The organism is Euzebyales bacterium (assembly GCA_036374135.1).
Classification (GTDB): domain Bacteria; phylum Actinomycetota; class Nitriliruptoria; order Euzebyales; family JAHELV01; genus JAHELV01.
In genome coordinates this window covers 1-40,959 of sequence record DASUUK010000102.1, presented here as the reverse complement: position 1 = coordinate 40,959, position 40,959 = coordinate 1, and the positions used below count along the sequence as shown (strand labels likewise).

At 70.4% G+C, this 40,959-nt stretch carries 45 protein-coding genes; 30 read left to right on the top strand and 15 right to left on the bottom strand.

The window, feature by feature from the left end; genetic code table 11:
* Positions 1–193 precede the first annotated feature (193 nt).
* Positions 194–5,149 (bottom strand): BTAD domain-containing putative transcriptional regulator, encoded by a 4,956-nt coding sequence (locus VFZ70_16720; protein HEX6257455.1) that lies wholly within the window; start codon positions 5,147–5,149, stop codon positions 194–196.
* Between the two features lie 666 nt (positions 5,150–5,815).
* Here VFZ70_16720 and VFZ70_16715 point away from each other — a divergent pair.
* The 3 genes from VFZ70_16715 (at position 5,816) to VFZ70_16705 (ending at position 9,125) form a co-directional block, all read left to right on the top strand.
* Positions 5,816–5,986 (top strand): hypothetical protein, encoded by a 171-nt coding sequence (locus tag VFZ70_16715; protein HEX6257454.1) that lies wholly within the window; start codon positions 5,816–5,818, stop codon positions 5,984–5,986.
* 235 nt (positions 5,987–6,221) lie between these two features.
* Positions 6,222–7,022 (top strand): SDR family NAD(P)-dependent oxidoreductase, encoded by an 801-nt coding sequence (locus VFZ70_16710; GenBank protein HEX6257453.1) that lies wholly within the window; start codon positions 6,222–6,224, stop codon positions 7,020–7,022.
* Positions 7,023–7,859: 837 nt separating this feature from the next.
* A complete protein-coding gene (locus VFZ70_16705) occupies positions 7,860–9,125 on the top strand; it encodes a CapA family protein (protein HEX6257452.1) in 1,266 nt (421 codons plus the stop codon).
* A gap of 25 nt (positions 9,126–9,150) precedes the next feature.
* Here VFZ70_16705 and VFZ70_16700 read toward each other — a convergent pair whose 3' ends face one another.
* Both VFZ70_16700 and VFZ70_16695 read right to left on the bottom strand, forming a co-directional pair.
* Complete coding sequence (locus VFZ70_16700) at positions 9,151–9,672, bottom strand: ATP-binding protein (GenBank protein ID HEX6257451.1); 522 nt, start codon at positions 9,670–9,672, stop codon at positions 9,151–9,153.
* 114 nt (positions 9,673–9,786) lie between these two features.
* Positions 9,787–10,611 (bottom strand): AraC family transcriptional regulator, encoded by an 825-nt coding sequence (locus VFZ70_16695; GenBank protein ID HEX6257450.1) that lies wholly within the window; start codon positions 10,609–10,611, stop codon positions 9,787–9,789.
* A gap of 112 nt (positions 10,612–10,723) precedes the next feature.
* Here VFZ70_16695 and VFZ70_16690 point away from each other — a divergent pair, with 112 nt between their 5' ends.
* The 10 genes from VFZ70_16690 (at position 10,724) to VFZ70_16645 (ending at position 18,562) form a co-directional block, all read left to right on the top strand.
* Positions 10,724–11,623, top strand: coding sequence for a phytanoyl-CoA dioxygenase family protein (locus VFZ70_16690; GenBank protein HEX6257449.1), 900 nt, complete (start codon positions 10,724–10,726; stop codon positions 11,621–11,623).
* A 259-nt stretch (positions 11,624–11,882) separates the two neighbouring features.
* Positions 11,883–12,317, top strand: coding sequence for a DUF6069 family protein (locus tag VFZ70_16685; GenBank protein ID HEX6257448.1), 435 nt, complete (start codon positions 11,883–11,885; stop codon positions 12,315–12,317).
* Between the two features lie 6 nt (positions 12,318–12,323).
* Complete coding sequence (locus VFZ70_16680) at positions 12,324–12,950, top strand: PhzF family phenazine biosynthesis protein (protein ID HEX6257447.1); 627 nt, start codon at positions 12,324–12,326, stop codon at positions 12,948–12,950.
* A complete protein-coding gene (locus tag VFZ70_16675; GenBank protein ID HEX6257446.1) occupies positions 12,920–13,156 on the top strand; it encodes a PhzF family phenazine biosynthesis protein in 237 nt (78 codons plus the stop codon). Before VFZ70_16680 ends, VFZ70_16675 begins: the two co-directional genes overlap by 31 nt.
* A 122-nt stretch (positions 13,157–13,278) precedes the next feature.
* Complete coding sequence (locus VFZ70_16670) at positions 13,279–13,650, top strand: hypothetical protein (protein HEX6257445.1); 372 nt, start codon at positions 13,279–13,281, stop codon at positions 13,648–13,650.
* A gap of 130 nt (positions 13,651–13,780) precedes the next feature.
* Complete coding sequence (locus VFZ70_16665; protein ID HEX6257444.1) at positions 13,781–14,524, top strand: beta-phosphoglucomutase family hydrolase; 744 nt, start codon at positions 13,781–13,783, stop codon at positions 14,522–14,524.
* Between the two features lie 22 nt (positions 14,525–14,546).
* On the top strand, positions 14,547–16,937 hold the full coding sequence (locus tag VFZ70_16660) for a glycosyl hydrolase family 65 protein (protein ID HEX6257443.1): 2,391 nt from the start codon (positions 14,547–14,549) through the stop codon (positions 16,935–16,937).
* Between the two features lie 13 nt (positions 16,938–16,950).
* A complete protein-coding gene (locus tag VFZ70_16655; GenBank protein ID HEX6257442.1) occupies positions 16,951–17,106 on the top strand; it encodes a hypothetical protein in 156 nt (51 codons plus the stop codon).
* Positions 17,107–17,250: 144 nt separating this feature from the next.
* A complete protein-coding gene (locus VFZ70_16650; protein HEX6257441.1) occupies positions 17,251–17,724 on the top strand; it encodes a hypothetical protein in 474 nt (157 codons plus the stop codon).
* Between the two features lie 523 nt (positions 17,725–18,247).
* Positions 18,248–18,562 (top strand): hypothetical protein, encoded by a 315-nt coding sequence (locus tag VFZ70_16645; GenBank protein ID HEX6257440.1) that lies wholly within the window; start codon positions 18,248–18,250, stop codon positions 18,560–18,562.
* A 119-nt stretch (positions 18,563–18,681) separates the two neighbouring features.
* Here the strand turns inward: VFZ70_16645 and VFZ70_16640 are convergent, their stop codons facing one another.
* Positions 18,682–19,005, bottom strand: a complete 324-nt coding sequence (locus VFZ70_16640) for a hypothetical protein (protein HEX6257439.1) — start codon at positions 19,003–19,005, stop codon at positions 18,682–18,684.
* A gap of 8 nt (positions 19,006–19,013) precedes the next feature.
* On the bottom strand, positions 19,014–20,399 hold the full coding sequence (locus tag VFZ70_16635; GenBank protein HEX6257438.1) for a M20/M25/M40 family metallo-hydrolase: 1,386 nt from the start codon (positions 20,397–20,399) through the stop codon (positions 19,014–19,016).
* Between the two features lie 201 nt (positions 20,400–20,600).
* Here VFZ70_16635 and VFZ70_16630 point away from each other — a divergent pair, with 201 nt between their 5' ends.
* From VFZ70_16630 to aat, 7 genes are all read left to right on the top strand, one after another.
* Positions 20,601–20,906 carry a hypothetical protein gene (locus VFZ70_16630; GenBank protein ID HEX6257437.1) on the top strand — a complete coding sequence of 102 codons (306 nt, stop codon included), beginning with the start codon at positions 20,601–20,603 and terminating at the stop codon, positions 20,904–20,906.
* A 41-nt stretch (positions 20,907–20,947) separates the two neighbouring features.
* A complete protein-coding gene (locus VFZ70_16625; GenBank protein HEX6257436.1) occupies positions 20,948–21,943 on the top strand; it encodes a beta-ketoacyl-ACP synthase III in 996 nt (331 codons plus the stop codon).
* 76 nt (positions 21,944–22,019) lie between these two features.
* Positions 22,020–22,271: an acyl carrier protein gene (locus VFZ70_16620; GenBank protein HEX6257435.1), complete on the top strand. Its 252-nt coding sequence runs from the start codon at positions 22,020–22,022 to the stop codon at positions 22,269–22,271.
* 58 nt (positions 22,272–22,329) lie between these two features.
* Positions 22,330–23,553: a beta-ketoacyl-ACP synthase II gene (gene fabF / locus VFZ70_16615; protein HEX6257434.1), complete on the top strand. Its 1,224-nt coding sequence runs from the start codon at positions 22,330–22,332 to the stop codon at positions 23,551–23,553.
* Positions 23,554–23,565: 12 nt separating this feature from the next.
* On the top strand, positions 23,566–25,005 hold the full coding sequence (locus tag VFZ70_16610; protein HEX6257433.1) for an acyl-CoA carboxylase subunit beta: 1,440 nt from the start codon (positions 23,566–23,568) through the stop codon (positions 25,003–25,005).
* A 25-nt stretch (positions 25,006–25,030) separates the two neighbouring features.
* Entirely contained in the window at positions 25,031–25,810 is a 780-nt protein-coding gene (gene fabI, locus VFZ70_16605; GenBank protein ID HEX6257432.1) for an enoyl-ACP reductase FabI, read from the top strand.
* An 8-nt stretch (positions 25,811–25,818) separates the two neighbouring features.
* The gene (gene aat / locus VFZ70_16600; protein HEX6257431.1) at positions 25,819–26,490 is read left to right on the top strand and encodes a leucyl/phenylalanyl-tRNA--protein transferase; all 672 of its coding nucleotides are present in this window, start codon (positions 25,819–25,821) and stop codon (positions 26,488–26,490) included.
* On the opposite strand, the gene VFZ70_16595 is transcribed toward aat, so the two are convergent.
* Positions 26,456–26,677: a hypothetical protein gene (locus tag VFZ70_16595; protein HEX6257430.1), complete on the bottom strand. Its 222-nt coding sequence runs from the start codon at positions 26,675–26,677 to the stop codon at positions 26,456–26,458. The genes aat and VFZ70_16595 overlap by 35 nt on opposite strands.
* 175 nt (positions 26,678–26,852) lie before the next feature.
* Here VFZ70_16595 and VFZ70_16590 point away from each other — a divergent pair, with 175 nt between their 5' ends.
* Complete coding sequence (locus tag VFZ70_16590; GenBank protein HEX6257429.1) at positions 26,853–27,602, top strand: DUF2071 domain-containing protein; 750 nt, start codon at positions 26,853–26,855, stop codon at positions 27,600–27,602.
* 206 nt (positions 27,603–27,808) lie between these two features.
* On the opposite strand, the gene lon is transcribed toward VFZ70_16590, so the two are convergent.
* Positions 27,809–30,145: an endopeptidase La gene (gene lon / locus VFZ70_16585; protein HEX6257428.1), complete on the bottom strand. Its 2,337-nt coding sequence runs from the start codon at positions 30,143–30,145 to the stop codon at positions 27,809–27,811.
* Positions 30,146–30,233: 88 nt separating this feature from the next.
* Positions 30,234–30,653 carry a helix-turn-helix domain-containing protein gene (locus VFZ70_16580; GenBank protein HEX6257427.1) on the bottom strand — a complete coding sequence of 140 codons (420 nt, stop codon included), beginning with the start codon at positions 30,651–30,653 and terminating at the stop codon, positions 30,234–30,236.
* 107 nt (positions 30,654–30,760) lie between these two features.
* Between VFZ70_16580 and VFZ70_16575 the strand changes: the two genes are divergently transcribed.
* Positions 30,761–31,645, top strand: a complete 885-nt coding sequence (locus tag VFZ70_16575; GenBank protein HEX6257426.1) for a S1C family serine protease — start codon at positions 30,761–30,763, stop codon at positions 31,643–31,645.
* Between the two features lie 83 nt (positions 31,646–31,728).
* Here VFZ70_16575 and VFZ70_16570 read toward each other — a convergent pair whose 3' ends face one another.
* The 3 genes from VFZ70_16570 to VFZ70_16560 are packed head-to-tail and all read right to left on the bottom strand — an operon-like array spanning position 31,729 to position 33,448.
* Positions 31,729–32,379: an ATP-dependent Clp protease proteolytic subunit gene (locus VFZ70_16570; protein ID HEX6257425.1), complete on the bottom strand. Its 651-nt coding sequence runs from the start codon at positions 32,377–32,379 to the stop codon at positions 31,729–31,731.
* Positions 32,376–32,657 (bottom strand): helix-turn-helix transcriptional regulator, encoded by a 282-nt coding sequence (locus VFZ70_16565; GenBank protein ID HEX6257424.1) that lies wholly within the window; start codon positions 32,655–32,657, stop codon positions 32,376–32,378. Before VFZ70_16565 ends, VFZ70_16570 begins: the two co-directional genes overlap by 4 nt.
* Positions 32,658–32,662: 5 nt before the next feature.
* Positions 32,663–33,448, bottom strand: coding sequence for a metallophosphoesterase family protein (locus tag VFZ70_16560; GenBank protein ID HEX6257423.1), 786 nt, complete (start codon positions 33,446–33,448; stop codon positions 32,663–32,665).
* Positions 33,449–33,590: 142 nt separating this feature from the next.
* Between VFZ70_16560 and VFZ70_16555 the strand changes: the two genes are divergently transcribed.
* Complete coding sequence (locus VFZ70_16555) at positions 33,591–34,259, top strand: nitroreductase family protein (protein HEX6257422.1); 669 nt, start codon at positions 33,591–33,593, stop codon at positions 34,257–34,259.
* 82 nt (positions 34,260–34,341) lie between these two features.
* Here VFZ70_16555 and VFZ70_16550 read toward each other — a convergent pair whose 3' ends face one another.
* The 3 genes from VFZ70_16550 to VFZ70_16540 are packed head-to-tail and all read right to left on the bottom strand — an operon-like array spanning position 34,342 to position 36,463.
* Positions 34,342–35,520, bottom strand: a complete 1,179-nt coding sequence (locus VFZ70_16550; GenBank protein ID HEX6257421.1) for a hypothetical protein — start codon at positions 35,518–35,520, stop codon at positions 34,342–34,344.
* Between the two features lie 31 nt (positions 35,521–35,551).
* Positions 35,552–36,070, bottom strand: a complete 519-nt coding sequence (locus VFZ70_16545; protein HEX6257420.1) for a TIGR03618 family F420-dependent PPOX class oxidoreductase — start codon at positions 36,068–36,070, stop codon at positions 35,552–35,554.
* A gap of 18 nt (positions 36,071–36,088) precedes the next feature.
* Positions 36,089–36,463, bottom strand: coding sequence for a hypothetical protein (locus tag VFZ70_16540; protein HEX6257419.1), 375 nt, complete (start codon positions 36,461–36,463; stop codon positions 36,089–36,091).
* A gap of 131 nt (positions 36,464–36,594) precedes the next feature.
* Here VFZ70_16540 and VFZ70_16535 point away from each other — a divergent pair, with 131 nt between their 5' ends.
* The 4 genes from VFZ70_16535 (at position 36,595) to VFZ70_16520 (ending at position 38,495) form a co-directional block, all read left to right on the top strand.
* Positions 36,595–36,954: a metalloregulator ArsR/SmtB family transcription factor gene (locus tag VFZ70_16535; GenBank protein HEX6257418.1), complete on the top strand. Its 360-nt coding sequence runs from the start codon at positions 36,595–36,597 to the stop codon at positions 36,952–36,954.
* Positions 36,951–37,610, top strand: coding sequence for an SRPBCC family protein (locus tag VFZ70_16530; protein HEX6257417.1), 660 nt, complete (start codon positions 36,951–36,953; stop codon positions 37,608–37,610). Before VFZ70_16535 ends, VFZ70_16530 begins: the two co-directional genes overlap by 4 nt.
* 196 nt (positions 37,611–37,806) lie before the next feature.
* Entirely contained in the window at positions 37,807–37,989 is a 183-nt protein-coding gene (locus VFZ70_16525) for a hypothetical protein (GenBank protein ID HEX6257416.1), read from the top strand.
* A gap of 11 nt (positions 37,990–38,000) precedes the next feature.
* Positions 38,001–38,495 (top strand): NUDIX domain-containing protein, encoded by a 495-nt coding sequence (locus VFZ70_16520; GenBank protein HEX6257415.1) that lies wholly within the window; start codon positions 38,001–38,003, stop codon positions 38,493–38,495.
* A gap of 129 nt (positions 38,496–38,624) precedes the next feature.
* Here VFZ70_16520 and VFZ70_16515 read toward each other — a convergent pair whose 3' ends face one another.
* Positions 38,625–39,329 carry a VOC family protein gene (locus VFZ70_16515; protein ID HEX6257414.1) on the bottom strand — a complete coding sequence of 235 codons (705 nt, stop codon included), beginning with the start codon at positions 39,327–39,329 and terminating at the stop codon, positions 38,625–38,627.
* A 100-nt stretch (positions 39,330–39,429) separates the two neighbouring features.
* On the opposite strand from VFZ70_16515, the gene VFZ70_16510 reads away from it, so the two are divergent.
* From VFZ70_16510 to VFZ70_16500, 3 genes are all read left to right on the top strand, one after another.
* Positions 39,430–39,735, top strand: coding sequence for a CopG family transcriptional regulator (locus tag VFZ70_16510; protein HEX6257413.1), 306 nt, complete (start codon positions 39,430–39,432; stop codon positions 39,733–39,735).
* Positions 39,729–40,040 (top strand): type II toxin-antitoxin system PemK/MazF family toxin, encoded by a 312-nt coding sequence (locus tag VFZ70_16505; GenBank protein ID HEX6257412.1) that lies wholly within the window; start codon positions 39,729–39,731, stop codon positions 40,038–40,040. Before VFZ70_16510 ends, VFZ70_16505 begins: the two co-directional genes overlap by 7 nt.
* Positions 40,041–40,195: 155 nt before the next feature.
* Complete coding sequence (locus VFZ70_16500; protein HEX6257411.1) at positions 40,196–40,753, top strand: CDP-alcohol phosphatidyltransferase family protein; 558 nt, start codon at positions 40,196–40,198, stop codon at positions 40,751–40,753.
* Positions 40,754–40,959: the final 206 nt, after the last annotated feature.

Below are 40,959 nucleotides of genomic sequence, written 5' to 3'. Positions count from 1 at the left end.
CTAGCACGGCGTCGAGCCAGGGCAGCCCCCGCTCAGCCAGCCTCTGTTGTCAGGACACATGACTGGAGAGGTTTCGCTCGACGGTGACCTGCATCTCCGCTGGTGAGCACAGCGTTCGGGGTGGTCGCGCGTTCAAGCCGGCGGCGCGGGTTCGAATCCCGTTGGAAGCACCACACTCGCCGGTGCCTCCTGATCACGTTCCATCTGCCCATTGACTGCAGGTGCGTTCGTACGGCCGGTCGGGCAACACCTCGTTCCACTCGTCCTGCGTGAGATTGCGGCCGGCGACGGCACAGGCGTGCTCGAGCAGCCGGTCGGGGGCGATCCTCCACTCGCGCACCCCGGTGCCCTCAGTGAAGGTCACGACGGTATCGCCGTCATCCTTGGTGCCGACGAGGACGTTGGCGTCAGGCCGCTGGGCGTCGACGTCCAGCCGTACACCCGCACCGGCTGGGTCCCCGAGGCTCCAGATGGAGGCGGTACCTGCGCCGCCGGCTATCAGCAGCTCCGAGTCCGAGCTGAACACGAGTGAGGCGAGCGCGAAGCCGGCCGACGCGTCGAACGTGTTGTGACGCCGCCATGCCCGCGTGTCCCAGACGATGACCTGGCCGCTGTTGGTCGCGCCAGCGAGCCACCGGCCGTCGGGTGAGAAGGTGACTTGAGAGAAGGGCAGACGCTCCCGAAATCTGTCGCCGGGGTCCAGGGTGTGGATGCGCTCGCCGTTGGCCGAGTCGATGATCTCAATGGTGCCGCCCTCAACGCTCAACGCGGCAAGACGACCTCCAGGGTGTGCGCCAATTGCGGCCACGGCGTCGGACGCTTCGAACAGCGCGGCGGACTCGGGGGCACCCGTAGCCAGGTCGTACAGACCGACCTGCTGCTGTCCCACCGCGAGGATGGCCCTGTGATCCCATGTGGTGACCGCATCCCACGCCGTCAGAAAGTCGAGCTCTATCGCATACGGCAGCAGCTCGCCCCGCCGCACATCGAGCGTGTGCACAGTCACGGGAGGGCGCGTCACCGGATCAGGCCGGGGCGGCGGAACATGGATGAGCACGGACCGCCCGAGACGGTCGACGCGGAGGACATCGGGGACGGCGGCGACAGTCACCTGGACCTTTTCGTTCCTGGCGATGTCGACTACGTCGACGCGACCGTCCGCGTATGCCGCGGCCGCCACGGACCCGTCGGCCGCCAGTCCGATCGTGTGCACATCGGCACGGGGCTTCGCGCCGACAGAACTCACAATCCCTTTGGTACCGGTGAGATCCCACGCCACCACAGACCGATCGAACCCGGCTGCGTACATGGTCCCGCTATCGGGGGAGTAGGCCGCCTGCGACAGGTTCCCCCAGTGGCCGCGGAGGACGGACGTCACCTCAAGGGTGCGAGCATCCCAGACGACGACGGTCCGCTCCTGGGTGACTCCCGCGAACGTGGAGCCGTCGGGGGACCACCTGAGGTCGATCAGTCCCTCGGTGAGGACCGTACTCACCGGCGTGCGTGCTCCGTCGTGGGCGAGGTCGACCTGCTCGATCCGGCCGTCCCCGTAACCGATGACCAGTTGCGCGCCGTTTGGGCTGATCGTTGCAGCGGAGATGCCGGGCTCGTCCGTCGACCACATCCGCCGGCCGGACTCGAGCTCCCAGGCTCGTAACTGACCGATGTCGGGGTCAAACGCGACCATGTACCGACGGTCCGCGGTCCAGCGGAGGGTTCCGTACAGCGATCCCTCCATATCAAGGGTGAAGGCCCGCTCCACGGCACCGGTCTCCGCATCGACATGGCGGACGCGACCACCGTCGCCCAACGTCACGATCGTGCGTCCGTCGGCCGCGAACGCGGCTGCGTGGACCTCGCCGCTCCGCAGGTACCACACGGAGGGCGGTGTCTGCTCGAGGTCGACGATCACGACCTGGAAGGTGTAGTCCTTCTCGGCATGGAGCGGAAGCGGGACGCCCACCGCAGCGACGTAGCGGCCGTCGGGACTGAAATCAAGGTTCGTCGCCATGAGGCCGGTGACGTCGCGCACCGATTGGATGGTTTGCCCCGTCCTGGCGTCCCAGACGTACACCGTGCCGTTGATGCCGCTCGCAGCCAGCCTTGTGCCGTCCGGGCTCACCGCAAGCGAGTGCAGCGGTTTGTCCGCGCTGTAGACCGCCGTCGCCTCCGGGCCGCGCTGCACGGTCTGCAGCAGCGCCGCGCGCGACTCCTCCGACCCCTCGAACCGCTGCGCCTGCGCGGCGTACAGCAGCGCCCGGTCCCAGCGGGTCTCGTCCAGCGCCATGGCCTGCAGCGCGCGCACGTCCGCCTCGAACGAGGCTCGGGCAGCATCGTTGCGCTGGTCGACTGCGATCAGACTGGCGACCACGGCGAGCACCAGCACGCTGGCCAGGCCGATCGCCAGACCACGAAGCCGTCTGATCGACCGGCGGCGCCGCAGGGCCCCGGCCTCTGCCGCCCGGTGGCTCGCATGGAGGAAGTCGTGCTCGACCTGGGTCAGGTCGTCGGAGTGGTCCCGCTGCCACTCCAGTGCCGCGGTCAGCCGTGGTCCGCGAGACAGCTCACTCGGATCCCGGCCGCCGGCCAGCCAGTCGCGCGTTGCAGGGGCGAGGTGCCTGCGCAGCCGTCGGCCGGTCATGTCCTCGTTCAGCCATCCCCGCAGCCGCGGCCACTCGCGCAGCAGCGCCTCGTGCGCGACCTCAGCGTGCGTCTCCGAGACTGTCAGCAACCGTCGTGCTGCCAGCGTGTCGAGCACTGCGCGGCCGTTGGCATCGCCGTCCGGTGCGACTTCCGCGATCGGCACGCGACGTCGAACCGGTTCGCCGGCCTCGTCGGTTTCAGCCAGACGCAGCAGCGTCCGCCGCGCGACCGACCGCTGGTCGGGTGTGAGCTGTCCGTAGGCGGCCTCGGCCAGGCGTGCAACGGCAGTGCGCACGCCACCCATGGCGTGGTAGGCAGCGAGCGACATCCTGCGACCGTCACGCTGCTCCCACAGCGACAGCAGGGCGGTGGACATCAGCGGCAGTCCGCCTGGTTCGCCGGCCACGTCGCTCGCGATGGTCTCGGCCAGGCCTTCCTCGAGGTCCAGACCCGCCGCGCCGGCGGGTAGCAGGATCGCCTCCAGCAGTTCGTCGCGTGCCATGTGACCGACGAGCACCGTGTTGGCGGTCAGAAACTCGGAGACACCAGGAAGGGCGGCGACCTGCGGGTAGTAATCCGACCGCACCACGACGACGGCGGTCACGTCTGTCCGGGCCGCCGCGCTGGCGAGCCACGCTGCGTAGTTCTTCTGCTGGGAGGGCGATTGCGCGGTGAACAGCTCCTCGAACTGATCCGCGACAAGCAGCGTTCGCGTGTCGTCGCGGTCTGGCAGCGCAGGCGGCGGCTGCGTCGGCGAGGTCACGACCGTGCGCCAGCGGTCGCTCCCAGGCAGCGTGCCGGTGCGGATCGCGGCGACAAGCCCCGCGCGAACGACAGACGACTTGCCGCTGCCGGACGCACCGACCACCGCAAGGAGGTGGGCATCCACCAGGCGGGCAACGAGCTGAGCGACGAGACGTTCGCGGCCGAAGAAGTACGACGTGTCCTCGACGTCGAAGAACGCGAGCCCCTTGTACGGGCACACCACCCGCGGCGGCTGAGCGGGTGCGAGTGCATCCCGCAGTACACGGATGCGCTGCAGGTCGAGCACTCCCTCGGTGACGCGTGCGCGCGACTCCGAGAGGCGGCGTCGCGGTTCGGAGATGCCCGCAGCCGCCTCCTCGACCTGTGCGGTCGCCAGCCGCTCGCCGTACCGGCTGGCGGCCGCGTGCACCTGCAAGGGAATGCCCGACGTCTCGGCCACGGCCGCGACACCGTCCTCGACGGCATCGGTCGGGACATACAAAGCGACGATCTCAGCGACCGCTGGTGGCCGAAGTGGTGGAACCTCGAGACGATCGAGGAACACCCTCGACACCGCCGGCGGCGGCTGCGCGCCGGGGCGGTCCGTGACGCAGGCGCCAACGACCAGCAGCGGCGGCTGGGCAGCGACGACGAACGTTGCGAGTGCGGCCAGCTCCGCTGCCTGCGCCCGCTGCAGATCGTCGAGCAGGACGACGACCGGTCCACTGTCCGGACGCGGCGCTGCGCCGCTCGTGCCGTAGAGGACCAGCGCGCCCCGTGCCTGTGCTTCCCGCGCCAGCTCCGCCAGAAGGCGGGTCTTGCCGATGCCGTGCGGGCCGCTGAGCAGCACGCGTTGCACCGACCCTGTCGCCGCTCGGTCGTAGGCGTCCCTCAACCGGTCGAGCTCACGCTCGCGGCCGACGAGAAGCGGCCCGGCGATTGTGAGCGCTGGTGGGAGCGCAGCCAGTGCCGGGTCGCGGACCAGCAGCTGCTCGTCCTGTGCGAGCACCAACGCCTCGACCGCGCGAAGCTCCCTTCCCGGCTCGATGCCCAGCTCGTCGATCAGCGACGTCCGTGCTCGCTGGAAGGCGGCCAGCGCGTCCGCTTGACGCCCCGACCGGTAGAGCGCGGTCATCAGTTGCGCCCAGAGCCGTTCCCGCCAGGGATGGCGGCTGACGAGGGTTTCGAGCTCTCCGACGAGTTCCGGCCCGGCACCGAGCGCGAGGTCGGCCGCGATCCGGTCCTCGAGCGCAGCCAGCCGCAGCTCCTCCAGCGACGCTCGTTCGGCGACGGCGAACGGTGCATCGAACTCGGCGTACGCCTCGCCCCGCCACAACCCCAGCGCATCCCGCAACCCGGCCGCCGCAGCGCCGGGGCGTCCGGCCACGAGATCGCGTCGACCGTCGGCGGCCAGGATGCGGAACCGCTCCGCGTCCACCTGGTCGGAATCGACCGCGGCAACATACCCGGGACTACGGGTGAGGACGACCGACGCGTCGTCGCCCTTCCGAAGGGCGCGACGCAATCGGGAGACGTACGACTGCACTGTCTTCTCGGCGTGATCGGGCGCTTCATCACCCCAGATCCCCGACACGATCGCCGACACAGGGACCACCCGACCGGGCGCGGTCAGGAGCAGTGCCAGGAGCGCTCGTTCCCTCGGGCCGGGCAACTGGAGCACACCGGCGCCCCGCCGGATCTCGAGCGGCCCGAGCACGCAGAACGCGAGCGTGCCATCGACAGTCGCGCCCCGGGTCCTCATCGAACTGCTGCTATGGCCATCCGAGCCTCTCGCTGATCAGCGAAAGATGCGCCGAGACACCTCACAACCAGGCGGGACGGAGCGTACATCCAGCTGATCGCCCTGTCTCGTCCCACAGCGCTGCCGCTGCCATCGAATCGTCACCGAACTGCCAGCAGGTTGCCAGTGCTTCGACCCACGTTCAGTCCACCGCGGTTGCGGATCACGAACAGCGACCGCAGTCGGTGCAGCCACGCACGTGGCATCGACCAGAGACACGCCAAGGAGGCGCTCATGTCCCGCACCACGCCACTCGTACGTCTCTCGCGGACGGCCGCGGGAGCGGCACTGCTCGTCTGCCTGACCACGGCGCCGGCCGCGGCCCGACCCGACCCGGGCGAATCCGCGACCGTGCAATCACCTGTCACTGCGCAGAACTGCCCCCTCAGGCGCGTCGGAACCCAACTTGTGCGCTGCGACTACCTCACGGGTGGTGGGTTCACGGCGCCCCTTTCAGTCCCCGAGCTCTGACTGACCTGATCAGGGCCGCCCAGTCGGCGGTGAAGCGCGCGACCTTCAATCACACCGCCGACGGCGGCCGGTGCGGCGGCTGGCAGGTCGCCCCGGTCGTCGACCGGCGAGCGGGGCTGCCGGACGTACACTTCCAGCCCCACAGCGGAGGCACCTGTGCGAGGTTCACGAGAGACGCAGATCGCCGTCGTGCTCGTGCTGGTCGGCGTTGTGCTCGCCGGGGTTGCGCTCACCACCGATGTCGCCGACTGGGTGATCGTCGCCGTGTTCATCGTGGCCGCGGTCGTGACGACCGTCGCATGGCCCGGCAGGCGCTCGGACGACTGACGGAGGCGTCCGGGTCCGGAATGAGTGAACCCGCCGACCGATAGTCAGTCGCGCGGGCCCAGTGCCGGGAAGATACCCAATCCTGCGTCATGGGCGACCTGGCCGAATGGACACCGGACGTACCGATAGGCTCGCGCCCACCCGAATGGCTGGAGCGGTCAGGCCCATCGGCTCTGGCGTGTCCTCTGCGCGCTCCGCACGATCGGTTGGTGGGCCGATCGACGAGGAGGTTGGCATGGCTGACTGGGGACCGTTCAGTTTGACCGGCAAGGTTGCCGCGATCACGGGTGGCGCGATGGGGATCGGGCTCGGCTGCGCGACGTGGATGAGCCGAGCCGGGGCCAGCGTGCTCATCGCCGATCTCGACGGCGATGCCGCGATGCGCGCAGTCGATCGTCTCACGCAGGAGGGAGGGCAGGCCGGCGCCATCACCCTCGACGTCACGGACGCCGATGCGGGTGCCCAACTCGTCGATGCGTGCGTCGAACACTTCGGTGCCATCGACGCGCTGGTCAACAACGCCGGCATCTACCCGCAGGTGCCGATGCTCGACATGGAACCGGATCTGTTCGACCGCGTGTACGCGATCAACCTCAAGGCGCTCGCGTTCTGCTCGAAGGCGGCCGCAGCGTGGATGGCCGACAATGCGCGCCCCGGCGCGATCGTGAACATCGCCTCGGTCGACGGCCTGCACCCGTCGATGGTGGGCCTGGCCGCGTACGACGCGTCCAAGGGCGGTGTGATCATGTTCACCAGGAACTTCGCGCTGGAGATGGCGCCGAAGGGGGTCCGCGTGAACGCCATCGCTCCGGGTGGCATCGACACGCCGGGCACGAAGGGGCCATTGGAGGGCAGCGGGATGACGCCCGAGGAGATGGAGGCCATGCGGCAGGGCTTCCTTGACACCAAGGTGCCGATGAAGCGCTTCGGCCAGCCCGACGACATCGGCAAGGTCGCGGCGTTCCTGGCCTCGGACGCGGCTGGATACATGACCGGCGAGACGGTCGTCGTCGACGGGGGCATGCTGCTCGCCTGAACGACGTCCGCTCGGCATCCCGTCCCTGCGCGGTGGGTTGCCGTGCACGGCCGCGACGCCGCAGCCGCCCGCTCAGCAGGTCCTGCGGTACGGACGGTCGCCGAACGTGTCGCGCAACTCGGCCTGTGTGAGGTTGCGGGCGGCGACGTCGCAGGCGAAGTCGTCCAGCCCGCGACGCGGGTGCCGTCGGGGGCTGTAGACGACGTCCCGGGACGACCTCCTCTCCCGGAGGGAAGCCGCCGAGGCGTCACACGGCTCACCGGCCGAACCTGACCGGAGGCCGCGATCACCAGCCAGAGAGGAACGATCATCACCGCGACCACCATCGCCGGCCCCGCCCGCACTATCGCCCCGTCGCCGCGGGCCACTGCGGGCACGTGGGCCGGTGGGCCATGTCGGCCGGTGGTGGGTCTGCCACTCCTCGGGCGTGAGGTTGCGACCGGCCGTCGCACAGGCGGCGCGCTCCCACTCGCGCGGTCCCAGATGGGCACCTCGGTGCTGGTCGTGGTGACGATCCGCCCGCTGCGGTCGAAGCGGAAGTCGGCCACGCCGGGGTGGCCGACGAGCGGTACGTCAATGCGCTCGAGCGTCCAGGGATCGCGCGCGTCGCCCGACCGCTCTCGGCGGCGGTGTACAGCACGCCGCCGGGAAAGGGATCAGGCGGCGACCCAGCGGTCGGCGGCAGGGGCATCGTCGACGTCCGCGCTGCCGTGCGAGTTGCTGCGATGCCGCTAAGATGCCGACCTCGTACGTACGTGTCCGGATGACGGCGACCGACACCGCTCGGGTGGTGGTCGACGTCAGCGGGCCGGCACCGTCTGAGCGGAGCACCGCAGCATGAGCGCAGCAGTCCGGGGCAGGCGCGCCGGATGGCTCGTCGCGATCGGCGACGAGTCCGGGGCGTTGACGGTCCGGGGGCGCTGGGTGGTGCTGCTGGGCGCGGTGGCGCTGGCGATCCTGCTGGTGCCTCCCGCCTGGTCGGCTCTCGTGACGGCGATGGAGGAGGTCGCCGGCACCGCCGAGCCAGCCGACGGGCCTGTCGTCGACGTGGAGTCAGCGACCGACGGCGCGGACGAGCCGGCGCCCGACGACGCCGACGCGGCGCCGTCGCAGGGCGATGAGGCCGCGGCCAGCCCGACCTCCTCGCCAGAGCCGAGCGCGCTTGTGACCGTGGCGTTCGGCGGTGACGTCCACTTCGAGTCGTTTCTGCGGGACGCGGTGCAGTCCGACCCCGCGGGGGCGCTGGCGCCGGTCGGCGATCTGTTCGCCAACGCCGACATCGCCATGGTCAACCTGGAGACGGCCGTCACCGCGCGGGGAGCGCCGTCACCCAAGCAGTTCAACTTCCGCGCCCCACAGGCGGGGCTCACCGCCCTGCGCGAGGCCGGCGTCGACATCGTCTCGGTGGCCAACAACCACGGCATGGACTACGGCGATCGGGGGCTGCGCGACACGCTGGTGGCGGCCCGACGTGCCGATCTCGCGCTGGTCGGCGCGGGGCGGACGGCCAAACAGGCGTACCGCCCGCACTGGGTGACGGTCAATGGTCGGCGCATCGCGTTCCTCGGCGCGACACAGGTCCTCGACTCGTTCGCGATCGAGGCGTGGACGGCGCGCAATGACCGCGCAGGGCTCGCGTCGGCAAAGGAGGAGTACGAGGGACTGTCACGGTTGCTGGCGGCCGTCGAACGTGCCGACCGCGAAGGCGACACCGTGGTGGTCATGCTCCACTGGGGCGAGGAGGGCGCCTCGTGTCCGCTCCCGCGTCAGCAGGAACTCGCGGCCCAGCTGACCGACGCCGGTGCCGACATCGTCGTCGGCGGCCACGCCCACCGTCTGCAGGCCGGTGGGTTCCTGGGTGATGCGGTCGTCCACTACGGGCTCGGCAACTTCGTTTTCTACACCTCGGGCGGGCCCGGTGCGGACAGCGGGGTCTTCGCGGTCACCATCGCTCCTGACGGTGCGATGCGCACCAACTGGAAGCCGGCGGTCCTCCAGGGCGGTGTCGCGACCGGTCTGTCCGGTGATGCCGCCAAGGCGGGCCGTGCCTCCTGGCGGAGCCTGCGGTCCTGCACCGACCTCAGCGGCAGACCGGCGGGCTGACGGTCGGGCGGACCCGCCGCCTCTGCTAGGCGATCAGCGCGCGCCGCAGCCAGCGGACCGCCAGGAGCCACGCGAGGGCGGCGAAGGCGAGTGCCGCCGCACGCATCAGCGTCACGAGATGGGTCATGGGATTGACCAGTGACGGCCACCGCAGCCAGGCAGACGCCAACGTGATCACGTCCAGCGTCGCCTCGTCGGCCCACTGCGTGTCCTCGATGACCAGCACGGCCGTACGTCCCGGCGGCGACAGCAGGTCGAGCAGCGCGTCCATCACGCGACGGCGTTCGCCGTCCGCCAACGTCGCGGCGACGTCGGGTCGGTCGCGCGCGACGTCCCAGATCGGTCCCAGCGGCTGGGGCGTCCCGAGGTCGTCGCAGGCACCGACGTACACATCGGATCGACGTGCCGCGTCGCGTAGGAAGCGGGACACGAGCGTGGTCTTTCCGATGCCGGCCTCGCCCCGCACCAGCACCATGCGGCCGCCGCCGTCGTCGATCCCGTCCAGCAGTGCGCGCAGACGTGCGAGCGGGGCGTCACGCTCCAGCATCGGACGATCGATCGGTTGTCGCACCCATCCGCACTCGACGATATCGAATGTGACGTGCCGACGGCACCGGGTTCACCGGTCGGGACCTCGGAGGAGCTGCCCGGCGCGCCGGCACTAGTTCCATATGGCGTAGGCCAACCGGCGTACGCCGGCGTGGTCGAGCACGGACGTGGTCGGCTCGGCGCTTCGGTACACCGTCGGAGCAATGCCGTGCAGCCGGCGGAACCGGTGGGAGAAGTGGTACAGATCCGCAAAGCCGCACTGACGCGCGATCGCGGTGATCGTCATGTTCGTCCGAGCGAGCATCGCCTCGGCCCGTGAACACCGCAGGCGTTCCAGCGCGGACGCGGGGCTGATCCCGAGCTCGGCGCGGAAGTGGCGGCTCAGATGGCTGCGCGACACGCATGCTGCGGCGGCCACCTCGTCGACGGTCACGCGGCGCAGGGGCGGCTGCGCCCACGTGTCCCGGAGGTGCCCGATCACCGATCGCAGGACGGGCGAGAGGGCGCCGGGCGCTGTGGCACCAGGCAGCGGTCCGATCGTCACGAGCTGCACCATCACCCGCAGCGCCGCGCGCACGGCCGTCTGCCAACCCGCCGGGCGTTCGTGACCGAGCCACAGCAGGTAAGTGCACAGGCGCGCCAACGGATCATGTGCCGTCGGCGTCCGGACGACGGCGACGTCGGGCACGTCCACCGCGACGTCGGTCGGCGCGAAGTGGACATAGCCGTGACGGCACGGACCCTGCTCGTCCCACAGCAGCACATGGCGGATATCCGGCGGCACGAGCAGGAGCCGTCCGGGCACGAGCAGGACGCGTTCGTGACCCGCGACGTACGTCGCGCGCCCGCGCAGCATCCACACGAACTCGCAGTCGTCGATCACGCGTGGACCCGTGCGCGCCGCAGCGGGATAGTCAGCTACGGCGGGACCGAGCATCGCAACCCCCGGTCGTGTTCACATCCGGACAAGCACCGACGCCGTCAGAGCATTCCACGCACGGACCGTCGGGGCGAGGCTGAACGCCACCTGCCCGCGTAGGAGGCACGTCATGGCCCGGAGCGTCAAGGCACCCGTCATCATTGACCCACGGCTCAACACCACCGTCATCGCCTACGACGATGTCGGCTACGTGGTCATCCCCAACGCTCTGGACAGTGCACGGCTGCTACGCACCCGTGAGGAGTCCGTCGCGTTGTGCCGCGGCGACCGGGGAGCCATCGACGGTGTGACCTCCGCGTCGCCGGCGGATGGCGACGACGTTGTGCTGCGGCGCTATCTGTGCATCCACTTCCCGCACAAGATCTCGCCGCTGCTGCGGGATGTCGCGCGGGTGCCCGCCGTGATCACGGCGTTGACCGACATCATCGGCCCGAACGTGAAGCTGATGCAGTCGATGCTGTTCATCAAGTCGGAGGGCAGGCCGGGCCAGGCCTGGCATCAGGACGAGACGCACATCCCGACGCGGGACCGGTCACTGACGGCGTGCTGGATCGCGCTCGACGATGCGACCACGGCAAACGGCTGCCTGTGGGTCATACCCGGCTCGCATCGCGCAGGCGTCCTCTATCCGGATCGGGACCAGCACGATCCGCGTTTCGACTGCACCCGTGAGGCGTACGGGTTCGGGTACCGGGATGATGACGCGGTACCGGTCGAACTCCCCGCGGGCGCGGCACTGCTGTTCGACGGCCACCTGCTGCACCGCTCCCTGCCGAACGACGGGCCACCGGGCACGCGGCGGGCGCTCGTCAACCATTACATGAGCGCGGAGTCGCTGCTGCCGTGGCGTCATCCCGCCGCTGACGAGCCGATGGGTACGGCCGACCACCGTGACATCCTGCTCGTGGCCGGCCGGGATCCGTACGCGTTCAAGGGGACGGTCGACATCATGCGACCGCACATCCGGACCGACGGCCACGGCGGCTGCGCGCCCATGACGGACCGGTGACGGCCGACGCGCCATTTGGGCCGTGACGCCGATCGCGCACAGGGGATCACGATCCACACCACGGGACGCCGAACCCGACGGGGATGTGACCCAGCAGGACGCCGGCACCGGCGAACAGGAACGCGTACGGCAGCTGGGTCCGCGTGCGCTCGATCACCTCGCACCCCGACGACAGCGTCCCGCGGGTAGCCTGCAGACGACCCTCCGCTGCATGCGCGCGGCGGGTGACGCGATGGGACCGGGTGGTCAAGAGGAGGACATGGTGGCGACGTTGGACCCGCACCGGTTGTGGCGGCTCGGCGGCGTCGCGGCGCTGGTCGCCGCGGTCGTCAACGTCGCTGTCCTGTTGGCCGGTCGCGCGCTGGGCGTCAGCTTCGACATCCCGACCGCACCATCACCGATCGGCCCGGTGCAGGTCGTGATCAGCACGATCGGCCCGTTCGCGGTGGGCCTGGGTGCCACGGCCGTGGTCGCCTCGCAGAACCCGGCCCGGTTGCGCACCATGCAGGTCGTGGCAGTGATGGTCACCGCGCTGTCGCTCGCGTCACCGCTGCTGCTGGCCAGCGACCCGGCCAGCCGCGTGGCGCTGTCGGCGATGCACGTCGTGGCGTGCGGCGCCTTCGTGGCGACGCTGCGACGTGTCGATCCGCAGCGGGCTGGACGCGCGGTCCGGTCACGTGAGCGAACCGCCTGACGCCTCGTGCGACGCCCGTTCCGGCAGGTCGACGTCTTCACGACCGAAGTGCATCTCGGTAACCCGGTTGCTGTCGTGCTCGATGCCGAAGGATTGACGACCGCGGCCATGCAGCGATTGGCCGCGTGGACCAACCTCTCGGAGACCACGTTCGTGCTGCCACCGACGCGTCCGGACGCCGACTACCGCGTGCGGATCTTCACACCCGCGGCCGAACTGCCCTTCGCCGGACATCCCACGCTCGGCACGTGCCACGCGTGGCTGGCCGAGGGCGGATCGCCCGCACGCGCGGGTGCGGTCGTGCAGGAGTGTGGCGCGGGCCTCGTGTCCATCCGACGTGGGGCGTCCCGGCTCGCGTTCGCTGCGCCACCCCTGCTGCGGTCGGGTGCCGTCGACGACACGCTGGTCGATGAACTGGCGAGGGCCCTGCGCATCGACCGCCGCGACGTGATCGAGGCCCAATGGGTCGACAACGGGCCGGGATGGGTCGCACTCCTGCTGCCGGACGCCGACGCGCGGTGCTCGGTGTGCGTCCCGGCACCATCCGACACGACGTGGGTGTCATCGGGCCCTACCCGGACGCGTCGTCCGCGGCGTTCGAGGTGCGCGCGTTCTTCCCCGTCGACGGCGTGACCCGCGAGGACCCCGTCACCGGCAGCCTGAACGCCTCGCTCGCGCAGTGGCTGATCGCGTCGGGACGCGCCGTCGCGCCCTACGTCGCCAGTCAGGGCACGGTCCTCGGCCGGTCGGGGCGGGTGCACATCGACCAGAGCGACGACGGCACGATCTGGGCGGGCGGTGGCACCGTCGACGTCGTGGTCGGCACGATCGAGACATGACGGGGGTGTCGACGGCCTGACCCGGGCGTTGTGCGGGCGTGCGGTCTCGAAGACAATGCCAGGGAGGTCGGCCAGGCAGGAGCAGTGATGCGTGCCCGACGGAACCCGAGAGGGAACCACCGATGACCGGCGAACGACCCGCTGTGGCGCCGTTCGACCCGCTGGCCGTGGCACGGTGGGGATGGCGGATGGCCGAGGAGCTCAGTCAGCTGCCCGAGGCGATCGCTCAGTGGCGTCAGGGGGTTGCGCTGTTCCTCGCAGTCGCGCGTCGGCTCGAGGCCGCGACCGGAAGTGCCGAGGAACTGCTCGCCCAGATCGAGGCGTCGGGACTGACCGATCAGCTGGCGAAGCTACAGGCGCTCAGCTTCGAGGTCGGACGTCAGACCGCGGTTGGCGGTACGGCCGTCGGCGAGCAGGTGCTCGACGAGGCACGGCGCAACATCGAGGCGTTCACCCGGCTGTTCGCGCCACCGCCGCCGACTGACGACTCGTGAGCCCGTCGGAACGTCCGTTGTCGTGTGCGTGTTCCGGGCCCTCGTCCCGCGGTTACAGTACCGGCGAGGTAGACGATCGACGTCGGTGCCGACCCGCGCGGGGAGGGACCGGGCAGACAGGCGAGGCATCATGACCGCCCAACTCTCCGCCGACCGCTTCGACGCCGTGCTGTTCGATCTCGATGGTGTGATCACCGACACGGCGGCCGTGCACGCGCGGGCGTGGAAGACGATGTTCGACGAGTACCTGCGCCAGCGAGGGGAGCGCGAGGGCGGTCACGTCATCGAGTTCACCATCGACGGTGATTACAAGACCTATGTGGACGGCAAGCCGCGCTACGACGGCGTGCGCAGCTTCCTGACCTCCCGCGGCATCGACCTGCCGGAGGGGGATCGCTCCGATCCGCCGGACCGCGAGACCGTCTGCGGACTGGGCAACCGCAAGAACGAGCTGGTCAACCGGCTGCTCGACGAGGAGGGCGTCGTCGTCTACGACGGCTCGGTGCGGCTGATGCACCACCTGCGCGACGAAGGCGTGCGCCTGGCCGTGGTGTCGTCGAGCCGCAACTGCGTGTCGGTGCTGACCAGCGCGGGTCTGCTCGACCTGTTCGACGCGCGCGTCGACGGGGTCGTGGCGGCGCAGCGGGGCCTGCCGGGCAAGCCCGCACCGGACACGTTCCTGGCGGCGGCGTCGGACCTGGCGACGCCACCTGAGCGCGCGGTGGTCGTCGAGGACGCCATCTCCGGCGTCCAGGCCGGGCGCGCCGGCGCGTTCGGTCTGGTCGTCGGCGTCGACCGCGACGACGAGCGCGAGGCCCTGCGGGCCAACGGCGCGGACATCGTCGTGAACGACCTGGCCGAGCTGTTGCCGTGACCGGCCCCCGGGGAGTTGCGACATGACGATGCTGCCGGACGACGAGGTCCTCGCCGTACCGGCGCGGATGCGCCGACGAGCCTTCAAGTTCCTCCCCGACGACCAGTACCCGGTCGACGAGTGGAAGCTGATCGAGAAGCGCTTCAACCGCCGCTACCTGGCCCGGGTCGAGACCCTGTTCTCGCTGTCGAACGGGTACATGGGCATGCGTGGTACGCACGACGAAGGACGCCCCGTCGTCGAACGCGGCACCTACATCAACGGGTTCCACGAGGTCTGGCCCATCCAGCACGCCGAGGACGCGTTCGGATTCGCCACGACCGGGCAGACGATCCTGAACGTTCCCGACGCGCGGACCTTCCACCTGTACGTCGATGACGAGCCGCTGTACCTGGCGACCGCCGACCTACGGTCCTACGAGCGCTCGCTCGACATGCGCCGCGGCACGGTGACGCGCGAGCTGGAGTGGCTCACTCCCGCCGGCAAGCGCATCCGCGTGTGCTCGGAGCGGCTGGTGTCCTTCGAGCACCGGCACCTGATGGTGGTCACGTACGAGATCACGGTGCTCGACAACAGTGCGCCGGTCGTGATCTCGTCGCACATCCGCAACCAGCAGGAAGAGCGGGACCGCGGCGGCGACCCTCGCAAGGCCCGTGGCTTCGGTCACCGCGTGCTCGTTCCGCAAGGCCACGAGGCCGAGCAAACCCGCTCGGTGCTCCGCTACAAGGTCGCCGACAGCGGCATGACGTTGGCGTGTGCCATCGACCACGTGATCGAGACCGACAACGAGCACACCTACCACAGCGAGGCCGACGAGGATCTCGGCAAGCTGGTCGTCGTCGTCGACGCCGAGCCGGGTCAAACGATCCGCATCCACAAGTTCGGCACCTACCACACGTCGCGCAGCACGCCGACGCGTCAGCTCGCCGACCGCTGCCACCGCACGCTCGACCGTGCGGTGCGCGACGGCTTCGACGACCTGCTGGCCGCCCAGCGCTCGTACCTCGACGACTTCTGGGAGCGCAGCGACGTCGTCGTGCGTGGCAACCCCGCCGTGCAGCAGGCCATGCGGTGGAACCTGTTCCAGCTGATCCAGGCGGCGGGGCGCGCCGAAGGGACCGGCATCCCGGCCAAGGGGCTGACCGGATCTGCCTACGAGGGGCACTACTTCTGGGACACCGAGATCTACGTCCTGCCGTTCCTGACGTACACGGCTCCGCGCATCGCGCGCAACCTGCTGCGTTTCCGGCACTCGCTGCTCGACGATGCGCGCCAACGGGCTCGTGAGGTCAGCCAGCGCGGCGGGCTGTTCCCGTGGCGCACCATCAACGGCGAGGAGGCATCGGCGTACTACGAGGCCGGCACCGCGCAGTACCACATCAACGCCGACATCGTGTACGCGCTGCGCCGGTACGTGGAGGCGACCGACGACACCGAGCTGCTGCACACACTCGGTGCCGAGATCCTCGTCGAGACCGCGCGGCTCTGGGCGGACCTCGGCTTCCACCGTGACGACGGCAACGGCACCTTCCACATCTACGGCGTCACAGGCCCCGACGAGTACACGACACTGGTCAACGACAACACCTACACCAACCTGATGGCGCGGCTGAACCTGCGCTTCGCCGCGGACGTGGTGTCGGAGATCCGCAGGGGAGACGCCGACCGCTACGCCCTGCTGCACCGTGACACCGGCGCGACGGTGGAGGAGATCGCGGAGTGGCGCAACGCGGCGGAGTCGATGTTCATCCCGTACGACACCGAACGCGGCATCCACCCGCAGGACACGAACTTCCTCGACAAGGAGGTCTGGGACTTCGCCGCGACGCCGCGCGACAAGTACCCGCTGCTGCTGCACTTCCACCCGCTGGTGATCTACCGCTTCCAGGTCATCAAGCAGGCCGACATCGTGCTCGCCATGTTCCTGCTCGACCACGAGTTCTCCCGCGAGCAGAAGCGCCGCAACTTCGACTACTACGACCCGTTGACGACTGGTGACTCGTCGTTGTCACCGTGCATCCAGAGCATCATCGCCGCCGATCTCGGCTATGAGGACAAGGCGGTCGAGTACTTCCGCAACGCGGCGCTCATGGACCTGGCCGACGTCGCCGGCAACACCGCGGACGGGGTCCACGTGGCCTCGGCCGGCGGTGTGTGGATGGCCGCCGTGTACGGGTTCGGGGGGCTGCGCGACTCGGATGGCACCTTGGCGTTCGAACCACGCCTGCCACAGACGTGGGACGGGCTGCACTTCCCCCTCCAGTGGCGCGGCCAGCGCATCGACGTCGACGTGCGCCACAACGAGGTCGTCTACGAACTGGCCGACGGAGACCCGCTGACGATCACCCACCAGGGCGAGCAGGTCGAGCTCAAGGTGGGCGAGGCGGTCAGCTGCGCGGTGGAGCGCTCGTGACGACGACCGTGGGGTGCGGCTCCTGCGCCGCCTGACCGTCGCGCTGATCGTGGCCGCGGTCGCGCTGTGGCTCGGTTCGCTGCGTGATGGCGACGCGGCGCCGGCCGGCAGCGGACCGGGACATCCGCCGGTCGCCGCGTCCGTCGCACCCGCCGACGCCCGCGTGTAGTGCCGGCCGCCCGAGCGGTCGCGTCGGGCTGGTCGCCCCGCCGGCTGGTCGGCCGGGTGGTCACGCGCCACCGGCCGACCAGCGTCCGGCGGGCCATCCCGTCGTAGCTACACTCGATCCGACACCGATCCGACGAGGAGTGCTGTGGCAACCCGACAGGCCCCGACCTATGACGTGAGCGTCGACCGGCAGAAGGCAGCCCAGGCCGCCGGGACCTACGACCTCGACGACCTGCCCGGACTGCTGTCGTCGCCGGTCAGCGCCGCGCGCATCGGCAAGAGCCCGCGCCAGGACAAGATGCTCAGTGGCGCCGAGGCTCTGGCCGAGGTCACCCGCCTGACACGGGGCGCGGCACTCGCCATCTACGGTCGACCCGAATCGCGATGGGCGAACGCCTACTGGCGCAGGGCGGGCAGCTCGGCGTCGATGACCGAGCTCCTGAGCTACGCGAGGCAGCTGATCGGCATGCGCCCCGACGGCCACCTCGTGGTCTGCCTGTGCGGGCACGCCGGCCAGGGGCCGTGCATCCCTCTGTGGGCGCCGCGCGACGAGGTCAGCCTGACGGTGCAGCCCAACGACCTGGTGCTCCGCTTCGGCGACGTCGTCCCGGACGACTGACGTCGGAGGTCGACGGTTCGGCCCCGCCCCCTGACCACAATCCTCTCCTGACCAGCAGGTCTTACCACAGCCTCACCTCGGTCGTTCGAGCACACCGCTGGCTCAGCGCTTGACTTCGACGCCCCGGTACCGCGGGATCGCCTCGTGGACCGGCCCGTCGAAGGAGGCTGACGCGGCACGAGCGACCTGTTCGAGCCGGCAATCCGTCGCCGGGCTCTCGATCGAGTGGCTTCGCATCCCCGAGCGAACAACGGTTGTCGGTCGCAGCATCGGCCCGCTGCTGGTGGCCGAGGACCTCGTGATGGCCGTCTACCTCCCCCCTGCTCGGTGGGATCCTGGCCGGCGGCACGACGCTCGCGGTCGGTGGCTCGGTGACGATCGCGCTGGCCGCCGCCGGGTTCGCGCTGTTCGTCGCCTTCAGGTACGGCAAGACGATCAGCCGAGCGCGACAGGCAGAACACACACAGAACTACTGCAACCAGCAGGTCGACGACCTGCTCAACGAGGTGCGGACCGAGACGACATGGAGCGGCGCAAGGAGCTCCACGACGAAGCGGTCACGATCATCGTCGACGCGCAGAGCTACGTGTACCTGTACAACCCCGACATCGTGCAGGCGTGGCAGCCGACGCTCGGAGAACTACGAGGTGCGCGCAGACGGTCAGATCCTGTGCAGCCAGGTCCGGCTGAACCGCTGAGCGACGAAGGGCCCCAAGTCGTGGCCGGCTACGTCGTCCGCCGGGTGCTGCAGGTCCTTGTGGTGATGCTCGGCGTCAGCATCGTCGCTTTCGCCGTGCCGCGACCACGGTCATCCTGGAGCGCCTGCCGGCGACGTTGACCCTGGCGTTCGCCGCAACTCGCGGTCGCCCTGGCGAGGGCGTGGCCTCTGGGCATCTCCACCGACAGCGGTCAACTCAATCTGCCCCCAATGGGGTGTCTTGACAGATCCCCTCCAAATCAGCCGCGCAACTCGTCGACCTCGGCCTCGCATTCCTCGACGAACTCCTGGGCCGCCGCGATGCGATCATCGATCCGCTCGTACTCGGCCAGCACGACCGAGCGGCGGGCGCCGATGGCCTCGACGACCGCCTTGGTGGTCTGATCGACGGGTCGGCGCATCTTGCGGGGCACGGCGTCCGCCTCGGCGCGCACCTGCGCGACGAACGCGTCGAGACGGTGCCGTTCGCCGACGAGGAACTCGCGGTAGCGCAGCAGCTCGGTGTGCTCCTCGCGTGCGCGCAGCAGCGTGAAGTACGCCGCGTCATACTCGGAGCGGGCCATGGCGGGCTCTAGGTCCCGTCCGCGAGCTCGGCGAACAGGTAGGCCTCGGCGAGGCACGCGCACTCCCAGTCGTCGAGGTGCAGCGACTCGTCGATGCCGTGGGCGCGGGTGTCCGGATCCTCCACACCGGTCAGCAGCGCGGGGATGTCACCGAAGGCCTTCGTGAGCGGTTCGATCAGAGGGATGCTGCCGCCCAGGCCGACGAGGACCGCGTCGTTGCCGTACGCGGCCGCGAGAGCACGCCGGGCCACCTTCATGGTCGGTCCATCCGGGTCGCCGTAGTAGCCCGCGGCGGCCGCGCCACGCGTGACGGTGACCTGCAGCCCCCACGGCACGTGGTCCTCCAGCCAGCCGACCAACAGGTCGAGCGCGCGGTCCGGGTCCTGTCCCGGCGCCAGCCGTGCGCTGACCTTCGCCCTCGCTGTCGCCGCCAGCGTGTTCGATGCGATGGCGACCGGTGTCGCGTCGAGCCCGGTCACCGAGATGGCCGGCCGGTACCACAGCTGCTCGAGCACGTGGTGGCCGGCCGCGCCGATGAGCTCGACGCCGTCGAGCAGGCCGGCCTCCTGACGGAACTCGTCGAGGTCGAACGCGAGCGCGTCGACCGAACTCGATCCCGGCCCGTCGGGCGCGTCGTCGGCGAAGCCTGGCACAGCCACCGTGCCCCTGTCGTCGGTGAGCCCGGCGAGCAGCTTCGCCAGGCCGCTGACGGGATCTGGCACGGGTCCGCCGTACATGCCCGAATGCAGCGGGTGGTCGAGCGCGCGCACCTCGACGACGCAGTCGGTCAGTCCCCGCAGCGAGTGGGTCAACGCCGGCGTGCCGACCTTCCAGTTCACCGAGTCGGTGATGATGACGACGTCCGCGCGGAGCAGGTCACCGTAGCCGTCGAGCAGGGCGTCCAGATGCTCGCTGCCCGTCTCCTCCTCGCCCTCGACGATGACCTTGACGTTGCACGGCAACCGGTCGTGGGTCGACAACCAGGCGTCGATCGCGGCGACGTGCACCATGATCCCCGCCTTGTCGTCGGCGGCACCACGGCCGTACAGACGGCCGTCGCGCTCGGTCGCTTCGAACGGCGGCGTCGTCCACGCTTCCAAGTCGCCGGGCGGCTGCACGTCGTAGTGCGCGTAGCACAGCACGGTGCGCTTGTCCGGTCCGGCGTGCAGCCACTCGGCGTACACGGCCGGGTGGCTGCCCTCGACCTCCAACAGCCGCGCGTTGCTGCAACCCCGCGCTGTGAGGAGGTCGCGGACCGCCTCCGCGCACCGTCGCAGCTCGGCGTGGTCGAAGCCTGGCGCGCTGACGCTCGGGATGGTCACGAGGCGCTCGAGGTCGATCCGGTGCGTGGCCATCCGGTTGACCAACGTGTCCCGGACGTCCGTGTCGATCATGGCCGGTCTCCTCGGGGCGGGGGAGTGCGTCGTGCCCGCAGCGTAGAGGCCGGACCGGCCTGCGTCAGACGGCCGTCAGCACGGTCGGTCCTGCCGACCTGTCGACTGTGGTGGTTGCGGATGGCGTGGTGGGGGCAGAATTGACATTGACGTCAATGTCAACAACGATCGACACGCCACCGCCGTCCTACGGAGGCGCAGATGCCCAGACCCGTCCGCCCGGCCGCTGCCGGCCATGCCAACGCCAGCGAGCCAGCGTCGCTCGAGGGCACGTGCGCCGACACCATGGGACTCGTCGTCGCCCCGACGACCGGCAGGTTCGAGCCGGCGGCCATCTCCGGCCGCGTGCGGGCCGGTCAGATCCTCGGTCACATCACGGGCGGTCGTGGTCGTGCGGACGAGGTGCGCTCACCGGTCGACGCCCTGCTCAAGAACCTGCTCGTCCGCCCGCGTCAACTGGTCAGGCAGGGCCAGGCACTGGCCTGGCTCGACGTGTCGCCGGCGTGACCGTCCGCACGCGGGCGGTGGCGCCGCGCTAGGTTGACGCCATGATCCCACGTACCGCGGCAGTGCTCGACGGCCTCGGTGTCGCCGTTCCCGACCGCATCGTCACCAACGACGATCTCGCGGCGCGGCTCGACACCAGCGACGAGTGGATCCGCACGCGGACCGGCATCGCGCAACGACGCATCGCCGATCCGGCCGTCGCGACCAGCGATCTGGCGTTCGAGGCCGCCCAGGCCGTCCTCAAGAACGCCGCGGACGATTCCCCGTCAGCGATCGTCGTCGCGACCACCACACCGGATCATCCGATGCCGGGTGTCGCGCCGCTGGTGGCGGCCCGTCTCGGGTGGGACTCGGTCCCCGCATTTGATGTGCAGGCCGCCTGCGCGGGCTTCGTGTACGGGCTGGCGTCGGCGGCCGGTCTGATCGCCGCGGGAGTCAGCGAGCGCGTGCTGCTGATCGGCGCGGACCTGATGGCCCGCATCACCAACCAGGACGACCGGTCGACCGCGGTCCTGTTCGGTGACGGGGCCGGCGCGGTGACCATGCGCGCGGGGGAACCCGACGAGCCCGGCGCCATCGGGCCGTTCGACCTGGGCAGTGACGGCAGCGGCGTGGACCACCTCGTCGTCCCGGCCGGGGGGACCCGGATGCCCGGTCCGGATCCGGACGCAGCCGGCCGATTCCTCACCATGGATGGCCGCGACGTCTACCGTCACGCCGTGCGACGGATGACCGAGTCGTGTCTGGCGCTGCTCGACACGGCCGGGTTGACCACCGACGACGTCGACCGGTTCGTCGGACACCAGGCCAACCTGCGCATCCTCATGGCGGTCGCCGACCGGCTGGGCATCCCCACCGACCGCCGGGTGAGTAATGTCGACCGCTACGGGAATACCTCAGCCGCCTCGATACCCCTCGCGCTGGCCGACGCAACGCTGCGTCCCGGCGAGCGGATCCTGGTGACGGCGTTCGGCTCCGGGTTCACCTGGGGCTCGACGCTGTTGACGTGGCCGGATCTCGACCGACGTGGGGCATGACCCCGCCACCCTCACGGCGGAAGGACTCCGCCGGACGTTCGACCATGACCAACGACGGTGAAGGGACACTGAACACATGAGCAGCGCTGTGTACGACAAGGTCAAGGAACTCCTCGTCGAGAAGTTCGGGGTCTCCGAGGAGGAGGTCTCGCCCGAGGCGACGTTCGCCGACCTCGATCTCGACTCGCTCGACCTCGTCGAGTTCGCGCTCGCCGCCGAGGAGGAGATGGGCGTGCGGATCAGTGACGAGGAGGCCGAGCAGCTCGACACCCTCGACGACACGGTCAAGCTGCTCGAGGAGAAGGGCGCCACCGTCGAGCGCGCTTGACGACGTTGACCACCGTGGGCCGGACCGCGGCCCGCATCGCGGCAGTAGGGCACGTGACATGACGACCGACATCGCGATCACCGGTCTCGGCCTGGTCACCCCGGCGGGGATCGGTGTCGACACGGCGTGGGCCGGGGTCCTCAGCGGGCGGTCCGCCGCCGCCAAGGACCCCAACCTGCACGGCATCCCGATCGACATCAGCTGCCGGGTCGCTGACTTCGACGGCAACGCGCTGCTGGGCCGCAAGGCCGCACGCCGGCTCGACCGCTTCGTCCAGTTCGGCCTGGTCGCCGCCCGTGAGGCGATCGAGGACTCCGGGCTGGATCCCGAGACATGGGACGGCGCCCGCGTCGGCTGCGTCATGGGCTGTGGCATGGGCGGCTCGCCGGTCTGGGAGCAGCAGCACGAGATCATGCTCGACAAAGGTCCCACACGGGTGTCGCCCCTGCTGATCCCGATGATGATCCCGAACATGGTCGCCGGCCACATCGCGATCGAGTTCGGCGCCAACGGGCCGAACCTGGTGACCGCCACGGCGTGCACGTCGGGCGCCACCGCCATCGGCGTCGCGCGCGACCTGCTGCGCACCCGCGCGTGTGACGTCGTCATCACCGGCGGCACCGAGGCGGCGCTGTCGCCATTGTCGATCGCGGCGTTCGGGCAGATGCATGCGCTGTCGGCACGTGTCGACGACCCGGCCGCCGCGTCGCGGCCGTTCGACGCCGACCGGGACGGCTTCGTCGCTGCGGAGGCGTCGGGCGTGCTGGTCCTCGAACGCGGCGAGGACGCCGCGGCTCGCGGCGCGACCGTGCGTGCCCGGCTGCTCGGCTACGGGGCCAGCGCTGACGCGCACCACATCACCGCGCCCGACCCCGAGGGGGTCGGCGTCGGCCTCGCGATCTCCTCGGCGCTGCGCGATGCGGGGGTCACCGCCGCCGAGGTCGGGCACATCAACGCCCACGGCACGTCGACACCGCTCAACGACGCCGCGGAGTCGAGGGTCATCCGCCGGATGTTCGGCGACGACGCGCCGCCGGTCACGTCGACCAAGGGCGTCACCGGCCACTCGCTGGGCGCGGCCGGGGCGATCGAGGCGGCCTTCGGCGCACTGACACTGGAGCACGGCCTGATCCCACCGACGGCGAACCTCCAGAAGCAGGATCCCGAGGTCGACCTCGACATCGTCCACGGCGAGCCTCGCGAGGTCGCAGTCGACGTCGTCATGTCGAACTCGTTCGGGTTCGGCGGCCAGAACGGTGTCGTCGTGCTCGCCGGCGCGTAGGGCGCTGCACGCGTGACCGAGACCATCGACCCGCGCGCCGACCGGTTGGCGCGCATCACCGCGCTCGTCGACCTCGACAGCTTCGCCGAGGTGGGCAGCCAGGCGCGGCACCGCGTCACGGCGTTCGGCATGGAGCGCAAACGGCCCGACGGCGACGGCGTCGTGACGGGGTCGGCGCGCATCCACGGGCGGCCAGTCGAGGTGTTCGCACAGGACCCGACCGCACTGGGCGGCTCGCTCGGAGAGGTCCATGCCGCCAAGATCGCCGCGGGGCTGGATCGTGCGGCGCGGGTGCGCTGCCCGGTGATCGGTCTCCTGGACTCCGGCGGCGCGCGCATCCAGGAGGGCGTCGCCGCGCTCGACGGCTACGGCTCGATCTTCTACCGCAACGTCGCGCTCAGTGGGCGGGTGCCGCAGATCAGCGTGGTGATGGGTCCGTGCGCAGGCGGAGCGGTGTACTCGCCCGCGCTGACCGACGTGGTCATCATGCAGCGCGACAAGGCGCACATGTTCGTCACGGGTCCGCGGGTGGTGCGCGCGGTGACGTTCGAGGACGTGTCGCTGTCGGATCTGGGCGGCGCCGAACTGCACGCGCGGACCTCGGGCGTCGCGCACCTCGTTGCCGACGACGCGGCGCACGCACTGGACCTGACGCGGCGCGTGCTCGGGTACCTGCCCAGCTCGTGCCACGACCTGCCGCCGCACGAGGTACCGGTCGAACCCGAGCCGATGCCGCAGGTCCCCGACGACCACCGCGAGCCCTATGACGTCCGCCGCGTCATCCGCGGGATCGTGGACGGCGGCTCGTTCTTCGAGCTTCACGAGCAGTTCGCCGAGAACGTGGTGGTCGGCTTCGCGCGCGTCGACGGCCGGTCGGTCGGCGTCGTCGCCAACCAGCCGCTGGTGCTCGCGGGATGTCTGGACATCGAGGCCAGCGAGAAGGCGGCGCGGTTCGTGCGGTTGTGCGACGCGTTCGGGATCCCGCTGGTGACGCTGGTCGACGTGCCCGGCTTCCTGCCTGGCACCGGTCAGGAGGCGGGCGGCATCATCCGCAAGGGTGCGAAGCTGCTCTACGCCTTCGCGGAGGCGACGGTGCCGCGGGTGACCGTCATCCTGCGCAAGGCGTTCGGTGGCGCCTACATCGTCATGAACTCCAAGTCGCTCGGTGCCGACGCCGTCTTCAGCTGGCCCGGCGCCGAGATCGCCGTGATGGGTGCCGAGGGCGCGATCGACGTCATCTACCGCCGCGAGCTCGCGGCGGAGCCCGATCGCCGGCCGGAGCTGATCGGTCATTACCGCGCCGAGGCGATGGACCCCCACGTGCCCGCTGAGCGCCTGAGCGTCGACGAGGTCATCGACCCTGCCGCCAGCCGCGCCCGCGTCGCGGCGGCACTGCGCGCCCTGGAGCGCTCGGTGCGGCCCGGCTACCGTCACGACAACCTGCCGCAGTAGACCACACCACCGAGAGGACCCGACCGTGCTGCTGGCCGACAAACGCCTGGTGATCACCGGCGTGCTCAACGACGCGTCGATCGCCTTCCACGTCGCCCGGCTCGCGCAGCAGCAGGGGGCTGACATCGTCCTGACCGGCTTCGGGCGTGGCATGCGCATCACCGAGCGGATCGCCGGCCGGCTCGAGGCGGCGGTCGACGTGCTCGAGCTCGACGTCACCGACGAGACGCACCTCGACCGCGTGCGCGCGACGCTCGACGAGCGGTGGGGCGGCGTCGACGGCGTGGTGCACGCGATCGGCTTCGCGCCCGACAGCGCGATCGGCGGGCAGTTCCTCCAGACGCCGTGGGAGGACGTCGCCACGGCGGTGCACGTGTCGACCTACTCGCTCGCGGCGCTCGGTCGGGCGTTCGCGCCGCTGCTCGCGGCCGGTGGCGGGGGTGCGATCGTCGGTCTGGACTTCGACGCGGCCGTCGCGTGGCCGTCGTACGACTGGATGGGCGTCGCCAAGGCGGGACTCGAGTCGTGCTGCCGGTACCTGGCGCGCGACCTCGGTGCGCAGGGGACACGCGTGAACCTCGTCGCCGCCGGACCGCTCAGGACCATCGCCGCACGCTCGATCGCCGGGTTCTCCACCTACGAGCAGGTGTGGCAGAAGCGCGCGCCGCTGGGCTGGGACACGGGCGATCCCGAACCGGTCGCGCGCGTCGTGTGCGCGCTGCTCAGCGACTGGACGCCGGTCGTCACGGGTGAGATCGTCCACGCCGACGGCGGCGCGCACGCGATGGGTGCCGACGTCCGCTGATCACGGTGATGAGCCGGTTCCCCGATCCGCGCAGGGGCCCGGGTGACGGGCCACTCGCGTACGGCGGCGATCTGGAGGTCGCCACGTTGCGCGAGGCCTATGCGCTCGGGATCTTCCCGTGGCCGGGCGACAGCGGCACGATCTGGTGGTGGTCGCCGGATCCGCGGGCGATCATCCCCATCGGCGGGCTGCACGTGTCCCGCAGCCTGCGCCGCAGCCTGCGGTCGGGAGCGTTCTCGTGCACGAGCGACACCGCGTTCGACGCCGTCGTCGCGGCGTGCGCGCACCGGCCGGGGGAGGGGACATGGATCGCGCCGGAGATGCGCACGGCGTACGGCCGACTGCACGCCTCCGGTGATGCCCACAGCGTCGAGGTGTGGGACGGCGCCGGCGCCCTCGTCGGCGGGTTGTACGGGGTGGCCGTCGGACGCGTCTTCTGCGGCGAGTCGATGTTCCACCGTGCGCCGGACGCGTCGAAGGTCGCGATGGTCGCCACGATGCGCATCCTCGAGCACGGCGGCTACGACATGTTCGACGTCCAGCTGCCGACCGACCACCTGCGGTCGATGGGCGCGGTCGACCTGGCGAGGGACGCCTACCTCGACCTGCTCGCCGCAGGGCTGAACGATCCCGCCCGATGGGACGCTACGGCGGCCCCCGGTGGTCCCCGCCCAGGGTGAACGGCGCGTGGGCGCACGCGACACACGCCTTGGCGTTGTCGACGTTCTCCCAGCTGACCCGCCACAACTTTTCCTCGATGCCGCAGACCGTCTTGCCCTCCCAGCGCAGCTGGATGTCATCCGGTGGCGCGGCCAGGTGCTGGATCTGCTCGTCCGGGGGCACCCACACCCAGATCACATCAGCCATCGGTGGCACGGCCCTTTCGCAAGGTGTCGGATTCGCGTGCCGCCCGGCGCGGAACGCCCCGTGGCGGTGGTCTGCGCGCAGTCTAGAAGATCGGCGTCTCACACGGCGCACGTCGCCGTCACGCTCATCCGGTGGTGCGCGGGGACCGCCGGTGGGTGACCGCTAGGCTGCGCTGGTGCCCGTCGAGCCGATCACACCCGACCCCCCACGTGACGTCGGACGCACCGTGTTCACCCAGACGTGGGCGCGACTGACGTTCCTGCACTGGGCCGTCGAGCCGGACCGGCTGGCCGGGCACCTGCCGCCGGGCGTGCGCCCCGACGTCATCGACGGGCGGACCTATGTCGGTCTGATCCCGTTCTGGATGCAGGGCATCGGCATCCTCGGCGGTCCCGTCGTCCCGTACCACGGTTCGTTCTGCGAAACCAACGTCAGGCTGTACTCGGTCGACGCCGCCGGGCGCCGAGGGGTCGTGTTCGTGTCGTTGGACGCCTCGCGTCTCGCCCCGGTGCTCGTCGCACGCGCCGTCGGGCTGCCGTACCTGTGGTCGAGGATGCGATACCGCCGACGCGGTGCCGTCGCCACCTACACGTGCCGCCGGCGGTGGCCGGGTCCGGTGGGCGCGGGCTCGCGCATCGCGGTGGAGATCGGATCGCGGATCGATCCGGGCCCACTGGAGCACTTCCTGACCGCGCGATGGGGCCTGCACGCACAGGCCCGCGGCTCGCGCACACTGTTCTGGCCGAACGAGCACGGCCGCTGGCCGTTGCACGCCGCGACCCTGCGCGACCTCGACGACGAGTTGCTCGCGGCCGCCGGATTCGGTGAGCTTGCGGGGCGTCCGCCTGACAGCGTGCTCTACTCGCCCGGGGTCGACGTCCGCTTCGGCCCCAGGCGACCAGCGGATGATCGGAGGAGCGGATGACGGGCGCGGGCAGCGGGGCCTGCTCGATCGCCTACGCGAGGTGGGGCGCGTTCTCGGCAGCGTGCTCGCCGGACGCCGACGGAGGGCGAGCCGCGGCGGCTGCCAGAGTGCCGCGACGACGACGACCGTCCCAGGTGCGGGCTGCCACGCGCCGCTGGTGCGTGGCAGCTGACGCCGGACAACGGCGCCGGCTGCCACTGCGCGGGTCAGGCGGCCGCGGGGACCCCGACGCTCGGCAGCGCGGCCGCGAGCACCTGGTCGTAACGCTCGGCCAGCGTGATGTCGAGATCCTCGCGGACGTGCTCGGGCACGTCGTCCAGATCGTCGGCGTTGCGCTTCGGCAGCACCACGCGGCGTAGACCGGCGCGGTGGGCGGCCAACAGCTTCTGCTTGACGCCGCCGATGGGCAGCACCAGGCCCTGGAGCGTGATCTCGCCGGTCATCCCGACGTCGTGTGCGACCGGCTGTCCGAGCAAGAGGCTCACCAGCGCGGTCGTCATTGTGATGCCCGCCGACGGGCCGTCCTTGGGGATGGCGCCGGCGGGAACGTGCAGATGGATGCGCGTGCTGTCGAGCACGTCGTCGCCGAGTCCCAGTACCGCCGCATTGGCCCGCACGTACGACAACGCGATCTCGGCCGATTCACGCATCACATCGCCGAGCTGACCGGTGATGGTCAACCCCGGTTCGCCGTTGGTGCGGTTCGCCTCGATGAACAGCACGTCGCCGCCCATCCCGGTGACGGCCAGACCCGTGGCGACGCCGGGCACGCTGGTGCGTTCGGCGACCTGCTCGTGGTGCACGGTGGGGCGTCCGAGCAGGTCGGTGATCTGGTCGGCGTCGATCGTGACCGGCTCCGTGGCCTCACCCGTCGTGAGGCGGGTGACCACCTTCCGGATCAGCTTGCCCAGCTGGCGTTCGAGGCTGCGGACCCCCGCTTCGCGCGTGTAGCCGTCGGCGATCGCGACCAGCGCCTCGTCGGTCATTTCCAGTTCGTCGGCGCGCAGACCGGCACGCTGCTGCTGGCGCGGCAGCAGGTGGTTGCGGGCGATCGCCACCTTCTCGTTGTCGCTGTAGCCGTCGACGCGCACGACCTCCATGCGGTCCAGCAGCGGTCCCGGGATGGTGTCGACCACGTTGCCCGTCGCGATGAACAGCACCTCGGACAGGTCGAGGTCGACCTCGAGGTAGTGGTCGCGGAACGTGTGGTTCTGCTCCGGGTCGAGCACCTCCAGCAGTGCCGCGCTGGGGTCACCGCGCCAGTCGCTGGCGACCTTGTCGATCTCGTCGAGCAGAATCACCGGATTGGCGGTGCCGGCCTCGGCCAGAGCGCGCGCGATGCGGCCCGGCTGGGCACCGACATACGTGCGGCGGTGGCCGCGGATCTCGGCCTCGTCGCGCACACCGCCCAGCGCGACGCGGACGAACTTCCGTCCCAGGGCCCTCGCGACCGACTCGCCGAGGGATGTCTTGCCCGTACCCGGCGGACCGACGAGCGCCAGGATCGCACCTGTGCCGCGTCCGGTCTCCGGCCCGAGGTCGCGTTCGGTACGCAGCTTGCGCACCGCGAGGAACTCGATCAGACGGTCCTTGATGTCGTCGAGGTAGGTGTGGTCCTCGTCGAGCACCTCGCGGGCCGCGGTCAGGTCCAGGTTGTCATCGGTGCGCGCGCCCCACGGCAGCTCGAGGATGCGGTCGAGCCACGTACGGATCCAGCCGTGCTCGGGGTTCTGCTCACCCATGCGGTCCATGCGGCGCAGTTCCTTGCCGGCGAACTCGCGCACGTCGTCGGGCATGTCGGCGTCGGCGATCTTCTGCTCGTACTCGGCGATGAGGTCGCCGTCGTCGTCCTCGCCGAGCTCGGCACGGATCGCGGCCAACTGCTGGCGCAGGATGGCTTCGCGCTGGGTCTTGTCGATCTGTTCGCTGGCGCGCTTGCGGACGTCGTCGCTGACGGTCAGGTCGGCGAGCGTCTCCCGTGCCCAGCCCAGCACCATCTCCAACCGCGCGGTGACGTCGAGCGTCTCGAGCACCTCGACCTTGTGCTCCGCGGACAGGTCGGGAGAGTACAGCGCCGTGTCGGCCAGCGTGCCGGGATCAGCGATGCCGTCGACCGCGGCGGCGACGCCGCGGGCGCGGCGGCGCCGCAGGATCTCGCCGAGCACCGCGCGGTACTCGCGCGCGAGCTCCGCCGTTCGGGCGGGGTCGCTGTTGATCGCCGACACGGGCTCGATCGTCACACGCAGGCCGCTGCCGTCGTCGCTGCCCGCGCCGATGCGCGCCCGCTCGATGCCCCGCACGAGCACGGCACGCGTGCCGTCCGCGGCCTGTTCGTCCTGCTCGACCATGCCGATCGTGCCGATGGCCGCGTACCGCCCGTCCACCTGTGGCACCAGGACCAGCCGCCCGTCGCCGGCGCGGGCGGCGTCGACCGCTCGGCGTGCCAGGGCGCTGTCGGCCACCATGTTGACGACCATCTGCGGCGCGACCACGCCATCGGGCAGCGGCAGCAGCGGCAGCACCACCGTTGTCACATCGTCCATCTTGCAGCCACCTTCGCTCGTCACTTGCAATCAACAAGCTAGCGGTGGATGGCGGAGATGGCTCCCGCAGAATCGCTCATGGCCGTCGTCAGACCACGAAGCTCTCGTCGGTCTCGCCGTCGGTCAATATCGCCGAGCACGTCGGGCAGTACCAGCGCGCTTCCGCGACCGTGCCGCAGGCGCGATGGCGCACCGGCTCGCCGTCACCCTCGGCCGCACCCCACTGCGCCAGCAGGCGCAGTGCGCCCGCCAGCGCATACCCGCTGGCCGTCAGTTCGTAGGCGTACCGCGGTGGCCGCTGCTGGTACGGCTGGGCGATCACCACGCGGTGGCGCTCGAGCTGCTTGAGCCGGCTCGACAGGATGTTGGGCGCGATGCCCTCGACGTGCTCCTGCAGTTCGCCGAACCTTCGGGGACCCTCGAGCAGTGCCTCGATGACGAGCAGCACCCAGCGGTCACCCACGCGCTCGGCGGCGTGGACCAGGGGCGAGGTGTCGGCGGTGCTCACGAACCGCATGCTACCCGCGAGCCGAACGAATGGGTTGCCGCCGGTGCCGGGTTAGGTAGTCTGTTGCAAGTAGCAAGTTACTTTCCGCAGGCAGAGGAGATGCTGACATGACGACGCTCACCGACCTGTCAGAGGTGCTCTCCGACATCGCCGCGCGCGTCGGCCCCGCGGTCGTGGGCGTCGGCGGCCGGCGTCGCGGCGCCGGATCCGGCATCGTCGTCGCCGACGGCCGTGTCGTCACGAACGCCCACAACCTGCGATCCGAGTCGGTCGGCATCCGGCTTCACGACGGCACGCGCGTCGAGGGCACCGTGGCCGCGGCCGACGCGGACAGCGACCTGGCCGTCATCCACGTCGACACGGGCGACATCGCGCCCGTCGAATGGACCGCAGCGACACCGTCCCTGGGTGCGTCGGTGTTCGGTCTGTCCCGCGCCCGGTCGGACGGCGCCACGCGCGTGACGTTCGGCACGGTCGCGTCGGTCGACCGGCGGTTCCGCGGTCCGCGCAACCGGCCGATCACCGGCGCGTTCGAGCACACGGCACCGTTGGCCCGGGGCGCGTCGGGCGGGCCGGTGGTCGACGGGTCCGGTGCGTTGCTCGGCATCAACACGCATCGGCTGGGCGAGGGCTTCTATCTGGCGGTACCCGCCGACGACACGCTGCGCCAACGGATCGACACGCTCGCGGCGGGTCAGTCACCTCGTCAGCGACGCCTCGGTGTCGCGCTCGCCCCACCGCACGTCGCCCGTCGCCTGCGCGGCGCCGTCGGACTGCCCGAGCGCGACGGATTGCTCGTCCAGGAGGTGTTCGACGACACGCCGGCGTCGGCCGCCGGGCTGCGTCGCGGCGACCTGATCGTGGCGATCGACGGTACGGTCGTCGACAGCGTCGACGTGCTGTACGGCGCCCTGGGCGGTCACGCCGACACGCTCACGCTGCGGATCCTGCGCGGCACCGAGGAGAGTGACGTCACGGTCACGTTCGACTGATCCTGACGCTCCGCGTGCACAACCACTGCGCGGAGCCCTCCCGCCGACTGCGGTGCGAGGGGGGTGGTACCGCTGTCGAGTGGTCAATGTCGCGCGATGGAGTCGATCAGGCCGATGATGCGGGCGCGGGTCGCCGACAGCGGGCTGCCGTCGCGCAGCGCCGACGCGGCCTCGTCGACGGTCATGGCGGACACCTCAGCGACGTGCTCGGCCATGCGCTGCCAGAGCTGCTCGACGTGCGCCGCGGCGCGGCGCACGTCGTCACCACGGCCGTCGATCGCGTAGCTGCCGTCGAGGCGGAGGCTGATCGTCGCCCGCGGCGTCGCCGATCGCCCCGCCGTCCCGGAGGCCAGCACGATGGCCGCGGTTCCGCCGGCCGCCCCGATGCAGCGGGTGGTCAGCGGCGCGCGCAGCAGTCCGATGACGTCGAGGACCGCTGGCACGGCGTCGACCGCACCGCCGGGACTGTTGATGATCAACTCGATCGGGTCGGCCGACCGGCCGTCGGCGAGCATCAGTTCGGCGCACAGCCGATCGGCGGTCTCCTGATCCAGGATCCCCGTCAGCAGCAGGCGACGATCGGCGCGCAACTGCACGACCGGGTCGTCCGGCCACACCACGGCGTGCGCGGGCACGGATGGAACGATGACCGGTTGCGGATCATCCGGGATCCGCTGCGGGTGTATCGGCCATCCCGGCGGTGGGATCTCGGGTGGCGGGTCACCGGGTGTCATGCGTCGCTCTCCTGGTCGAGTGGACCCACGCCGAAGCGCATCGTGAGCCCGAGCGCCTGGGCGTACCGCTCGAGCGTGGAGACCCGGACGTCGCCACGGCCCGCCTCGAGACGTGCGACCGCGGACTGTGACGTCCCCATCCTGGCCGCGACCTCGGTCTGGGACAGCCCGGCGGCGCGCCGCCGGACGGCGAGGTCGTCGATCACCTCGCCGAGGTCGTCGCGGAGCTGATCGAACCCGGGAAAGGCCGACGATCGGGCATCATCGGTGCCTGCCATGGCCGTCACCCGCCCTCATCGACGAGGACGCGCCCGTCCCGCGGCGCGAACGTGGCCAGCGCCTGCGCGTCACTCGCCGGGGAGCGGATGAAGAAATCGGCCCAGCTCGCCGCATCGGGATAGCTGGTCGCGACGATGTCCGCGCACGCGGACTCGACGTCGTAGGTCGTCGTCCGCAGTTGGACCACGCCGTCGCGCAGCAGTGCCCAGTGCGCGCCGGCGCGACCGTAGGGCATGCCGACGCTGCCCGGGTTCACGATCAGGCGCCGGTGCGCCAGACGCTGGAACGGCATGTGCGTGTGGCCGCAGACGATCGTTGAGACCGACGGGTCGACGGTGGACAGGACTTCGGCCCACCGCTCCAGGCGGGTGTCGACCAGCACGACCTCCTCGTCGTCGCGTGGCGTGCCGTGGCAGAACAGCACCGGCCCGAAGCCTGCGAGGTCCAGCGTCACCGGGTGGGGGAGCGATGCCAGCCGTTCGACGTGCCTGTCCGACAGCTGGCGAGCCGCCCACGGCGCGATCGGGTCGGGGATCGTCGTGTCACCGCCACGCGCCAGCGCAACGAGTTCCCGGTCGGCGTTGCCGCGTACCCATACCACGCGGTCACCCAACTCGTGCAACCGGTCGAGCACGGCGACCGGCTGCGGACCGGCGGCGATGTCGCCCGTGAGGACGATGCGGTCGGCGGCGGTGACCGCCGGCTCGGTGAGCACCGCCTCGAGTGCCGCCAGCACGCCATGGATGTCCGACAGCACGGCGACGGACGCGATCGTCGGTGACAGACTCATGACATCAACGATATCTCAATAACGATATGGGCGCGCGTGTGCGGATGGTGCGGTCCGGTGGGATCGACTCCGAGGTCGTCCTCGGCGGTGCCGACTGCGTATCGTGCATCGTCCGGACAGCGCTGCCGAGGAGACCGGATCGATGGGATCGAGTTACCAGCCGCGGCCACTCGACTTCCAGCGCTACGACGAGGAGCACATGCGCGAGCGCGCTCGCACCTGGCACACGCAGATGGACCGTCGCCGCTCGGTCCGGCAGTTCTCGACCGAGCCGGTGCCGCGGGATGTGATCGCCGATGCGATCCGCACGGCGAGCACGGCGCCGTCGGGCGCGCACATGCAGCCGTGGACGTTCGTCGTGGTCGCCGACGCCGACCGCAAGGCGCGCATCCGCGAGGCGGCCGAGGCGGAGGAGCGCGAGTTCTACGAGCGCCGCGCGCCGACGGCGTGGCTCGAGGCGCTCGCACCCCTCGGCACAGACGCGGTGAAGCGCCACATCACCGACGCGCCCTACGTCGTCGTGCTGTTCCGCCACCGCCACGGCGTCGCCGCCGACGGCAGCCGCCGCGCCTACTACTACACCGCCGAGAGCTGCGGCATCGCCGCCGGCATGTTCATCGCGGCGATCCATCACATGGGTCTCGCGACCCTGCCGCACACACCCAGCCCGATGGGCTTCCTGTCGGCTCTGCTGGACCGGCCGTCCAACGAGCAGGCGTTCCTGCTGATGCCGGTCGGCTACCCCGCCCGCGACGCCGTCGTGCCCGACATCGCCCGCAAGCCGCTGGATGCCGTCAGCGTCTGGCTCTGAGGTGGCCGCGTCGTGTCCGCGCTCGTCACGGGCACCTGTCGCCCGGACCACGCCGGGAACCGTCAGTGTGGTCACCGGGCCATCAAACCCCGGGCCGCCACAGTCCGAACTTCCACGTCGGGTCGCCCGGGACCATCGTGTGCTCGAACTGTGATCGAACACCCATGCGCCGCGTCCGCTCGACCGCGGACCGTCCGAGCGCCAGCTGGCTGCGCTGCCACCGCGCCAATGCCGTGTCGACGTCGAGGTCGGCGTCCCGCAGCGCATCGTGCAGCGCCCATGCGTCGGCACACGCCTTGGCCTGTCCGGCTGCCAGATGGGGCCGGAGGCCGAAGGCGGCGTCGCCGAGCAGGCACACGCGCCCGAACACCATCTTCGGGACCTCGAGGTCGGCGATCGCCTGGATCATCGGCCGGTGACACGAGGTCATCAGCTCGGCGAACGTCGGCGCGAGAGCCGTGTCCGCGCGCGTGCGCATCTCCGCCAGGTGGTCGTCGCGGATCTGACCCGGAGGGACGGTCGTTGCCCACCGGCGCCCGTCGCGGCCGGTCATCAGATCGTCCAGCTCCGCGCCTGCCGCGTAGTTGCGGTACCAGACGACATTGATCGTGCGCTGGCCCGGTGCGGTCGCGCCGTCGGCTCGGGGGATCGCGTAGGCGAGGATGTGGCCGTCGTCGAGGATCTGGTACAGCATCGCGTCCGCCAGTTGCTCGCGTGCGCCCGCGCTCAGCTGCGCCTCGTCGATCACGCCGCGCCACGCGACGTAGCCGGCGTACATGGGTCCGACGTCGGGCAGGAGCAGCGTGCGCGCCGTCGACCCGATGCCGTCGGCGGCGACCAGCAGGTCACCGGTCACCGTGCGCCCGTCGTGCAGATGCACGGTGGCGCCGTCGTCATCGCGGTCGAGGTCGACCATCGCCGCGTCGAGGTGGTACCGCTCGCGGTCGAACGCGTCGAGCAACGCGCTGTAGATCGAGCTCCAACCCGCGAACCGGTAGTGGTCGGCGTCGCTGGCGAGCACCCGTCCCTGACGGTCGATGTAGGTCCAGTCGCGCAGCTCCAGGCTGACACGGTCGCGGTCGGGTGCCCGCTCGACCAGGTAGCGCTCGGTGATCGGGAGCACGACGATGCCCGCGCCACGCGCCTGCAGCGCGGCGTCGGCGCGCTCGAACACCTCGACGTCGAGCCCGAGGTCCGCCAGCAGCAGCGCGGTGCTCAACCCGCCGATCGAGCCGCCGACGACGAGGACGCGCAGCGTCACGACCGCACCGCCGCCATGTGGCGCGCCCGCCCTACGGCAACCCGAACGTCGACACCGAGTCGACCGTGCACTCGAACAGCACGCGGCGCTCGTCGCGCGAGGGATCGCGTAGGCCGTACGGCGGCTCGTTGCCGGTGTACTTCATCCACGCCTCGTCGATCGTGCGGGTCGCCCGCTCGCCGTCCGGATCGTCCTCGCGCACCTCGTTGCTGACCGTCGCGCGCATGCTCATCCAGTGATAGGGGTTCTGCGGGTTCATCAGCATCACCGTGACCTGCGGGTTGGCCCGCAACCACTCGCACTTGCGACGGTGCGTGGCGAGGTTGAACAGCACACGATCACCGTCGTAACCGATCCACACGGGCGTCAGGCTGGTCCGACCGTCGTCCCGGGTCACGGCGAGCACGGCGGTCACGGGTTCGTCCAGCAACCGGCGGTAGATCGGGTCGAGATCATCGAGTGTCTCGATCTCGCTCCGCTCGCCGATCATGAACTGATCTTCCTGCAGCCCTTCGGCGACGTGATTGAAGTTGGCGACGGTGAACCCCACGGCTCCTCCTCGGTGCGGTCAGTCGAGCAGTTCGACGGTCACGAAGCGCAGTGGCGTCGTGCCGACGTTCTCGAGGTCGTGGATCAATGCGGTCTGCGGCGTGTGCTCGAGCACCTTCGTCTCGCCCATGTGGTAGTCGCGCACCACATAGGTCCCGTCGACGAAGCGCTGCAGCCCGCGTCCCGGCGAGACCACCGTCCAGAAGTAGTTGCGGGTGTGGGCGTGGAACGGACCCCGCTCGCCGGGCGCGAGCAGCACCTCCCACACGCGGATCCGATCATCGGCATGCCACAGTGTCGAGCCGACGTCGAGGTTGCCCGCCGCGGTCGCAAGCTCGTCCGCGTACTCCGCGCGATCGAACGTGCCCTGTGCGACCGCGTCACCCGTGTCCACGCTGCCTCGATCCGCCCGCTGCGACTGCGGCCGCGGACGTCGTTGGAGCATAGGAGACGCCGGACACTCCGGCGAGACTGCGCAGCATATTTGACTTGACTTATATAAGCAAGGTTCTATAATTTGCAGCCATGCACGCGTTCGACGTCCTGGGTGACCCGGTGCGACGCCGGATCCTGGAGCTGCTCGCGGACGGGGAGGCCAGCGCCGGGGAGGTCGTGACCGCGATCAGCAGCGAGTTCGGCATCTCGCAGCCGGCCGTGTCCCAGCACCTGAAGGTGCTGCGCGACAGCGGGTTCGCCCGCGTGCGGCCGGACGGCGCCCGGCGCCTCTACACGCTCGACGCGGGGCCACTGCAGGACGTGGATGTGTGGCTCGACCGGTTCCGCCGCTTCTGGACACCGCACCTGAACGCACTTGCGACCGAACTGGCCCGCGGACGCAGGCAGCGACGCATTCAGCAGGCAGACGATGACAAGGGACAGACATGATCGACGTGAAGCACCAGATCAACGCGGTCGACCGCACGGTCGGCGCGCGCACCCTCGCCGCGGGGGAAGCCCGCGTGATCACCATCACGCAGACCTATGGCGCCGAGGTCGGCGACGTCTGGGACGCGTGCACGAACACGGAACGCATCCCACGCTGGTTCCTTCCGGTCCGCGGTGACCTGCGTGAGGGCGGCCACTACCAGCTCGAGGGCAATGCGAGCGGGACGATCAGCAGCTGCGACCCGCCGCACCGCTTCAGCGCGACCTGGGAGTTCGGTGGCGACGTGAGCTGGATCGACGTGCGACTGACAGAGGAGGCCGACGGGCACACCACGTTGATGCTCGAGCACGTCGCCCACGTCGACGACACCCGATGGTCGGAGTTCGGCCCCGGCGCAGTCGGGGTCGGCTGGGACGCGGCGCTGCTGGGCCTGGCGACGCACCTCACCGAGGGCAGCGCCGTCGATCCGGATGCCGCCGCGGCCTGGGCGGCATCCGATGAAGGCCGCTGGTTCATGGGGCGCAGCAGCGAGCTGTGGCGCGACGCCAGCGTCGCCGCCGGCACCGACCCACAGGCAGCGCGCGAAGCGGCCGACCGCACGACCGCCGCCTACACCGGTGCGGGGCCGGCGGCCGACTCGGAGGCGAGCGCCTGACCAGTTCCGGCCTGAACCCTCAGTGGGGGAGTGGCTCCGGGTGGCGATCGCGCCAGCCGCGTGCACACCCTTCAACGGGGTGTGCATGGCAGCGGGCAGCAGCTCGGTCACCGTACGTAGGTCGTGCCCATGAGATCGGAGCCAGCACCGTCGCGAGAGCGATGGCAGATGAGGATCCGCCCGGCGGCGGGTCAACGTGCGACTGACGACGCGCGGTCTCGAACTGGTCGACGAGGTCTATCGTCACGCACCTGGCCACTGCGCGCGAGATCCTGGGTTACGTCGCGCTGCCGAGCGTCAGCAGTTGATCGCCCTTCTCCGCGTGACGCTGCTGCACCTCGGCGATCGCGCGGACATCGACGGGTCCGACGATCCCTGACGGCGACCGCCGTGAACGAACGTACGTTCGGTAAGGGGAGTTTCGCGGTCGCGCTCGGTCAGGACGACGGCCACATCACGCCCAAGGTCGACGTGCGCGGAGCGCTGTTCGACGGTGACACGGTCCTCCTCGTCCGGGAACGCCTGGACGGCATGCGATGGACGCTGTCCGGAGGGTGGGCCGACGTCGTCGACACACCGGCGCAGGCCGTCGAGCGGGAGTTCCGCGAAGAGACCGGACTCGAGGTCCGTGCCGTGCGCCTGCTTGCGCTGATCGACCGCCGAACCTTCAACCATCCGCACCCAGCACACGCCGCCTACAAGGCGATGTTCGCCTGTGAACCGACCGGCGGGACATTGCGCGCGTCGACCATGGAGACCGCTGCGCCGACGTTCTGGCCGGTCGATGACCTGCCTGAGCTGTCCACCGGACGCATCACCGCGGAGCAGATCAAGCTGCTCCACGACGTGCACACCGATCCGTCCCGGTTGGCGGCGTTCAACTGACGCGCGCCGAGGGCGTCACGTGACCCACCGAGTCTGGAGGAGCCTCCCGCAAGGCATCGCCCATAATGCACCTTATGTCAACTAGTTCCGAGGTGGTGTCCCGACCTGACCCACTGGGCAACCCGGTGGTCAGTTCCCTCCCACGCAGAACTCGTTGCCGTCGGGATCGGCCAGCACGACGGCGCCGTCCTCACCCATCGCGAGCCGAGTGGCCCCGAGAACGACCAGCCGGTCGACCTCCGCTTGCTGGTCGCCACCGGCCGGGGCGAGGTCGAAGCGCTGCCGGTTCCGCACCTGTCTTGGGGCCACGGGCGGGCCTCCCCACGCGACCTTTGTGCCGCCGAGCGGTGACTGGATCGCGGTCTCCTGGTTCTGGTCCCACACCAGCGGCCAGCCCAGCGCCTCGCTCCAGAAGAGGCCGACTTCCCGGGTGCCGTCGCAGGCGAGCTCCCCGAGAAGGCCGCACCCGGCGAGGAAGGCGTTGTCCGGCTCGATCACGCAGAACTCGTTGCCCTCGGGGTCGGCCAGGACGACGTGGCCCTCCTCGGGGCGCTGCCCGACGTCGAGGTGGCCGGCGCCGAGCCCCAGCGCCGTGGCCACCGTGTGCTGCTGGTCGGCGCGGCTGGCGCTGGTCAGGTGAAGGTGCATGCGGTTCGGCCCCACCTTCTCCGCGCGGCCCGGGACGAACCGGAGGCTGAGTTGGGCGTCCTCGCCGGGCAGGAGCGCACCGCCGGTGTCCTCGACGACCTCCCGGCCGAGCATGTTGGCCCAGAACTGCGCAAGGCGAGCGGCGTCGTGCGCATCGAAGGTCACCGACAGCAGTCGCGAGAGCATCACCGCACAGTAGACGGGGGCCAGCAACACAACAAGGCGCCGAGCCGCACAGGCTGCGTCGCGCGGCGAGATGTTGTCATCATAGGGCTATCCTAGTCCTATGAGTAGAACGCAGACGATGGTCCAACTCAACGAACAGTTGCTCGATCTGCTCGACCAGCGCGCGGCCCGTGCCGGCGTCTCCCGGTCACAGATCATCCGCGACGCGATCGAGGCCTACCTCGCCACCGACAGGCAGACCGCGATCGACAGTGAGATCGTTGACGGCTACACCCGTAGGCCGCAGACCGGTGAGTACGACGCCGATGAGTGGGGTGACCTCGGGCCACTCGTGAGCGCCCTGACCGTCGTCCAGCAACGCCGGCTGAGCGACGAGGAGCGCAAAGCAGGGCTCGAGCCGTGGTGACCCGCGGCGGCGTCTACTGGATCGAACATCCCGAGTGGGGTCGCCGCCCCGTGCTCGTGCTCACCCGCGACGCTGCGATCGGTGTACTCAAACGCGTGACCATCGCATCGATCACGCGCGTGATCCGTGACATCCCGACCGAAGTCGTCCTCGACACCGACGACGGCATGCCGACACGCTGCGCGGTGACGCTCGACAACATCGGAGAGGCGTGGAAGGCCATGCTCGTCGACCGCGTCACCACCCTCACCCCGACACGCATGCGCGAGGTCTGCGACGCCCTCGACACAGCAGTCGGCTGCTGACGGAGGTGGAGTGGTCGCAGGCAATGTCACGGCCCACTCGCAGTCGCCCGATGACGACGATCTGTCGGTAGGCTGAGCCGGGCTCAAGGTGCCCACGGCCGTGCAGCGCGTCCTGCCGGTTGACATGGCGCGGGCCCGAGCACGAGGTAGCCGCGATGGCACGATCATCCCCCGCCCTCGCGCGTGTCGCCGACACGTTGACGGCGACGCGCGCGGTGATCGCGATCGCCTTGGTCCCCGCGATCGCCAGCGGTCACATCGATGTCGCGGCCGTGATGCTCGCCGGGGCGTGGTGCACCGACATGCTCGACGGGCGCATCGCCCGCCGGGCGGGCACTGAAGGAAGCCTTGGAGCGTGGGATCTGCATGTGGACAGCGCCGTGGGTGTCGCCGTCCTCCTGGGGCTGGCGTTCGCGGGACACGCGCCCACGCTCGCGATCGCGATCGCCGTCGTGCTGGGTGGCGCCTTGGCGCTGTCCGGCAACGCGGCAGCCGGACTGGGTCTGCAGACCATCGCGTACGCGTGGTTCCTCGTCATCGCGTGGCAGCAGGGCTCGACCCTCGCGCGTTGGTTGTTGCCCACCGTCATCACTGCCCTGCTGGTGATCGATATCGACAGGTTCATCACCGTGGAAGTCCCCCGGTTCATCTCCGGCATCGCCGCGCTCGGCGACCACACGTCGCGCCGGAAGGCCAGGGACCGCCGGACGTGATCGGAAGCGGGACCCGTATCGACCCGAACCGGGTCCGCCGACCGTTCCGCCGGCGCCAGCGACCTTGATCGGCTGGCAACCTTGACGTTTTCGTGCATCGGGCGACCGTCGCTGACGTGCTGGCGTCGGTTGCGGCGGCTCGGAGCGCGGGATCAGTCCGCGGCGCGCGTACCGGTCTTGGCTTTGGTCACGATGGTGGTGATCCG

Excerpts from the sequence above, each read along its gene's own strand:
- VFZ70_16640 (HEX6257439.1), bottom strand. The coding sequence starts at position 19,005 with ATGGCCCGCTCCGAGTATGACGCGGCGTACTTCACGCTGCTGCGCGCA.
- VFZ70_16620 (HEX6257435.1), top strand. The coding sequence starts at position 22,020 with ATGAGCAGCGCTGTGTACGACAAGGTCAAGGAACTCCTCGTCGAGAAG.
- VFZ70_16595 (HEX6257430.1), bottom strand. The coding sequence starts at position 26,677 with ATGGCTGATGTGATCTGGGTGTGGGTGCCCCCGGACGAGCAGATCCAG.
- VFZ70_16565 (HEX6257424.1), bottom strand. The coding sequence starts at position 32,657 with ATGGCAGGCACCGATGATGCCCGATCGTCGGCCTTTCCCGGGTTCGAT.
- VFZ70_16630 (HEX6257437.1), top strand. The coding sequence starts at position 20,601 with ATGCCCAGACCCGTCCGCCCGGCCGCTGCCGGCCATGCCAACGCCAGC.
- VFZ70_16720 (HEX6257455.1), bottom strand. The coding sequence starts at position 5,149 with ATGAGGACCCGGGGCGCGACTGTCGATGGCACGCTCGCGTTCTGCGTG.
- VFZ70_16570 (HEX6257425.1), bottom strand. The coding sequence starts at position 32,379 with ATGACACCCGGTGACCCGCCACCCGAGATCCCACCGCCGGGATGGCCG.
- fabF (HEX6257434.1), top strand. The coding sequence starts at position 22,330 with ATGACGACCGACATCGCGATCACCGGTCTCGGCCTGGTCACCCCGGCG.
- VFZ70_16695 (HEX6257450.1), bottom strand. The coding sequence starts at position 10,611 with ATGCTCGGTCCCGCCGTAGCTGACTATCCCGCTGCGGCGCGCACGGGT.
- lon (HEX6257428.1), bottom strand. The coding sequence starts at position 30,145 with ATGGACGATGTGACAACGGTGGTGCTGCCGCTGCTGCCGCTGCCCGAT.
- VFZ70_16665 (HEX6257444.1), top strand. The coding sequence starts at position 13,781 with ATGACCGCCCAACTCTCCGCCGACCGCTTCGACGCCGTGCTGTTCGAT.
- VFZ70_16530 (HEX6257417.1), top strand. The coding sequence starts at position 36,951 with ATGATCGACGTGAAGCACCAGATCAACGCGGTCGACCGCACGGTCGGC.
- VFZ70_16510 (HEX6257413.1), top strand. The coding sequence starts at position 39,430 with ATGAGTAGAACGCAGACGATGGTCCAACTCAACGAACAGTTGCTCGAT.
- aat (HEX6257431.1), top strand. The coding sequence starts at position 25,819 with ATGAGCCGGTTCCCCGATCCGCGCAGGGGCCCGGGTGACGGGCCACTC.
- VFZ70_16670 (HEX6257445.1), top strand. The coding sequence starts at position 13,279 with ATGACCGGCGAACGACCCGCTGTGGCGCCGTTCGACCCGCTGGCCGTG.
- VFZ70_16690 (HEX6257449.1), top strand. The coding sequence starts at position 10,724 with ATGGCCCGGAGCGTCAAGGCACCCGTCATCATTGACCCACGGCTCAAC.
- VFZ70_16625 (HEX6257436.1), top strand. The coding sequence starts at position 20,948 with ATGATCCCACGTACCGCGGCAGTGCTCGACGGCCTCGGTGTCGCCGTT.
- VFZ70_16705 (HEX6257452.1), top strand. The coding sequence starts at position 7,860 with ATGAGCGCAGCAGTCCGGGGCAGGCGCGCCGGATGGCTCGTCGCGATC.
- VFZ70_16535 (HEX6257418.1), top strand. The coding sequence starts at position 36,595 with ATGCACGCGTTCGACGTCCTGGGTGACCCGGTGCGACGCCGGATCCTG.
- VFZ70_16515 (HEX6257414.1), bottom strand. The coding sequence starts at position 39,329 with ATGCTCTCGCGACTGCTGTCGGTGACCTTCGATGCGCACGACGCCGCT.
- VFZ70_16645 (HEX6257440.1), top strand. The coding sequence starts at position 18,248 with ATGGAGCGGCGCAAGGAGCTCCACGACGAAGCGGTCACGATCATCGTC.
- VFZ70_16555 (HEX6257422.1), top strand. The coding sequence starts at position 33,591 with ATGGGATCGAGTTACCAGCCGCGGCCACTCGACTTCCAGCGCTACGAC.
- VFZ70_16500 (HEX6257411.1), top strand. The coding sequence starts at position 40,196 with ATGGCACGATCATCCCCCGCCCTCGCGCGTGTCGCCGACACGTTGACG.
- VFZ70_16660 (HEX6257443.1), top strand. The coding sequence starts at position 14,547 with ATGACGATGCTGCCGGACGACGAGGTCCTCGCCGTACCGGCGCGGATG.
- VFZ70_16560 (HEX6257423.1), bottom strand. The coding sequence starts at position 33,448 with ATGAGTCTGTCACCGACGATCGCGTCCGTCGCCGTGCTGTCGGACATC.
- VFZ70_16635 (HEX6257438.1), bottom strand. The coding sequence starts at position 20,399 with ATGATCGACACGGACGTCCGGGACACGTTGGTCAACCGGATGGCCACG.
- VFZ70_16575 (HEX6257426.1), top strand. The coding sequence starts at position 30,761 with ATGACGACGCTCACCGACCTGTCAGAGGTGCTCTCCGACATCGCCGCG.
- VFZ70_16710 (HEX6257453.1), top strand. The coding sequence starts at position 6,222 with ATGGCTGACTGGGGACCGTTCAGTTTGACCGGCAAGGTTGCCGCGATC.
- VFZ70_16685 (HEX6257448.1), top strand. The coding sequence starts at position 11,883 with ATGGTGGCGACGTTGGACCCGCACCGGTTGTGGCGGCTCGGCGGCGTC.
- VFZ70_16700 (HEX6257451.1), bottom strand. The coding sequence starts at position 9,672 with ATGCTGGAGCGTGACGCCCCGCTCGCACGTCTGCGCGCACTGCTGGAC.